Raw genomic sequence first — 45,195 nt, 5'->3', positions numbered from 1 at the left:
TCTTACCGTAAGCAACTGCTTGCCTTCAAAGTATACGATACGAAAGCGACCCTCGATGGCAAGAGTGTTGTGATGCCTGCAGCGTCACTTTCCTATCAAGGAAGGACCTACGTGCCTCTCCGCTTCCTAGCGCAAGCGTTCGGCGCTAAGGTGCAATGGAATAACAACATTGACGGCGTTGATGTGCAGTTCCCTGCGGCGGGCTAGCTTATCAATCCAAAAGGCGCGGCTGCGCATGTTTCGCATGAAGCGGAATTTGTGCAGCCGCGCCTCTTTCATTAGCCTTCCAGCTTCAGAATGACAATAACCTTGAACAAGTCTCCGTCTGTCTCGATAACGAGACGGCCCTCATGGAGATCGACGATCGACTTGGCGATCGCCAGACCAAGGCCCGAGCCATCCGTATGCCGGGACGTGTCGCCGCGTTTGAACCGTTCAAGCAGCTCCTCTCCATCCTCGCTATACTCATATTTGGATATATTTTTGAACGTGACATGTACGTGTTGGTCTTCTGTACGCATCGCTATATAGGCTCGCGAATGATCCAATGAGTACTTCACCATATTGCCGATCAAGTTGTCGAACACGCGCCACAGCTTTTGGCCGTCTACCCTCGCATACACCGGCGTTTCAGGCATAGAGATGCGGAATTGAACGCTAGAGCCTTCAATAACATCGTTATATTCACCGAGCGCCTGCTGCAATAACTGGACAAGATCGGCCTGTGCAAGCGTTAATTCCACGTTGCCGCTTGCCATCTTCGACACTTCGAACAGATCGTCGATCAGCACCTTCAGCCGCTTCGACTTCTGATCGATGATATCGATATAAGCCAATCTTTCCTCGCTCGATACGTCTTCCGCTTTCAATAGTCCCGTATACGTAATGATCGATGTAAGCGGCGTCCGCAGATCATGGCTTACATTCGTTATTAGCTCTGTCTTAAGCCGCTCGCTCCGCGCCTGTTCATTCTGCAGCGTCCGAACGCCTCGTTTCAATACGTTCATATTGGCAGCCATCGCAGCGAGCATCGATTTCCCGCTTACCGGTAGCTCCTGACCCATGCTGCCGGCTGCCAATTCGTCTGCCGCTCTCGCTACTCGGTTCAGGTAGCCTACTTTCTTCACGAGGACAATAACAACAGGAATTCCTATGAATACAAGCAGAGCCAAATAAACAATTGCCGTCGCGGAATCTAATTTAAAATAGCTGCCATAGAACAGCAAGTTGCTGGCGGCGCCCAAACCAAATACAATCAGCAACAAAACCATGAGCAGCACACCTGTGCTTTTGATGAGAAATGCATCTTTCATACCATTGTATAGGTGTACGAAGTAAGACCTCACATGCTTGCCCGTCCGGTACGACAAGCCTTGCTTCCATTGATGCTTGGCACTCTCTCTATCCAGTCGCTCTGCCGCCAGCAGTTGCGCTTGCATGATTACAGCAGCCCAGCATACGGAGGCAATTATGATTATGACGGTAAGCTTCCTGCCGTAGATCCATGGCTGCTCGAATATCATTTGGAATTGATCCGACACGGTAAGTGGCAGCCCCATTGCGAGTAACCCCGTTGCCAAGAGCAGCAGACCTTTGGCATCGATAGGCAGCTTGCTGTAATAGAGCGCCCAGTTCCCTTGCTCTGCCGGCATTGCCTTCACCTTCTTGAAGTGATAGACACATCCGATAAACGCCGCTAAGCCGAACACGGCATAGAGAAGCAATAGGATTTGCTCCTGTCGATAACGATCTGCTTCGTCAACGATGCGACTCTTATCCGACACCCCTACAATCCCTTCATACGAGTCGAATGGGGGGTGGATCAGATCATGGTTCGAAATCCATTCATGAAAGGGTAGATTAGAAGATACCGTATAGCTGGTCGTGAACTTGTCGTCAGCAATCATCTTGCGGTTAGCTAATTGTTCCTGCAGAATGCCAAGATTCGTAACAACTTTTCCATTCATGCTATTTTTGAAGTAATAATCGAACTGCATCTTGAGGTCGTTATATTCGCCGCGGAAGTTTTCCCGCTCCTCATAATAAATTTCAATCCTTTGTTCCTTTTCTTTCATGAGTACGGTTCTGACATACTCGTCATCCTGGAATACCCTTGTGGCTTCTTTTATTCTCTGATCCCGCTCCGCCGTGTAGAAATCTACCGCTTCTTGATTGCCCGCCGCCAGCGCTTCCTCAATCCGAGGTTCGTATTCGTTCTTGACATTAGCCATCGTATCGGTGAACGAACCAAGCCCATTGCGATACTCGTAAATCTCATCCTCGCTAACCGCAATAGACGCCTTCGCATCCTCGGGCGATACCGCATTCAGCTCGAACAAGTTCAAAAATTGAGCGAAACCGTCCAGTTGGTTTTGAAATTCCGGCGTATGGTAATAATTGCGATGCATATAGTTGTCGCTCAAGGAGATCAATGTCAACGGTCCGCTTAGTCCGACAATGAATAACAGCGCATAGACAAACACGGATAATCTATTTCTCCATTTTGTATCCAATTCCCCACACCACCTTCAAGTATCTCGGATTTTTGGGATCGATTTCGATTTTTTCGCGGATTTTGCGGATATGTACGGCAACCGTGTTCTCAGCATTGTAGCCCTGCTCATTCCATACGCGCTCGTAGATCTCGTTAATGGAGAAGACCCGCCCGGCATTCGTCATAAGCAGCTCCACAATTTTATATTCGATCGGCGTCAGCTTGACCGGCTCACCGTGAACGGTCACTGCCTTAGCCTCCTTATCGAGGCCAAGTCCGTTCAGATCAATCGCCTTGCGTATACCTTCATAAGCTCCTAAGTTCACATATCTGCGCAATAGCGACTTTACGCGGGCTACAAGCTCCATTGGATTAAACGGCTTCGTCACGTAATCATCCGCCCCTACGTGAAGCCCTAATATTTTGTCGACATCCTCGCTCTTAGCGCTCAAGATAAGAATCGGTATATTCTTTTTCTCGCGAATCTTATAGGTAGCAGCTATTCCGTCCAATCTAGGCATCATAATGTCCAAAATAATAAGGTGAACAGGATGCTCATTAATCATATCCAGAGCTTCCATACCGTCCTTCGCCTTGCGTACGAAGACGCCCTCGTTCTTCAAATAAATCTCGATCGCATCGCGGATTTCCTGATCATCGTCTACGACAAGCACAACGTACTGCTCCATGCCCTTCCCCGCTTTCCCGGCAGCTATTCTCTTTCCATATTTTAATAGTAATCGAGATTTCTTAATATCCTTTCACGATAATTATGAAGAACTTCTTAATAAAAAAAAAACGAGCCTGGGATTTCTTCCACAGCTCGTTTCTTGTTGATTCAACCTAAATACCCGCTACTCCGCCTGCACGGCATCGCTCTTCTGCCTGAACTCCGATGGCGTTTCGCCGTATTTCTTGCGGAATAGCTGGGAGAAGTGTCGAATATCCTGGTATCCAATTCGTTCCGCGACGTCGGCAAGCTTAAGTTTCCGATTAAGCAGCAGCTGCTTCGCCTGCTCCATTCGCAGACCGATGACATATTCCTTAAAGCCCAGGCCCGTCTTCTGCTTGAACAGCTGACTGAAGTAGACCGGATTCAAGTAGACGATAGAAGCCACCTTCTCAAGCGACAGATCGGCATGATAATGGGTGCGTATATATTGTTGGGCGACTTCAATGGCTTGATCGCCGCCGCTCGCATAATGCTCATATACCTGTGTCGAGGAAGCCTGCCTCATCCGGTGCACCTCGGTCGGTATCGCATTCACATCCTCGATCTGCTCCGTATGCATGATCTGGAAAGGGACGCGCAAGTATTTGATGAGGTGTGAGCGCAATTCCTCGAGCAGCGAGGCCAGCGTACGCCCCTCCTCAAGCGTAATGAGACCGAGCAAGCTCTTGTTATCATGAATAGTCACGAAACCCTTACCGTAACGACCGATCAGCTCACTAAGCACATTCTCGATAATGAAATGTTCCAAGTGGACTACCTTCTCGCTATCCATCTTCACCATAATGAGATGAAAGTGAGGATGGCTTTCCATGAACGGGGTTACATCGATACGCCCAATGTCGAGTCCCGACGCCCAGCGCTGGAACACCGCCTCGCGCAAGTAGTTGCGGTTCACTTTCAGAAGCTCGACGTCCAACGTCAATTCCTTCTCGCGCATAATTTCCTCGCCCAGCTTCTCGATCATCTCAATCAATATTTCTTTACCGATTGGCTTGAGCAAATAATTTTTTGCGCCAAGCCGAACCGCTTCCTGGGCATATGCGAATTCAGAATGAGCCGAGATGACGACCCACTTCATATGCGAATAGCTGTCTGCCGTCAGCTTCATCAGCTCCAGCCCCGACATGCCCGGCATCAATATATCGGTTAGCACGACATCGATCCGATCACTGCGCAGCCGCATTACCGCTTCTTCCGGATTGCTCGCCAGAAAAACCGCGTGATCTTTAAAGTGGTTCTCAAGCGTCCGCTTGATCCCCTCCCTGATTACCTTCTCGTCATCTACAATCAAAATATTCATCTTACCATCCTCCTTCCTATAAGACGGGAAGTGGCATAACGATTACAACCGTCGTCCCTTCCTCCTGTACGCTATCAATGCGAAGCCCGTAAGACTCGCCGAACATAATGACCAGCCTATGATGAACGTTGGGAAGACCAATCCCGCGCCTTACAGGCTCGATTCCCGGCTCGCTCTGAGTACTTCTGCCGAATACCGGCTCTTTAATCAATCGTCTAATATGTTCAAGCGTTTCCTCGCTCATGCCTATTCCGTTGTCAGATATAACGATACGCAGCTCTCTAGCTTCCTCATCCGCCTTCGCGTATACCCGCAATATACCCGGCCGACCCTGATCAAGCGGTTCAAGACCGCTCTTCACCGCATTCTCGATAATCGGCTGCAGAGTCATCTTCGGCATCGGAGCGTCGAGCCAGCGATCCTCGACCTCAATCTCCGTCGCTACCCGGCCTTCAAGCCGATTCTCAATAATGGTCATATAATGTCGCATCTGATCAAGCTCCTGCCGCAGCGTCGTCTTGGATGCTTCCTCCCAGTGGCTGCTGTAGCGGAACATTTGCGACAAAGAAAGAATCACGCGTCCAAGACGGTCATTCTCCCGCTCGTCCAGCATCCAGTAAATCATATCAAGCGTGTTATATAGAAAATGCGGGTTCACCTGGGACTGCAGCGCCTGCAGCTCTGCGTTCTTCTCACTAATGGAGGAGAGTGTTATTCGTTCGATCAATTCGTCCATCCGCAGTACCATCCGATTGAAGGACGATACGAGGCTGTTGATCTCCTCGTACGAATTGACGTTCACCGCACCGCGGAAGTTACCCATCTCAACTTGTCTCATCTCACGAATGAGCAGCTTGAGGGGCTTCGCGATATTGCGCGAGATTAAGCTTGCCAGCACTGTAGACAGAACGATGACGGCCGCTATAACGATCAATAAATATAGTCTAGTCTGTGCAAGCTCCGCGCTTATATCCGCTTTCGGAGTTAATCCGAATACGGTCCAATTAGCCATCGCCGCGTTAGCCGATACAATAAGCTGATCCGTTCCGTTGTCGATGACGATTTCGTTTCCGACTGGCCTAGGCAACCCGTTGAAGGACGGATACTGCTTCTGCTTATCATCGTCGGTGGAGATACCTGGATCGGTCGTCGCAATGACACGATTGTCGGGATCTACGATATAAACTCTACTATTGGGGCTGATCGTAACGTTAGACAAGGCCGACATAATCGGCTTCGGATCGGTCTCGATTAGAAGAATGCCGATTGGCTTGTAATTGTTGAAATCATACAGCTGACGACCAAAAACGAATACGGTATCCTGCTGCAAAATGCTATTAATCAACGATCCCTGCGACAACCCGAGCCAAACCATTTTCCCGTTCGATTCGACGAGCTTCCGGTACCAGTCGGTCGAGCTGTAGTTGCGATCGACGATGCCGGCGAATCGGCGTTCATAGCTGTACACCTTGCCGCCCGTCGATATAATATGAATGCCGATAATATCATCCCGCGAGTAATACGCCGCCCCGAGCAAATTCGTAATCGATCGTTCGCTAATGAAGCCGACCGCTTCATCCACTTCCTCGCGATCCTTCTCCATTACGAGCCGCGTCAGCTCGGAGTTGCTGCTCAGCGACTTCGTGACACTGTCATAGCCCTCCAGTAGCAGATCGAACAGTCCAACCGTCTGCGAAATATTTTTCTCGGCAAGATCGCTGATCTTTGAATGAATGATTTGGGTCGTCTTCTGGTAATAGAGCACGCATACGAGAATGAGGAGGGTCATCGTCGATATGAGAAATAACAGAAACAGCCGGCTTCGAATGGAATGCCGGTTCCACCTTCGCAACATGCCCGCTCCCCCCTCTCTATTGCTGAAATGACAAAAACGGCGAAGGGATTAACCCTTCACCGCACCTGCTACCATGCCCTTCGTAATCTTATCGGCAAGTAGGAAGTAAATAATGATTACCGGCAACGCGCCGAGTACGAGGAACGCCCCGATGGCACCGTAGTTGACGGAATATTGGCTAACGAAGCTGTTCACCCCGAACGGCAGCGTCTTAAGCGCTTCGGACGAAATGAATGTGGATGCGAGTATATATTCGTTCCAGATGTTGATGAACGTTAAGATACATACGGTCATCATCGGCGGTATCGATACCGGCAGGATGATGTTCCAGAATATCCGGAACACGCCCGCTCCGTCCACAACGGCCGATTCCTCGATCTCATGAGGAATGGTTCTCATGAAGCCGCTGAGAATGAACACGGCAATCGGTGTTTGGAATGCGATATACGGCAAAATGATCGATGCGTGCGTATTGAGAATGTGGATGTTCTTGAAAATCAACATCAGCGGGAGCAACGTTGCCTGCATCGGAATCATCATCCCGATCAGGAAGATCAGCATGACCGCCTGCCCGTATTTCCAACGGAAGCGGCTAATTGCGAACGATACGAGCGAGGCTAACAGCAATACCCCGACCATTGTAATCGTCGTAACGAACAAGCTGTTGTACAAATATTTGAAGTAATTGCCCGACTCGACAGCATTGGTGAAGTTGACCCACTGCGGCGATGCCGGAAGGGCGAAGAAGCTGCCCGACAATATTTCTTCATTACTCTTAAGCGAATATATGGCTAGCCAGAGGAGCGGATACAACTGGGTAACGAGCAGAATGCCGAACAAAATATACGATACGATTTTGCCGATACTAAAGCTCCGTTTCCCTCTCACTCTCGCCTGTGGCTTAATTGCGCCGGCCCCGATTGATTGACTCATGGTTGTTCCCTCCTTACGTTACGTGTATTTCCGTTCTACTTTGTTGAAGACGAAGTTGATAATGAACGTTGCGACCAAGCAGACAAGCACGAGGAATGCCGCAATGGCACTTCCGTAACCGTACTTCATCGACAGGAACGACATATTGTACATATGTGTTGAGATGAGGTCGGTCGCATGCGCTGGACCGCCGCCCGTCATAACCATCGTCAAGTCGAACGCTTGTAGGGAACCTATAAATGCAAGAACGATCGATATCTTAAAGATCGGAATATTCATTGGGAAGGTGATGTACCAGTCGGCCTTGAGCCCGTCGGCACCATCGATCTTAGCCGCCTCGTACACATCGGCCGGAATGTTCTGAATACCAGTAAACTGAATGAGCAAGTGGTAGCCGAAGTATTGCCACAGGGCTACGAAATACAAGCTGTACATCGCAATGCTCGGATCTGTAAGCCAAGCTTGCGTCCAAGAGCCTAATCCAACTGCTTCTAGAACCTGATTGAGCATACCGCCCATCGAAGCCGGGTTATAGATGGTTTTCCATAGTTGCCCGATAATAACGACCGACAAAATAATCGGCAGAAAATAACTCGATACGAGGAAATTCGGTTTTTTCACATAACGGTTCAACAAAATAGCAATAAACAGCACGACTGGAATCTCCGCCATAGAGAACACGGCAAACATCAAGGTGCGGCGTACAGACGGCCAGAACACGGCATCGTCAAAAAACATCGTTTTAAAGTTGTCCAAGCCAACGAACGTCGACTCCCCAATACCGTTCCAATCCAGCAACCCGCTGTACATCGATACGATGATGGGTACGAATACAAGCAGTACGTATAGCAGCAAACATGGTAGTACGAACAGCGCAATAGTAAATTTTGAAACCTTCAGTACGTTCATCTCGCGCTCCTCCTTATACAAAATTGCAAAAACAATCAACAGTTTTGGTTCGCTCACTGGCGAAATGTGAACACGATAACGGAGGGGTCTTAAGCAAGAACCCCTCCGCTCCGCGTTATCTCTACTTTTTTATTTAAAGCTTAGTCTTATTTCTTGTTGCTTTCGTAAGCCGATTGATGCTCTTTGGATACTTTTGCGGACTCGACTTTTTGAACGAACAGGTTTTGGATGCTAGTCAAGTGACCTTGAGCTGTACCAGGGTTCATCGTGTTATCGAACGCAAGGTCTCCGCCTTTAACGTCTTTGAACATGCCCAGAACTTCCATTGCCATATCGGAGTAGCCGGCAGCTTTGAAGTCGCCTTCTACTTTTTGTGCAAGACCTACTGCGCCTTTAACTTCGAAAGCTTCTTTAGGGAAGTTCAGCATGAAGTAGTTCAAGAAATCTTTTGTTTCTTCCAGGTGCTTGCTGTCTGCGGAGATCGCGAACGCGCTGCCTGGTGCAAGCATGAATTCGTTAGGATCGCCTTTGCCGTTTACAGTAGGGAATTTGAAGACGCCCACTTTACCGTTAACGGACGAAGTTTCGATGCCTCCAGTTGCCCAGCTGCCCATGTAGTACATAGCTGCTTTGCCTGTTTTGAACAGGTTCTCGCCGGCATTGTAGTCGAACGATGTTGCGCCTTCTTGGAATGCGCCAGCTTGGATCAAGCTTTGGAATGCTTCAACAGCTTCCGTGAATGCTGGATCTTCGAATGTTTTCTTGCCGTCAATAACTTCTTGCAGGAAGCCAGGGCCGTTCGTGCGAAGCAATACGTTCATGAACAAGAACGAACCTGTCCAAGTGTCTTTCTCGCCGATTGCCATTGGCTGAATGCCTTTAGCTTTCAAATCTTTAACGACTTGTACCATTTCTTCGAACGTTGTTGGCACTTTCACGCCAGCTTGGTCGAACAGCTCTTTATTGTAGTACACAAGGCCGATGTTGTTACCGTCCGGCAAAGCGTACAGATTGTCGTCGAACGAGTAGAAATCAAGAATACCTTCTTGGAACGTGTCCTTCAGACCATTCTCCGCTACCATGTCGTTCAGCGGAGCGAACAGCTTCGCATCTACGAAAGGTTGCATTTGTGCAGCAGGGTTAACAACCGTAATGTCTGGAACTTCACGCGATGCTGCTTGTGTTTTGAGCTTTACTTTTTGTTGGTCCGTATTTAGCGAGTCGAGTTCGATCTTCACGCCCGGATGATCTTTTTCGTATTGAGCTACGATTTTTTTCATCATACCGTTTTTCGGATCGGTAGGGTCCGGATAAATGTTTTGGAACGTGATTGTGATGTTGTCTTTCTTACCGCCGTTGTCGGTACCACCGTTCGTGCCAGTGTTCGTGCCTTCGTTGTTGCCGTTGTTAGCTCCGCATGCCGCAAGGCTAAGCGCCAGCGTACCTGCCATAGCTACTTTCAATATGCCATTCATTTTGTTCATTTGTGTATCCCCCTTATTTGTGGATGTGTTCATTATGCTCTGATCTGCAACCCCTTACAATGCGCGAACTTAGGATAAGAGGTGTGTTTTCTTTAGGTCGTTTCGTTTTTCCCACATTACATAAATAGTATTGTTGTGAGGCCTATGCAGTATGCGGTAATAATGTAATGCTTCTCCGCTCCAATATTTGAAAATAAAAAAGACAGGTGACCGATTAGGTTTCGGTCACCTGTCTTCTCTTTCAATTTCAAGCTTGATGCTCATCATCTGAATCGCTCGGAGGCATAGGAGGACGTGCTGCCTTCAACCGGCCTGCCTTACCTAACGCCTCGCGCAGCAGAAACTCAATATGGCCGTTCACGCTGCGGAATTCGTCCGCAGCCCATAACTCAAGCGCGCGATGGAGTTCGGGATCTAATCGGAGCGCGAACGCTTTCTTTTCTTTTCCCATTCGATTAGCCCGTTAAGTGTAGAGCGATCCGGTATTAATAACCGGGGTAGCCGAACGATCCGATACGATCGCTACCATCAGATTGTTGACCATTGCCGCGCGCCGCTCCGTATCAAGCTCGATTCCGTTCTCCTCCAACTGCTTAAGCGCCATATCCACCATACCGACCGCCCCTTCGACGATCTTCTGTCTTGCTGCTACGATAGCCATTGCCTGCTGCCGCTGCAGCATGGCGCTTGCAATCTCAGGCGCATAAGCAAGATGCGTAAGTCTCGTCTCCAGCACTTGTACACCTGCAACAACAAGCCTTGTTTGCAGCTCCTTAAGCAACTCGGCCGCTACTTCATCCGCATTGCCGCGCAGCGTCAATACATCATCCGCTCCGTAAGTGTCATACGGATATTGAGCCGCAATATGCCGCACCGCCGTCTCGCTTTGAATCTCGACGAAACGCTCGTAATTATCGACATCGAACGTCGCGCTTGCCGTATCATGTACTTTGAAGACAACGACTGCGCCAATCTCGACCGGATTGCCTTCGGCATCATTGACCTTCAGCGTCTGGCTATTGAAGTTGCGCACCTTAAGCGACACTTTTCTCTTGTTTGTCAGCGGTGCCACCATCCATAGTCCGCTTTCTACGATTGTTCCCAAGTATGTCCCGAAGAACGTTACGACCTTAGCCTCATTAGGCTGAACAATGCTTAAAGACGTCAAACAGATTATCGCAAAAAAGAAAAGAAATATGCCGATTCCGATCAGCAATGGAGACGGATCGATCTCCGATGCTCCGTTAGCGATCAGAAGAATACCGCCTACCGTCGCAATAATCGCCACCAACAATGCCATATAACCGCTTACGTACCACGCCTTTTTCTCTTTCATAAGCGTCACTCCTTATATTGTTTTGATATTTTTATGATATCACTTTTTACAAATAGTTGCAAATGGTTTAGTTGACCAAATTTAGTGATGGCGATAGCCGGTAAAAAATCTATTGACCCTGACATTAATGTCAGCGTTTATACTTACATTAAACCATTCCAAGAGCGAGGCGCATTATATGCCAACTCTGCTTGGAACGTCATACCCCGGGGGCTTTTTATGATGAAAATTGGTCAATTATCGCGCGAGACGGGAGTCAGCATCCGTTCCTTGCGCTACTACGAGCAAAAAGGGCTTATTACGCCTATCCGCCAAACAAACGGCTATCGCGAATACTCGCCGCTTACCGTCCAAACCGTTGAGACGATCAAGCTTTATTTGAATTTGGGCTTGTCGACGGAACAGATCGCCAGCTTCCTTACGTGCGTCCTTCAGAATAAGGAGGCGTTCTGCACACAGGTGATGCCGATCTATCAGCGAAAGCTGGAAGAAATCGAGCGTCAGATTGTTGAGCTTAATCAAATTAAAGCGAATTTGATCGATCGTATCGCTTCGCTTCAGCAGGATACAACACCTTAACCATCTTTTAATGAAAGGAACGTGATTACAATGGGTCTTCTGAATGCCGAGAACGAAGCCGTTCTACGCGCAACCATTAACGAAGGAGTTACTCTTGTTGACTATAACGCACCTTGGTGCCCGCCTTGCAAACCATTGATCCCTATATTGGAGGAGCTAAACGAGGCCTACGCTGATTCCATCCGCATCATTAAAGTAAACTGCGACGATCTACCCGGCGCTGCGTCGGAAGCAGGGGTGATGAGCATGCCGACCGTTATTCTCTACAAAAACGGAGTGCCCATGGAGAAACTGATTGGGCTGCGGCCGAAAGCTGCCTATCAAGCCATTATCGACAAGCATTTATGATCGGCTTCCCTAAAATACACAAAGAGCGCCGCTCCTATCCAAGGAGCGGCGCTCTTCCTATTCCCACAACGATCATACCGTCAAATATTTGCGAACAACCTCGTCATTCAGCGCATCCAGTCCGCCTTCCCAAGCGATAGCGCCCTTCTCCAAAATGTAGAAGTAATCACCGATGCTCTTGACGAACTCCAAGCTCTGCTCCACGAGCAGCACGGCTGTCTTGCCGTCAGACTTGATCGAGCGGATAACGTCGCGAATATCATCGACGATTGACGGCTGAATACCTTCGCAGGGCTCATCAAGCAGAAGCACTTCCGGCTTAGAGGCCAGCGCCCTTGCGAACGCAAGCTGCTGCTGCTGCCCGCCGCTTAGATCACCACCGCGCMGCGTGTACATCGTTGGCAATACCGGAAATTTCGCAATCGCTTCTTCGGGAATCGCCGTCACCTTCGTCTTCGATGCTTCCAGCCCAAGCAGCAGATTCTCATATACCGAGAGCTGCGCGAATATTTCACGGCCTTGCGGAACGTAGCCAATGCCGCTTTTTGCCCGCTGCCCAGGCGCACGCTTCGTCAGATCCGCTCCATTATAGGCAACAGAGCCGCCGCGCGCTTTCAACAGCCCCATAATGCTCTTCATTAGTGTCGTCTTACCGACGCCGTTGCGGCCGAGCAAACAAACAACTTGCCCCGGCTTCACCTTAAGCGTCACATTGCGCAAAATAATGCTTTCGCCATAACCCGCCTCAAGCTGTTGAACGGCTAACATCGGCATCCCGCCTTTTCCCTAAATACACTTCCGCTACGCGATCATCGCGCTGTACCTCATCCATCGAACCTTCCTTGAGCAGCCTGCCCTCGTGCATAACCGTCACCTTGCTGGCGAAGTTGCGGACAAACTCCATGTCATGCTCTACAACTACGATTGAACGCATGCGGGCAATCTCATGCAGCAGCTCGCCCGTCTTATCCGTTTCCTTATCGGTCATTCCGGCTACAGGCTCGTCAAGCAGCAAAATCTCCGGCTCTTGGAGCAGCATCATGCCGATCTCCAGCCACTGCTTCTCTCCATGCGACAAGCCGCCTGCACGCCAGGATGCCTTGCTCTGCAGACCGATCATCTCTAATTGATGTTCGATCCGCGAACGCTCGTCATCGCCCATCTTCGCGAACATTGTCGCGAACACAGAGCGCCTCTGGCGCATCGCGATTTCCAAATTCTCGTGCACTGTCATTGAAGGGAAGATCGACGGCGCTTGGAACTTGCGCCCGATGCCGAGCTCGGCAATCTGATGTTCTTTCTTCCTCGTAATATCGATCTTGCCGTCAAACGTTACCTTGCCGCTGGACGGGCGAACTTTGCCGCAGATCACATCCAGCATCGTCGTCTTGCCCGCTCCATTAGGCCCGATCAAGAAACGAAGCTCTCCCTTCTCCAGCTTGAGGTCCATTCCTTGAATCGCCTTGAAGCCGTCAAACTCCACCGTCACATCATCACACTGCAGGATTGCGGACTCCCTCATGCTCCTTCTCCTTCCTTTTGTTGCGGAATTTAATTTGGCTGATTAAGCCCGAAATGCCTTTTGGCATAAATACAACGACGACAACGAATAATCCGCCCATGAAGAATAACCAGCCTTCCGGATAAGCGGTGCTGAATTCGCTTTTCGCCCAGTTCATGACGATAGCTCCCAGCGCGGCGCCGATCAATGTGCCTCGTCCGCCAATCGCTACCCATAGCACCATCTCAATCGACGGCACAATGCCAAGCATGGATGGAGAAATAATGCCGACATGGAGGATAAACAGCATACCTGCGATACCCGCGATGGCTGCCGAAATTGTAAATATAACCATTTGATAGATCGCCGGATTGTAACCGATGAACCGTACGCGATTCTCACCGTCACGAATCGCGCGCAGCACCTTGCCGAAGCGGCTGCCGACAATATAACGGCATAGGATAAACACGCCGATCAGCACGGCGGCCGTAATCCAATACAGGATACGCTTCGTATCCGCAGATCCAAGCGATGCGCCAAGAACGGTGGAATAACCGGTAATCCCATTCGTCCCCCCTGTGAAGGCTTGTTGCCCGACGAGCAGCGTCGTCGTAATAATAACGAGCGCTTGGGTCAGAATCGTGAAGTACACACCTTTAATCCGATTACGAAATGTAACGTAGCCGAGCACAAGGGCGAGTATCGATGGGATGAGTATGCCCATGGCAACCGCAAAGCCGAAGTTCTCGAACGGTTTCCAGAATAACGGCAGCTCCCGAAGTCCGCTCCAGCCCATGAAGTCAGGCGGCTTGCCTCCGCTTGCCTCTAGCTTCAAGTACATGCCCATCGCATAAGCGCCAAGTCCGAAGAAAATGCCGTGTCCGAGACTTAAGATGCCGGTATAGCCCCATATGAGATCAAGGCCGAGCGCCACAATCGCAAAGGCCAGAAATTTCGCCAATAAGTTGAGTCGAAAATCGCTTGCGAACATCGGAGCAGAGAATAATGCCGCTGCCGCTGCTGCGTATCCGACTAATAACCAAATGCGCTGAGGTGTCCATTTTTGCTGCAGCATATGGTTTCCGCCTTTCTATCCGTATTTAATCGAGTGAGCGCGAGCGCATAGCGACGAATCCCATCGGTCTCCATTGCAGGAAAGCTACGATGCAGACGAACACGAGCACTTTGCCAAGCGATGCGTTGGTCCAATATTCGAACAGTGTATTGAACATCCCTATTCCCATTGCGCCGAGCACCGTGCCGACCAGCTTGCCGACGCCGCCAAGGACGACGACCATAAAAGCATCGACGATATAATACGTTCCGAGAGAAGGGCCAATCGAACCCATCAGCGTGAGCGCACAGCCTGCAATACCCGCAATACCCGAACCGATTGCGAATGTCATCGCATCTACGCGGCGGGTCGATACGCCGAGACAAGCAGCCATATCGCGGTTCTGCATAACCGCTCGCATTCTTCTGCCTTCATGACTGCGATAAATATAGAAGTACATGGCGACGAGGCAGGCAATAACGAGCCCAATAATGAACAGCCTCTTATACGGCAACAACGTGCCGTCCATAATCTGCAATCCTCCATCGAGCCAGGAAGGGCTCGTTACAGCGACATTCGGCGCGCCGAAGATCGAGCGAGCGAGCTGCTGCAGCACGAGGCCGACACCCCATGTAGCAAGCAAGCTGTCGAGCGGCCTGCCATATAGGAAGCGAATAAGCGACATTTCGAGAATAAGACCGAATACGAATGCGATTGCGAAGCTTACCGGAATGGCAAGTACGAAGTACCAATCGAACATCGACGAAGGGAGATATTCCTTGAATAGATTTTGGGTTAAATACGTGGAATAAGCGCCGATCATAATAAGCTCGCCATGCGCCATATTGATGACCTTCATAAGGCCGAACGTAATGGCGAGCCCAAGAGCGACCAGCAGTAGAATCGAGCTGATGCTCAGTCCATTGAATAACTGCAGAAGATACACATCCATAATACCGCCCCTTGGTTGTCATCTTGGTTATTAAAAACAGAGGGGAAGCATTCGAAGCTTCCGAATACTCCCCCGTGTACTGCTGCGTCTAAGCGTAGAAGACGTCACTTATACCCTATTCGGTAGGTTGTATGCTTGCGGCCCAAGCGTAGCCTTTCAGGTATGGATCCGGTTTGACCGCTTCGCCTGAGTTCCACAGCTCCTTGAACTGTCCATCCGACTGAACTTCGCCAATCCGCACCGTTTTGTAAATGTGTTGTGTCTCGCCATCGATCTTCACTTTACCTTCCGGAGCATCCCACTCCAGATCCTTCGCCGCTTCCTTGACCTTGGCTACTTCAGTCGATCCTGCTTTCTCAACCGCTGCTGCCCACAGGTAAACCGCCGTGTATCCCGCTTCGATCGGATCCGCTGTTACGCGCTCGTCGCCGTATTTCTTTTTGTAGTTCTCAACGAACGTTTTGTTCGTTGGCGTATCTGTCGTTTGGTAGTAGTTCCAAGCAGCCAGATGGCCTTCCAGCACATCGACGCCGATACCGCGAATTTCTTCCTCTGCGACCGATACGGACAACGTTGTAATATCCTTCGATGTAATGCCTGCATCCTTAAGCTGCTTGAAGAAAGCTACGTTGCTGTCACCGTTAAGCGTGTTGTACACGACATCCGGTTTCGCTTCCTTAATCTTGCTGATGATTGTTGCGTAATCCGTATGGCCGAGCGGCGTATACTCTTCGCCTACAAGCTCTCCGCCTTCAGCTTTCAATTGCTCTTTAATAATGAGGTTTGCCGTGCGAGGGAATACGTAATCCGAACCGAGCAAGTAGAACTTCTTGCCGCGATTCTCAAGCAGCCACGATACGGAAGGCACGATCTGCTGGTTCGTCGTCGCCCCTGTATAGAAGATGTTCGGAGAAGCTTCAAGACCTTCATATTGCACCGGATACCAGAGCAGTCCGTTAAGCTCCTCGAATACCGGCTTCATCGCTTTCCGGCTTGCCGATGTCCACCCGCCGAATACAGTTGCTACTTTATCTTCTGAGATGAGCTTGCGGGCTTTCTCTGCAAAGGTCGGCCAATCGGATGCGCCGTCTTCAAGAACGGGAATGATTTTTTTGCCTAGTACCCCGCCTGCTGCATTGATTTCATCGATTGCCATCATTTCTGCGTCGATTACCGAAACTTCGCTTATTGCCATCGTGCCGCTCTGGGAGTGAAGAATACCAACCTTAATGCCGTCCTCTGCCGCCGCTGGAGCATTCGTCCCCTCCGACGATCCTTCATTCGTCGAAGCCGGCTCATTGTTATTGCCGCATCCTGCCAGCACCAACGTCAATGCCACTAATAATAAGCCGAATTGATAAAACAACCTCTTTTTCATCTCTCCACTCCCCAGTTCTCTTTAATTTTTCTCTATTTTCCGAACGTTTCCATGGATTTCATTTCCATCGTTCGCATCCTTATCATAATATGGCCTCAGCTTTCATGTCAATATAGTTTACATTAAAAGTTTTAAATGAGTCCAAGTTACCAAAAATGATGCTTTTTACTAACAAATCGTCGATATTGCGTAACTTTAACTAACATAAATATGACCTTGGTCGTGGTTTTATGATCAAATTCCGAACGATCGTGTATTTGTGAGCGCTCATTCCTATACGGCGACACAAAAAAAGCTGCCCCATGATATGAAATCATGGAACAGCTTTATGTGGCTTATCCTATTGCATTATTATTTCGCTGCTGGAGCTTCGGTTGCTTTCGGAGCATCCGTTGCTGCCGGTGCGTCACTTGCCGCTGGAGCGTCGCTCGTTGCAGGAGCATCGCTTGCTGCAGGCGGTTCAGGAAGAGTTACCTTCACTTCGTAGCCAGGCAATTCATCCGTCATGAACTTGTCCATATGCGCATATGCGACAGCGTTCTTCACGGAGTCCTTCGTTGTTTCGTCCAGTTGGTCGAATGTTTTCACATCGCGTTTCTCAACTTGGATCAGGTGGTAGCCGTATTCAACCTCAACCGGTTCGCCCAGCACGCCAATCTCTTGCTTGAACGCCGCTTCCTTGAACTGCTCTACCCATTTGCCTGCAACCTCGTTCTCATACAGGCCGCCTGTTTGGTTAGAACCTGGATCGTCGGAATATTCCTTCGCAAGCGCAGTCCAATCTCCGCCAGCTTTTAGCTTTTCTTTTACTTCGTTAACGCGTTTAAGAGCTTCTTCCTTCGTGCGAAGCTCTTTCTCCTCGCCAGTCGTCTGATCCTGCGTCGTTGTAGCGACTAGAATGTGGCGAGCACTAATCGTCGTGTAATCAGCCGTATTTGCCTCATACTCGGCTTTCGTCTCTTCGTCCGTTACTTTGGAATTCATATGAGAGACAACGGTAGCCGTCAACATTACGTATGTCGACATATCGTCATCGGAAACTTTTTGCTCTTCGATAGCGGTTTTTAGATCCGGATTATCTTTCAAAGCCGTCTCATAATCCTTCATTTGCGTAGCGACATCTTCGCGAGCCTTCTTAAGCGTGTCTTCGGAAGCTTGCGAAGCAATGATCTTGTACGATACGAATTGCTCAAGCAGCTGCTCCTTGAACGGCTGATATGCATCGATGATCTGAGCGTAGGTAGGCTGCATAATTTTGAACACCGACAAGTAATTGTCGAACTCTTCCGCTGTAACCTTGCCGCCATCCTTATAGGTTGCGACTACGTCACCTTTGCCCGCTCCCTTGAATTCCAAGGTATAATCGTCTTTTTTCTTGCCGCATGCCGCCATGACCGTCGTAGCAAGCACCACTGAAATAACGAGCAGTGCGCTTCTGCGCCATGCCGATTTGCGTGAACTTTGCAACATGTTGAATCCCCTTTCAAATTATGAACTTGTTTGTATTGTATCAGAAAAAGAACTCAAAAAGCGAATTCTCGCCTATGGTGTCACATTCTGCAACTGTGCTTGCGCGCGAAGCACATCCTTGTATGCCTGCAAAAATAGCTCCATCATATGAAGCTTCTGCTCCATCGCGAGGCCTTTGCCCCTCAGCATGACGGTCGGATATTCGTCCTGCTCGCCGCCCTGCTTGAACCGGTTCTCGAACTTGTGACATAACTTGTCGACCTTCGTCCGATCGATGCGCCGCTTCTCGCTCGCAGCGAACCGAAGCGTCAGATCGTCGCCCTTCTGGCTAATTTGCTCAATGCCGTACAAGCCGCCGTATACTTTCAGCCTTGCGACTGCCATTAAGTTCTGAACAGCCTGCGGCAAATCGCCAAAGCGGTCAATAAGCTCGGCATCGAGATCATCCGATTCCTCGAAGGAGCGGATCGTCGCTACCTTCTTGTAAATCTCGATCTTCTGTATGCTGTCGTATATATAATCTGAAGGCAAGTACGCATCGATGCTCACATCGATCAGCGTGCTGACTTGCTTCTCCTCTACGATCTCTACGCCGTCCATCTCCGCCTTGCGCTTGGCAATCTCATCCGCCAGCATTTGCGAATACATATCGAAGCCGACCGATGCAATGAAGCCATGCTGCTCGGCACCGAGCAGATTACCCGCTCCGCGAATCGACAAATCGCGCATTGCGATCTTGAAGCCCGAGCCAAGCTCGGTGAACTCCTTGATGGACTGCAGGCGCTTCTCTGCTACTTCCGTCAGCACCTTATCGCGCTGATACGTAAAGTAGGCGTAAGCGATTCGGTTGGACCGACCTACACGTCCGCGCAGCTGGTACAGCTGTGACAGACCCATTTTGTCCGCATCATGAACGATAAGCGTGTTGACATTCGGAATGTCGACGCCTGTCTCAATGATACTTGTGCTTACCAGCACGTCGGACTCCCCGTCAAGGAAGTCGAGAATCGTCTTCTCCAGCTCCTGCTCAGACATCTGTCCATGGCCGACGGCCACTCTAGCATCCGGCACAAGCGCGTTAATCTGCTCAGCCATCTGATAGATGCCTTGTACACGATTATAGAGATAATAGACTTGCCCGCCGCGCGCAAGCTCGCGCTCGATGGACTCCCGCACAAGGGCAGGGCTGTATTCGACCACATACGTCTGCACCGGAAAACGGTTCTCAGGCGGCGTCTCGATGACCGACAGATCGCGCACCCCAAGCATGGACATATGCAGCGTTCTCGGAATCGGCGTCGCAGTCAGCGTCAGCACGTCCACATTCGTCTTAAGCTTCTTCAGCTTCTCCTTATGGGACACCCCAAAGCGCTGCTCCTCATCGACGATAAGCAAGCCTAGCGATTTGAAGATTACATCTTGCGACAGCAAGCGATGCGTCCCAATTACGACATCGACTCGGCCGTCCTTGAGCCCTTTCATCGTGTCGTTCTGCTCCTTGCGGGAACGGAAGCGGCTCATAACCTGTACGTTGATCGGATAGCCGGAGAAGCGCTCCTTGAACGTCTCATAATGCTGCTGAGCGAGGATCGTTGTCGGAACTAGCACAGCGACTTGCTTGCTGTCCATCGCCGCTTTGAACGCCGCGCGGATCGCAACCTCTGTCTTGCCATATCCGACATCCCCGCACAGAAGACGGTCCATCGGCTGGTTCTTCTCCATATCCTTCTTAATCTCTTCGATTGCTCGGAGCTGATCGCGTGTCTCATCATAAGGGAACATCGCTTCGAATTCCTGCTGATATGACGTATCTTGTCCGAAGGAATAACCAGGCGCTGCCTGACGCTGCGCATATAGCTTGATCAAATCATCGGCAATATCCTGCACCGATGCTCTGGCCTTATTCTTCGCGCGCGTCCATTCGCTGCCGCCAAGCTTATTAACCTTCGGCTCCCGCTCCTCCGAACCGACATACTTCTGAATCATATCTACTTGCTCAATCGGAACAGACAGCTTATCGCCGCCAGCGTATAGGATATGGAGGTAATCCTTATGGATGCCGGCAATCTCAAGCGTGCCGATGCCAACGTATTTGCCTATCCCGTGATTCTGATGTACGACATAGTCGCCGACCTTAAGCTCCGTATAGCTCTTAATTCGCTCGGCGTTGTCTACCTTCTTGTCAATCCGGCGAGCCTTGCGCTGCTTCTGCGAGAACATCTCGCCCTCTGTAATGACGACCAAATGCGAAGAAGGCAGCTCAAAGCCCGATTGCAGGTTGCCCTCAATGAGCATCGGCGGTTCAATGCTGTAATCCTGAAGCACGCGGCGCATGCGATCCATCCGCTCGGCGCCTCCGGCAAGCATAATAACGTTCGCACCGGTCTTCTTCCAGCGATCCATCTCCGCCTTCAGCACATTCATCTGACCGTGGAAATTCTGCATCGAACGACTCGTCATGTTCAAAATGTTCTGCGGCTGCGTATGCGGAATTTGGCGCAGGAACAGCGATAAGAACAAGGTAGGGAACGGACGGGTATGAAGAATCTCTTCCGTAGCGCGCGCAAGCGAAAGGCCAGGCAACGACTTGCCGTTCTGCAGTAGATGCAGCGACCATTCCGCCTCATCCCGCTCGAGCTGCTTAGCCGTCTCTATTAACCGTGTCGGCTCGTCTAGCAATAGCAGCGTATCGCTTGGCATATAGTCAAGAATCGTCTGACGTTCCGGGTACAATAACGAAATATATTTATAAATTTCAGGGAAATACACATGCTCGCGCAGACGCTCCAGTTCGCCGCCAATCTCTGCACGCAGACGTTCCTTCGCCATACGGTCAGTCATCTTAGCAAGCTGCTGCTCAAGCAGTCCTTGCGCATGGCGCTCCGCCGCTTCCATCCGCTTATCGTCCGCCAATATTTCTTGGCAAGGCGGCACGATAAACGCTTGCAGCCGATCCTGTGAGCGCTGGTCTGCGGGATCGAACGTACGGATCGAATCAATATCGTCTCCGAACCATTCAATTCGGTACGCTTGGGTAGTCGTCAGCGGATAGAAGTCCACAATACCGCCGCGCACACTCATCTCGCCGCGCGACTCTACGCGGTCGGCGCGCACATAACCGAGCGACATCATTTGACGCAGGAACGCCTCAAGAGGAATTGAATCTCCTACTTTAACCTCTATTTGCGCTTCAGCCATCACACTGCTGATCGGCAAGTAGCGGCGAACGCCGGAGAATGGCACGACAACAATCCCGCGATAGCCTTTGGACAGCTTGATCAGCACATCCATGCGCTGCGCCAGCGTCTCGGGACTCGAGATCGCTGCTTCGGCAGCCATAAGCTCATTCGCGGGATATAACAATACTTGTTCTTGCGAAAGACATTCTTGCAGATCCTCCGCAATCTTCTGAGCGGAGAACATATTATGTGTCACGACCAGCATCGGGCGGCCCACATCTTCCTGCAGCGCTGCGATGAGCACCTGACGGGAAGATCCGGCTAGCCCCGAAATCATCTGCTCGCGCATGCCTTTGCGAATACCGGAAATAATTGACTGTACATCCGAATCCGCGGCAAAAGCTTTAATCAGCGCTTTCAACGTTTGCGGCACCCCGTTTCTATACACGATCGGCTGGCCATGAAGCGCTGAGAGGAACGTGATCCGCTCAACCTGCTTCAAACCTCCGATTGCATTAACACAAGCAGACTTGCAAGGTATGAGAGCGATCTATAGTAGAAGACAGCTGCAGCCGTCTCTACAAGCGCTCAACATGAATTCAACCCTAAATGACTTCGCCGTCATATAGGCGGCGAAGTGATTGTCTTGAATATGGAGCATCAACGACGATCGCCATTGACGCCATGACATAAAATATAAGTCTGGTTATAAGACGAAATATATTTCAAAAAAAGCCTTAACCATGGTCAAGGCTCTTGTCCGTCTCATCTACAACCAATCAACCAACCCATTATTGCAGCGGGCTCGTTACGAGAGAAAGCTCCGGGTTAGCATCAAGCGCCTCCCGGCAGTAATCGCATACGACCTTAACGGTTACATCCCCGCTTGGGTCATACGCTATTATATCGCTGCGCTCCTCGGGGGTCAAGAAATGGAAACCGAGCTGCTGCTCCGTTATTTCCGCCGTCGATATGGTGCCGATCGATGTTTTGCAATGCCGGCAAATATAGTTTACAGCCATATGTATGCCTCCTGAAGAGTCGTTATTACCCTTCAGTATGCCCAGCAGGGGCAGATTCTAACAGGCTAGCGGTTAAACTTTGCCATCGTCTCCTCGAAGGGAGCCTTAAGTCCGAACTCAACAGCGTCGCAGGTCTGTTCAATCATCGCTGCCAGCTTATCTTGCTCGCTCTTCGGGAAATTGGACAACACATAATCGGCAATGTTCATGCCTGGCTGCGGACGCGATACACCCATACGGATTCGATTGAATGATTGTGTGCCCAAGTGCTGAATGAGCGACTTAATGCCGTTGTGGCCGCCTGCGCTTCCTTGATAGCGAAGCCTAATCTTGCCTATCTCCGTATCCAGGTCATCATACAGAATCAAACCTTCTGCCGGATCGGCCTTGAAATAGTCGAGGAACCCGCGTACCGACTCCCCTGACAGGTTCATATACGTCATTGGCTTAATAAGTACAACCTTGGTGCCTTGCACGTTACCTTCTCCGATTAACGCCCTGCATTTATTCGTCGTGACTGAGATTCCCCAGCGTCTAGCCAGTTCGTCGATAGCCATGAAACCGACATTATGGCGTGTCCCTTGATATTGCGTTCCGGGATTGCCTAGTCCTACGATCCACTTCATCGTTAGCTGTACTCCTTTTAACGTTATCTATAAGTACTCCCCTATAAACGGCTCTTGCTCTTTTAAACGAATCATAAGTTTATTTTCGACTTTACGCAAGCTATCTTCGACGTATCGGTACCCATTAGCCTTCTAGGGTGCAAAAAACTGCCCTGAGTTTAACTCAGGACAGCCTCTCACATCTCTATATGCCTTGCGCTTCATAGCGAACTTGAAAAAGAATCAGATCGTTTTCAAGTCCTCCAGCTGCGCTTCCTTCGATCTCGATTCCGCCTCGGCCAGCTMGACCGCCGCATCCTCTCTCTCTTCCTCGCTCAGCTCTTTCTGAGGCGCAAGGACGGTCACGACAACCATCTCCGGCTCAGACTTCGCCTCTACGCCTTGCGGAAGCTGCAGATCGCGTACGAGCAAGCTTTCGCCTACGCCAAGCGACGAAATATCAACCGCAATCGCCTCCGGAATATCTCCCGGCAAGCATTGCACCTCTAGCTCATGGAGAATGACTTGCAGGATGCCGCCTTCGCGAACGCCCGTCGAATCGCCCTCCGCTTCAATACGGACATGAGCTCTTACGTTCTCATTCATATTGACCTGATGGAAATCGACGTGAAGCAATTGACGGTTCAGAGAGTCTCTCTGCACTTCGGAGATCATCACGGAATGTTTGCCTTGTGCCCCAATCTCAATTTCCACAACCGCATTCGGATGCGTGCGAAGCAATCCTTGCAGCTCCTTCTCATCGACTGCCACAAGGGCAGATGCGCTCAATTGCTTGCCGTAGACAACGCCCGGGATTTTACCCTGCTGCCGCAGCTCGCGCAACTCGCCTTTCGTGGAAATATTCCTTTGGTCTGCCTTCATTGCTATCGCCATATGGGTATCCTCCTAAAATGGATATTCCATATAGCTTTACCCAATCATGCCGTATATTAATCACTAAGAAGAAACGCTTGACGGCGTCTTTTCTATAGACGTCATCGTTTCGTCGAAACGTATAGAGAAAGTATGAGCAAACTCATATACTTTCCTATACGTCAAGGTGAAACGGCTGTCGCCATCCTTTGACGGCGCAGCGCGTTTCATTCCGGAAGTGAACGAAGCTCTTACTTCTGCGAGCGTTCCTTCTTCGCTTTCGCGCGGGAACGAATCTTCTCCGCATAACCTGCCTTATTCTCCTGGCGCGCTCTTGCGATAGACAGGTCGCCAGCAGGCACGTCATGGGTAATCGTCGAGCCAGCGACGACGTAAGCACCCTCTCCAATCTTCACAGGAGCGATCAGATTCACGTTGCTGCCGACGAACGCATTGTCGGCGATCTCCGTAACCGCCTTGTTGAAGCCGTCATAATTGACCGTAATCGCGCCGCAGCCGATATTAACGTCCTTTCCGACCTTCGCATCGCCAACATAGCTAAGATGCGATACTTTGCTTCCGTCGTCCAGTGTCGCGTTCTTAAGCTCGACGAAGTCGCCGATCTTACAGCCGCGTCCAAGCTTCGAGCCGGGACGCAGGTTCGCATAAGGGCCAACTGTGCTCTCATCGCCTACAACCGAATCGGCAACTACCGAATATTTTACCGTTGCGCCGTTTCCTAGCACACTATTCGTAATGTCTGCCTGCGGTCCAATGACGCAGTCTTCGCCGATAACCGTATTGCCGCGCAGCATCGTACCCGGATACAGAATCGTATCCGCCCCAATCTGAACGCCAGCCTCAATATACGTCGAAGCCGGGTCGATAATCGTTACTCCGCCAATAAGGTGCTCACGATTAATTCGCGAACGCATATAACCTTCAGCCTCGGCAAGTGCCACACGATCGTTCACGCCGATTGCTTCCGCCAAGTCAGCCGTGCAGTAGCCTTGCACCGACTGTCCCGCTTCGCGGAAGATACCGATCACATCAGTCAAATAATATTCGCCTTGCGCGTTGTTGCTCGTTACCTTAGACAGCGCATCGAACAGCTTGCGATTGTCGAAGCAATACGTCCCCGTGTTGATTTCTTTCACTGCCGCTTCAGCCGGCGAACAGTCCTTCTGCTCCACAATGCGCTGTACGGCGCCATCTTCGCCGCGAATAACCCGACCATAGCCTGTCGGGTCTTCGAAGGAAGCCGTAAGCACCGTTGCCGCTGCGCCGGACGACGCATGCAGCTCCAGCATCGCTTCTATCGTAGACGCCTTCACGAGCGGCGTATCGCCGCAGATGACGATCGTCGTGCCTTCTTCGCCGCCAAGCAACGCTTCAGCCTGACGAACCGCATGTCCAGTGCCAAGCTGCTGCTCCTGCAGCACGTATTCAGCCGCATCGCCTAGATACGACTTTACGGTTTCTGCGCCGTGACCAACAATAACAACCGTCCGCTCACAGGAAGCCGCCTTTACTACATCAACGACATGTCCTACCATCGGTTTGCCGCATACCGGATGGAGCACCTTATATAATTTCGATTTCATACGTTTGCCCTGACCAGCAGCAAGCACAATCGCCATAACCTTCAACGTAAATTACCTCCCAAGCCTCATTAACAAACTTCTTTTATGACTATATCCCATTATACGAATGCCGACAACTATCACTCACAATCCGATCCGACAATTAGAACGGCTAGTATACAAAAGAGAAGAGAGCCGTATGGCCCTCTTCTCCAAAAAAAATATTAATTGTGAAGCCCCTTGATTAAGCGCCTTCTTCGATTTCAATAACAACTTCCTCTGCTGCACGCTCGTATTCAGCCAATACGGCAGCTTGGATTTTCTCCCGGGTGGTTGAAGAGATCGGATGAGCGATATCCCGAAACTCTCCGTCCGGAGTACGTTTGCTTGGCATTGCGACGAACATACCATTGTTACCATCAATCACGCGGATATCGTGAACGACGAATTCATTGTCAATGGTAATGGAAGCGATTGCCTTCATACGCCCTTCGGAATTTACACGGCGGAGTCTGACATCAGTAATTTGCACTTGTGTTCACCACCTTTGCCTATCAGAGACTTGGTGTATACTTCCACGTTTTTGTGCAAAATCCTTCTATTTTTTTGGTAAAATCATGCTAATTTAAAAATATTTTTTTGTACATGAATGTTTTTCGTTGTCATTCGACATTTGTCGATGAAATGACTTCGATTTCGACAAGAACATCCTTCGGAAGCCGCGCCACTTCTACGGCCGAACGCGCTGGCTTATGGTCGCCAAAATACGAAGCATAGATGCCGTTGACCGTTGCAAAATCATTCATGTCTTTCATAAATACGGTCGCTTTCACCACATCTTTGAACGTTGCTCCAGCTGCTGCGAGCACCGCCTCAAGATTGCGAAACACTTGATGAGCTTGCTCCTCAATACCGCCTTCGACCAATTGGCCGGATGCGTCGAGAGGAATCTGTCCGGAAGTAAATAATAGTCCCCCTAGCTTGATCGCTTGCGAATAAGGGCCAATCGCCGCAGGAGCTTTATCTGTAGCTACTACTTGCGGTACTTGTTTTGCAGTCACGCTTGTCACAGCCTCTCCGTTATTTGAAATAGTTGCCCGGAAGAACCGTCGTCTGCTTCGTCTTCATGTCCACAGCTGTCAGCTTCGCCAAGGAAACGTAGTCTTCCAATAGCCGTTCCTCCAGCTCAACCTCGCCAGATTCAACGAATACGCCGACACCGGCTACTGTTGCCTTGAACTCGTAGAGCAGATCCATCATTCCTTGGATCGTGCCTCCCGCCTTCATGAAGTCGTCAATAATTAGCACGCGCGATTGCTCCTTGAGCGCTCTGCGGGCAAGCGACATCGTCTGAATACGCTTCGTCGAGCCCGATACGTAGTTAATACTAACGGCAGATCCTTCCGTAACCTTGTTGTCGCGTCTAACGATTACAACCGGAATATTGAGACAGGACGCCGTCGCGTAGGCGAGCGGTATCCCCTTCGTCTCGACCGTCATAATGACATCGATTCTGCGGTCGGCGAACGCTGTTGCGAACATTCTGCCAACGTCAGCCAGCATCTCCGGTTGTCCGAGCATATCCGTCATATACAAATAGCCGCCGGGCAATACCCTCTCGGGCTGTTCCAACTGACGGCAAATACCATTCATAATCGATAAAGCGGTCTCTTCMTTCATCTTGGGCGTATACTTCACGCCGCCCGCAGCCCCGGCATGCGTATGCAGCTCACCGAAACCTTCCTCTTCGAACACTTCTTTAATAATGGCTAAGTCTTCACTTATCGATGACTTCGCCGACTGATAACGATCAGCGAAAGCTGTCAACGAAATTAACGTGTGGGGACGACTTAGCAGGTATTGGGTCATTTCTACCAATCTTGCGCTACGTTTCAATTTCTTCAAACACATCTCCCCCCACTAAATCCGAATAATATAATGTCAATATAACATTTTTATACGGATTTAATCAAGAAGAACGTCAACCCTATGTAAGCATTCTTACCACATAGACTTCTTTGCAAAATCCGCGCAAGCCGTTATAGATACGAGGAAGCTTGGCTTCCTTCGATACGAGTCCGAATACGGTCGGTCCGCTTCCCGACATCAGCACGCCGTCTGCACCAAGACGAATCATGCTTTCTTTAATCTGCTGTACTTCCGGATGAACCTCCAGCGTCACGTCCTCCAGAACGTTGCCAAGCCCTTCGCAGATGTCATTGAATGAGCCTCTCGCAAGCGCATCTCTCATATTCGGAATCGAGGGATGGACCTTCAGCTCATTCGCTCTCAGCCTGCCGTATACATCAGCCGTCGATACGTTAATCGGAGGCTTCGCCAGTACGACCCAGCATTGCGGCGGGTTGTCGATATGCTCGAGCAGTTCGCCTCGTCCGCGGGCTATGGCCGTTCCGCCCGTTACGCAGTAAGGCACGTCCGAGCCGAGCTCTGCACCCAGCTCGCGCAGCTCCTGCTCGGAGATCCCGAGCTTCCATAGCCTGTTCAGGCCGCGCAGCGCAGCGGCTGCGTCACTGCTGCCGCCGGCGAGCCCTGCAGCAACCGGTATTTTCTTATCTAAATGAATATAGACGCCCTTACGCACGTCATAACGGTCTTTAATCAGTCTTGCCGCTTGGAAGGCAAGGTTCTTCTCATCTAGCGGTATATAGCCAACCTGGCTTGATATGATGATCGTATCGCGCGGGAGCTCTTCCATCTCCAGTCGGTCCGCAAGGTCAACCATCGTCATAATCATCTCGACCTCGTGGAAGCCGTCCTCGCGCTTGCGAAGCACGTCGAGCACTAAGTTAATTTTGGCAGAAGCCTTCTCATATATTTTCATAAAGGTGCGTTCTCCGTTCGTTCGTAAGCTTATCCCTCATTATAGCAAACGAACGCAATAAAAGCTAAGCTCTCTAAGCTAGCCATAGACTGGCCGCAGGAGGCTTAGCTTTAACCCAAGCGTAAAGCGAATTATGGCCGATTGGACTTGGCAGCAGCCTGCTCTGCAAGCTGAATGGCCCGCTTGACCATATTGCCCGCATCTTTGGCCTTGATACCTCCCCAGCCTTCCTGCTGCACGGTATCGTAAAAGCCCAAATCCTTCGCCAGCTCATATTTCAGTTCCTCCGACATGACACTTCGTCTTCTGCGGCTCATTCGCTATCCCTCCAAGTTGTGAATATGATGAACTCCAATAACGTCCCGCTTTACGACAGTAGTATGCTTCAAACGATTAAAGCTCATTCGCTACAGGGTGCCTACGCATCGTCCGTAAAAAGCAGCGGGCAAAAAAAAAGACGCAGATGTGATCTGCGTCAGCTAGCCGATTACGGCGTAGGTATATCAATCTATTGTTGAAGATAAGCGATTCGGACTTGACCTAGGCCTTCATCATTGCACACGGTCACTTCAACCGATTCGGTCAGAATATCCGCATAACTGTATGAGACACGCTTGAACGCGTGCTGTTCTTCATCCAGCTTGACAATGAAAACAGAAGGGTAGATTTCTTCTAACGTTCCGGTTCGTTCGATGGTCTTTCGTCGGCCACCGTTAGCTCGAAGACGGATTTTGGAACCAACATGAGCTTCCAAACTGCGTTTTATATCCAATAGCGCATTTTTTGCCATTGTCCACTACCACCTCTTTCCTTGTCCATTATAACCAAAAAAAGAGGGTTTGTCAAACAAAGCAAAATATTATATCAGCCTCATTATTTACTTGTCAACGGTGTTTTCACCCATTTTTTAAAAATCCATGCATAATTTATTTCGTTTTATCCATATTAAGAAGTTGTCGTAAACGCCGCGCATCAGAAATAAGCCTCAAAAATCGCCATGAAGAAAAAAATTATGGGTTCAATGTCGCTCCGACAGAAGTAATCTTGGGCTTCGGCAAGCCAACGCGGAATCGCCCTAATGTCTCAATGCCGCCTACGCCGTCTATGCCGCTAATCGTGCCGTGTATGACATCGGACAGATTAACCGTATCGCGTATCGATGTATAGCTCGCCTTAATCGCGATATAGACCGGGTCGAGCGCATGAATCAATATGCGGCCGGGGGAGCTTGCGAAGTTCGAGCCTGCCTGCAGCAGCGCCTCGAAATGAGATTGGCATGCGCCGGCAATAACGACGAGGCCGTCGCGGTTCTTCTCATATTCCCTCGCCACGCGAACAGCATTAACAAAGTTTTGCGAGTTTTTGTAGCTGCCTAGACTATATAGGTCCTCTTGCATCCGATTTTTAAGCACGCCGTCATGGCCGGTTATAACGACGATGTCCGGCTTCACTTGGGGAAGCAGTCGGTACAGCACGTCAGCCATCTGAGATTCATGGACGTGCAGACCATGTGAGGGCACATGCATCGTGTTATAAAGCTGCATGCTCTTCTTCAAGTAGTTGTTGTCCCCATCCAGGTGCAGCACCTTTCCGGGCACTTCGAAGAAGGGCTGGCTCTCCTGCGTTGCAAGCCGGATATTATCGACGGTCCGGGCCGCCTGGCGTTCTCTCTGATTGTGCATGCGCTGCAGCGAATCATTAACTTTGATACGAACTTGCTGAACCGCTCTTGTCGACTCCGGGTCGCGAACGACCGACAGATCGGGAATAGGCGCATCCGCAAGCAATCGGTAGTCCGTGCCTTTCAGGACGGCATGATGTGTTCGAACAGCTTCAACTCGGAACAGCACGTCACCGCCATACGATTTGCGGACGACCAGGTCCCCTTGCTTCATGGGTAAATCACCTCTTCGTCTATCCTATGGGCAGACAGGGCGAATGGTGAGTATTATTATGTGCTGCGGCAGGGCAGATTGGGAGGAGAGCCTTAGATTGCTTAGCCTCTCCAGCCGGCTTCCAGCATCGCGCGGCTAACGCTTGCGAATTCCTCCAAGGACAGCGTCTCTCCGCGACGCGTAGGGTTTATTCCAATACCTGTGAGCAGCGCTGTCAGCGCCTCACGGTTGTCCTTGCCAACGAAAGCGGTCAAGTTGTTGAACAGCGTCTTGCGGCGCTGGGCGAAGCTGGCTTGAACGACGCGGAAGAAATGGTCCTCATTCGGCACGTCAACAGCCGGCTTGTCGCGCAACGACAGCTTGATGACCGCCGAATCGACGTTCGGCTGCGGAATGAATACCGTATGCGGCACAATGCATACGACCTTCGGCACGCAGTAATATTGCACGGCTACGCTGAGGCTGCCATATTCCTTGCCGCCCGGCTTGGCCGCCATCCGATCGGCGACCTCCTTCTGAATCATAACGACGATATGCTCCAGCGGCAGGCGCTCCTCGAGCAGCTTCATTAAGATCGGCGTTGTCACGTAATAAGGCAGGTTAGCAACGACGCTAACGCCGCTTACATCGCTGAAGCGCTCCTGAAATACTTGCTTTAGGTCCAGCTTCAGCACATCGCCGTGAATAACCTCCGTATTCGTCTCTTCGGACAACACGTCACGCAGAATCGGAATAAGACGGTTGTCGATCTCGACCGCCGTTACAGTGCCCGCAGAAGCGGCTAGCCTTTGCGTGAGCGCTCCGATACCCGGGCCAATCTCTAACGCGCCTTTCGTCTTGTCGAGTTCTGCTGCCTCGACAATCTTATTTAATATATTTTGATCGATCAGGAAGTTCTGGCCTAAGCTCTTCTTGAACGAGAAGCCGTACTTCGCAATAATTTCTTTCGTCCGCTTCGGCGTTGCCACTTCGATAGCCGCTCTGCCTGACGCTGCGGTATTTTCTTGTCCGTTCATATCGCTATCCCTCCAGTTGCTGTTCCATCTCGCGCATAGCTTCGTCGAACTCTGCCTTCGAGATGCGGAAGCTTGTACAACGCTTATAAAATTGCTTGCCGTTCGCATAGCCAATACCAAGCAGCTTGCCTACCAGCAATCTGCGATTAGCCGCATCGGGATGCACGATCAATCCCGCTTCCATTAAGTGTTCCCAGGTCACCTCGCCAGCCGTATCCGTTGTCTCCGTTCGAAGCTCAGATAGCGCCTGGCGAATAGCTTCGGGGCTTGCGTTCTCAATGCCGATATCGCCCTTGTACAGCGCCTTCTCCTGCGGCAGGAACGCATGTTTGCAGCCGGGCGCATGCCTTGCCACAATCTTACGGATGCGTTCCCCTGCATGATCGGGATCCGTGAATATAATTACGCCGCGGCGTTCATTCGCCAGCGCTATGCGGCGCAGCACCTCATCGCCTATCGCCGAACCGTTCGTCTCGATCGTATCGGCTTCTACTGCGCGCTTCACCGCGACGGTATCATCCTTGCCCTCTACGACAATGATCTCCTTAATCACTAAGATCATTCCCTTCCTCATTTACTTAAATAACTCTGCAACAATTGCTGCCTTATTTGCGTCAATAAAACTACAAAAAGAAGAGGCTTAGCCTCTTCTTATGATGGCATATTTAATTGTACATTACGATAAGATGATGATAAACAGTTAGCTGCCGATAAAGCACTAAGTGGATGACGGTTTGTTCGGTCCAATAACGTACACGGTGTAACCCTTCTTGCGTCCGAACTTCTCCGCAGTCTTCTGACTGCCGAAATACACGTCGATCTTATTGCCCTTTATTGCGCTTCCCGTATCCTCTGCCCGGCGGAATCCGATGCCTTCAATGAATACCCACCAGCCGATCGGGATTACCTTCGGATCAACCGCGATCGTTCTTCCTTCCGTCACTTTCGTTCCGGACGCCGTAATGCCGTATTGAGGGTGGCTTTCGTCCTTGCCCGTCGATTCCACGCCAGCGGAATACGCAGTTAACGTGACGTTCTTCAAGATGCTCTTCGCCTTAAGCGTTACACCGTTCTTCGTCAACGTCTCCACAGTAGGACTACTGTTAGAGAGCACGGTTACCTTCGGCTCAGGCTTCTTCGTACCGACTGCCACGACTTGATCGACAGCAGCGGTCTCGATTACTTTGCTGACCATTTGCTTAGAAACAAGCACGCCATCCTCGTACTGCTTCTGAATATGCTCAACGATAAGGCCTTGCTTACCGGTCTGGATCAGCTTCTCCTTGCCGACCTCCAGCGTCGGATCTTCTTTCTTCACGATAGAGAATGGCATCGCCCGCTCGCTCTCCGATACTTTCGTATCGACGCGTACAACGGTTACCGACATATCCTCTTCGACAGATGAGTTAAGCGACGGTACTACTTTATCATGATTACGAACAGAAATATTTAATTGCTCGATCGCCGCTTGCACAGTTCCTTCTGTCGTGTACACCGTTGATGTCTTGCCATCCGCCGTTACATTGACCGCCACCGCATGATTAATTTCAACGCGATCGCCGTCTTTAATGGCTGCATTCAGAGGCACCGAAACCTTGTCATGCTCGCCAATCGTAATAGCTTGTTCATCCAGTAGGCGTTGCAGGACCCATTGCTTTGTTTCTACAACGGTTTCTTGTCCATTCACTACTACGGAGACGCTTTTGACAGCCGTTCCGTACAACAACACCAGTAACATGAAAGTCATAGCGATTGAGATAATAGCACTGAGTAGTATCAAACGCAAATTTTCATGCTTCCATCGCATTGCGAAAGACATGCTGGATGATCGTTTCCCATGGGTGTCCTTTACCTGGATTGTGCCCATTTCATCGGTCCTCCTTCATAGCCCCGCCGCCAAGTGTTACGCATGATTACAACTGACGCGACTATAGTATATTGGCGTGCGAGCACGCAATCCAGTAATTCTACTTCTTTTCTCGATCCTCTCACCTCCATGACTAACCCTATGACGACGATTTCCCGATTATTCGAAAATAAAAAGAAGCCGTCGACAGAGGATCTGTATCGTGGCTTCTCGGATGTCTACACGAGATATCATAAAAATGGGTGCACGAGGTTGATCGCTCTCTATGAACGCTTACGAGGTTAGCTGACGGATTCGGGCAAGAGAGCTGCCCTATTCGAAATCGCAATGCTCATGGCAATGGCTTCGAAATTCACCCCTGAAAAGATCAAAGCGCGGTCCTTCAAATACCCGCACTTGGGTCCCCCGTTCTCCTTCCGGAGATTAAGCGCAAACTGGAAATCCAATACAAAAAGTAATAACTCTGAAATGAATCATACCTTCACGGGCGGTCTGTTGTAAAGAAGCGATAAAAGACGATTTAAGCGAAAAAGCTGGTTAAAGTCGGAAAAGATTAAAGATTTCCTGAACAAAATCCAGTTTTATCGCCTAAAAGGTCATTGAATCTCTCGTTTCCTACCGTTTTTAAACAATACCAAAACATTTTTTACCGTTTTCGGTCGTAATTTTGGCTATTTCTTCCACGGATTTACCCAATAGCTCGGCAGCAGACTGGGCGACAAGAGAGACGTAAGCGGACTCATTTCGCTTCCCTCGGAACGGGTGAGGGGTCAAATAAGGGGCGTCCGTTTCGATCAATAATCGGTCCAATGGAACTTGCTTCAGCACCTCTTTTGGCACGCGTGCATTTTGGAATGTAACCGGTCCCCCGAACGAGATATAGAAGTTCATATCGAGGCAGGCTTTGGCCGTCTCCCAACTGCCGGAATAGCAGTGCATGACGCCTCCAACCTCTGCCGCATTCTCCTCGCGCAAGATCTTAACGATATCCTCATGCGCATCCCTATTGTGGATGACGATCGGCTTCTTCACCTTTCGCGCCAGCCTAATCTGCTCCCGAAATACACGATGCTGCACATCCTTAGGTGAAGTGTCCCAATGGTAATCAAGTCCTATCTCGCCTATTGCGACAACTTTCGGATGCTCGCATAGACGTTCAATCCATTCCAAGTCGTCTGGCGTCATATCGATGCTGTCGACAGGGTGCCAGCCAACCGCTGCGTAGATAAAGTCATAAGCTTCCGCAAGCGCAATCGTTGTCGGGATCGTCTCCCGATTGAAGCCGATATTGAGCAGCAGATCAACGCCCGCTTCTCTCGCTCGCTCAATTACCTCTTTACGGTCCTCGTCGAACTTATGTGAGTCTAGATGGGTATGCGTATCAAATAAATATGTCATGTTGATGTTATACTCCTTCATTAAGCTGAAATAGTTGTTTCAAATGAGGACTAATCTGCGAAATATTCATCCTGAGCGGCTCCTCTGGAAAATACAAATGATACTGTCCCTGATGTAAACCGGTGATCGATCTAACAATGTCGGATTTAGCCGATATTTCACTTATTTCATCCTGATGATCCAACAACAAAATCGGCGCTTTTTCTTTCTTTTCTCCCTCTTGTCTGTCGGGACGATACACGTCATACGGCAGATCGAACGGGAAATCCAGCTCCATATGGTACTCCGGAATCATGCCGATTGAGAGGAACAGCAAACGTATTTCTTCTAATAAAGTAGGCTCAGGATCATCGATCGTTATGTACTTGTATAATCGTCGATTCAGGAAGCGGTCGCATAGGTCGGCCAGCAGTGAATCGTCCTCTTCGGCCCATTGCATGAAAGCCGTCTGCGCAAGCGCTTCATCCAGCTTCAAATAATCGCTGACGGCCATCGTATTATCGAGCAGCCGCTTGACCGACTCTGGCATCCATAAGAAGGAATAACCCTTCTCGTACAGCTCTTTCGCCCGGCGGAAAATTTGCCTCAAAATAATTTCCGAGCTCCTCGTAACCGGATGGAAGTAAATCTGCCAATACATCTGGTAACGCGACATCAAATAATGCTCCACCGCATGCATGCCGCTTTCCTTAACCACAATTTGCCCTTTGTAAGGCCGCATCACCCGCAAAATGCGCTCCAAATCAAAATTACCGTAATTTACTCCCGTAAAATAAGCATCTCGGAGCAAATAATCCATCCGGTCCGCATCCATTTGGCTTGATATCAAGCTGACAACGATCGGTTTTGGATATTTTTTCTGAATGACGGCAGCAACGTGGCTCGGAAAATCTTCGGATACGGCCCGCAATACTCGATTGATTTCCGTATCCTCCAAAATAATTTTGCACGTCCATTCCTCATGATCGGTATCGAATACCTCTTCAAGCGAATGGGAGAACGGACCGTGACCGACATCATGAAGCAGCGCCGCGCATAATGATACGAGCCGCTCTTCCTTCGGCCAGTCATGGAAGCTATTGCGCTCGAACTGCGAAATAATTTTTCTCGTAATTTCATATACGCCCAGCGAATGGGAGAAACGGCTGTGCTCTGCGCCATGGAATGTTAAGTAGGACGTCCCTAATTGCCGAATTCGGCGCAAACGTTGAAATTCTTTGGTGTTAATAAGGTCCCAAATCGTTTGGTCTTGTACGTATATATAATGGTGTACGGGATCCTTGAATACCTTCTCTTCCTGAAGCGGCTCTCTCATTTTATGATCATCTCCTTCGTTCATAGTTTCGACACATTATGTCGAATTAATGTCGAATAGTGTCGTTTAATAGTTTCCAAATTGTCGAAGCTGTTGTATTCTATTACAGAGTAGTATGCCCCCATTTCGTAGTCAAATGCCCGTAAATACAGATATTTATAGTAAATTTTTAGGTTGACTATTTTGGGAATCGTTGGTATTATTATAGACATAAACCTAAGAAACATGTCGAACGATGGCGAAACAATTTATCTAAGAGAGGGATTGATAGATCATGATGAAATCAACAGGGATTGTCCGTAAAGTGGACGAATTGGGACGAGTTGTTATTCCGATTGAATTGCGCCGTACGCTAGGAATCGGAGAGAAGGATGCGCTAGAGATTTACGTGGACGGAGAGCGCATCATGTTGAAGAAATACGAGCCTGCATGTATCTTCTGTGGTAATGCAGAGAACGTTTCTTACTTCAAAGGAAAAATAGTTTGCCATATTTGTTTATCAGAAATGCCTTCTCCTGTGACAAAATAAAAAAAATAGGTTATAATCATTTATATCCACATGTTAATTCTAACCTTTTTATACTCCTTGATGCCTTCCTGCGCTAGAACCCGGCCAGGAAGGTCTTTTTTTGTCCACTTATCCACAATCCCGATTCTAGCGATTAACCTCGTTATAGACATCCCGCTTCGGCAAGCCGCGATCGACAGCCGCCCTCTTAATTGCTTCTTTGCGATCCATGTCTCTCTCATAATGCGCAACATGCGCAGCAATATCAAGCTCGGACCACCAAGCACCTTCTGCTTCTTGTTCACTCGCCTCAGATTCGCTTAAACCTGCAATAACGATTACGAATTCACCGAGCGGCGGATGTTCTGCGAACCAAGCTATACATTCGCTCACCGTTCCACGCACTGCTTCTTCATGACGCTTCGTCAATTCGCGAACTAATGCAATCTGGCGATCGCCAAGACTGTCCAATATGACGTCCAGCGTCTTCGTAACGCGATGCGGCGATTCGTAGAGCAGCAGTGTGTCACGCTTTCCGCCCCGCTCCTGCAGCCACTTCGTAAGCGATTTGCGGTCACGCGGGGGAAATCCGGCGAATGTGAAGCTGTCGGTCGGTAGCCCGGACATAATAAGCGCCGAGAGCGCAGCATTAGCGCCAGGAATCGGAATTACCGTTATACCATTATCGATCGCATCGCGTACGAGATCGGCGCCTGGATCGGATATGGCCGGCAGCCCTGCATCGCTGACCAGCGCAATGGACTGTCCATCCTGCAGCAGCCGGATCAATTCCGGTCCGCTCGCGTTTTTGTTATGCTCATGGTAACTTACCGTTCGTGTGCTGATTTCGAAATGCGTTAGAAGCTTTCGCGTCTGCCTCGTATCCTCGGCTGCAATAAGCTGTACTTCCTTCAACGTCCGAATGGCACGATAAGTCATATCCTCCAAGTTGCCGATTGGCGTACCTACGAGATATAAGCTGCCATAAGGCTGTTTGGCGTTGTCCGTGCCAAAGCTCTTCTGTACGTTCATACGATTTGCACCCCGTTCTCATACACCATTATCGGCGGCAGAAGCTTAATATCAGGTTTCCCGTCACGCATTGCTTCTATTAATATCATGTTCGCCTCCGCATTCGCGTGAGGATAGACGAATTGTACCCGTTTCGGCTCCAGCTTCCACTTGCGCATCGTCTCTACGATATCAAGCAGCCTTGAAGGGCGATGTACCATCGCTACCTTGCCCCCAGGGCGCACTAGCCTGGCGCTCGCCTGCATCACATCGTTCAACGTGCAATGAATTTCATGCCTAGCAATCGCATAATGCTCATTCTCGTTCTGATCGCCTGCTGTTACAGGCATGTACGGCGGATTGACCGTAACCGCATCATAGACGCCGTTACCCGCTTCCTTCGCATAAACCCGCAAATCCTGCTCGATGACCTGTATCTGCTCCTGCAGTCCGTTCATCTCGATACTCCGCCTTGCCATATCAGCCAATCGCGGCTGAATTTCGACTGCGTCGATCTGTGCTTTCGTCCGTGTGCTTAGCAGCATCGGAATAACGCCATTGCCTGTACATAGGTCAACAATCTTGCCCCGTTTCGGAATATTGGCGAAGCGTGACAGCAGCACCGCGTCAAGCGAGAAGCTGAACACTTCCCTGCTCTGTATAATTTTTAACCCATTCTCCGTCATTAAATCATCTAGACGCTCATTAGACGCCAAGATTACAGATTCAGACACGTCAATGCCTCTCCTTTATTAACCCTTAAAATTTAAAGTACACATTCTGATGTGGTAATAAAAATGCCGCCCTTTGCGGTAAGGACGGCTTGTCAATACGGATTGCATTATTTATTTAGAAAGGATAGACAAAACAAGCAATCTCCCTCGGTCCGCAAATGCCCGTAATACACATTGCAAATATGGAAGCCCTCATGATACAGCCGCGCTAAATTATCATGGCCTTCTCCTACAGCGTTGCCTGCCGCAATTAGAACATCCTCATGGGCAGTCCGCGACTCGAAGAGTACAGGCTCACGTTCAGCGCCGACAGGCTTCAGCAGCGCTTCTCGCGCTGGCGCAGTTTCGCGCTTGAATACTTTACGGAGCTGGTGGTTCTCCATGCTTAAGCGTTTATTCTCCTCCAGCAGCTCTTTCATCTTCTGCTTCAGATCATTCAGCTCTTCATGGAACTTAGCGAACCTTGTATCCAACTCATCGATCTGTACAATTATATCTTTCTTCTCCAAGTTCCCACCCCAGAGCTTCCAGCATAAGCATCTCTGGCAGCCTATGCCTTCTATTTAATAACGACATCGTCAAACGGCAGTTCCTTCGGCTTGCCCGGTGTATCAAACAAACTTACGAATACACTCTTCGCTTGCGCATTAATGCCTGTTACTTTTCCTTCACCAAGTGAGGTAATGACGATTTTCCCTACCGCCGGCAGTTCCTCACGAACACTCTCGTAATTGTCATGCTCATATTTCAAGCAGCACATGAGGCGACCGCATAACCCGGATATTTTCGTAGGATTGAGCGATAGGTTCTGGTCTTTGGCCATCTTGATGGATACAGGCTCAAAGTCGCCCAGCCAAGAGGAGCAGCATAGAACTCGTCCACACGGACCGATGCCGCCAAGCATCTTCGCTTCGTCGCGGACACCGATTTGTCTAAGCTCGATTCGCGTGCGAAACACGCTTGCGAGATCCTTGACGAGTTCACGGAAGTCCACTCTGCCTTCTGCCGTAAAGTAAAAAATAATTTTGTTGCGATCGAAAGTAAACTCTACGTCAACCAGCTTCATTCTAAGCTGATGGCCTTTGATCTTGTCCAGGCACGTAGTGAATGCATTCTTAGCCGCTGCACGGTTCTCGTCGACGACTTTGGCATCGACATCGTTAGCAACGCGTATCACTTTCTTAAGAGGAAGGACGACATCCGATTCACCAACTTGCTTCTGTCCCACCACCACTTTACCGTATTCGATCCCCCGCGCTGTTTCAACAATAACATGCTGGTCCTTGTTCACGGGATGCTCGACCGGATCAAAGTAATAGATCTTGCCCGCTTTCTTGAAGCGGACACCGACGACATTATACAAGGATTAGCCCTCCTGTAGGTTTACCAATAGTTGCTCAAACGCGAGCTGAGGCGTGACATTCGCTCGTATACGCTTGCTCGCTTCAAGCGTATGCTCAATGCAGGACACCCAGCCTGCAAATGATCGATGAAAAGCATTTTTGCCTATCCAATCCAACTGATCTATAAAAACGATATTTCCTTGCCTTCCGGCTTGGAACTGTATCAAATCTTTAAACCATAATACAAACATCGACAGTAGCAATTGTGTATGCTCTGACAGTTCTGTCTTAAATAACTGTTGCCCAGCAGTGATCATCGCCGTGGTGAATCGGGTTGAACTCTCCTTGCCTAATTGTATCACTAGATTTCTTATTTCTGCAAACTGATTCTGCTGGAGAAATTGTCTAGCGCCGCCCAGTCCAGAGCTCATCTGAACAGCCGTCCGCGCAAGCAGAGCAGGCGCCCCTTCCGCAACTAGCGCTTCCAGCATAGCTTCTGGCGACATAGGGAGAAATGGTACCCACTGCGTCCGTGAGCGAATCGTAGGCAATACCGCTTGTCCATTATCGGTTATTAATATGGCCACAACAGGCGATACCGGCTCTTCAAGAAACTTAAGCAAGCTGTTAGCAGCCGCCTGCGTCATCTTGTCTGCCTGCTCGATCATATAGATCTTCCACTTCGTACCGCTATTCCGATAAGACATATCACGCTGCAGCTCGCGAATCTGATCGATCTTAATGGATTGACCGTCAGGCGCGATCGTAATGAGATCCGTCTGATTGCCATGTTCGAACTTACGGCATTCGAGGCATAGACCACATGCATCATCACCGCCTGCCGTACAGAACAGCGCCTTGGCGAAGGCGCGAGCCATAGCCATTCGTCCCGTACCGGACGGCCCGTGGAACAAATACGCATGCGATATTTTGCCGCTGCCTAGGGCATGCTTTAGAATACGCAGCGCTTTCCATTGGTCGCTCATTTGATCAAGACTCATACTTATTCCTTACCTTTCTATCAGAACAACAGGTTAATCAGCATTCCGCGAATCTCGCCGATCTTACTTAGAAGATCGATTCGTCCTTCCTCGCTTTCGAGCAGCTCCTCTGCCATTGCGATAAGAGACTCATCGATCTCATCGAGAAGCTTATATCGCTTCACGCGTCCTCTGCGATCGAACCCTTTAATTTCTTTCAATACGACTCCGCGTCTGACCGTATCCTCTAGAAACGACTTCACCATCTGGCGGTACAGCTTGAGCTCCCGCACCGTCATTAGCTTTGCAAGACGCTCGCCTTGACGATGAATGTCCTGCAGCTTCTGCTGCATCTGCTCTTGCGTGCGCTGGTCATTCTGCTGCACCATCACATCACCGAAACTCTTCGCCTGCACTGGCTTAGAAGTTTGGTCCGCATTCGTTCTATTCTGTCCGACGGGTCGGAATCCATGATCTATCTTCATCTTTTAATCACGCCCAATCAGAAATGTTCGAACCGCTCGACCGGAATGACGAATACTGCTGCACCGCCAACCTGTACTTCAACAGGGAATGGGATGTAAGAATCTGTTGAGCCGCCCATAGGCGATACCGGCGTAACCAACTGATCGCGCACCTTACAGTTCGATCCGATGACCTGCAGCACCTCATGAACGCGCTCGTCCTCTATACCGATCATGAATGTTGTATTGCCCGCTCTCAAGAATCCACCTGTACTTGCCAGCTTCGTCGCTCTAAAGCCTTCACGAACAAGAGCATTCGACAGTCGATTGCTGTCCTTATCCTGAATAACCGCAATAACTAATTTCATCTTCATTCCCCCTTGATTACTATTAGATTACGTTATTTCATTCTTCTTGATCTTCTTAAAGTTTGACATCGGTTGCAAAAAATCCTTCAAAACGACGATCAACGACTTCCAAAACGTCCATAAACACATTTTCGGGCGTTTGCTCGGCATTCACTCGCACCATACGATCCGGGTACTTCTGCAACAGCTGTATATATCCCTCGCGTACACGTTCATGGAAAGACTGCTTCTCCAGGTCGAGCCGATTCACTTCTCTCTCCGCCGACTGCGCGATCCGTGCTAGACCTACTTCCGGCGAGATATCCATATAAACCGTCAATTGCGGCATCAGCTCTTGAATAGCAAAGAGGTTAATATTCCATACCTCTTCAACTCCCAGTCCCCGTGCGTAGCCTTGATAAGCAAGACTGCTGTCAACAAACCGATCACAGATGACCGCTTTGCCTGCTTCAAGCGCCGGCAGCACCTTTTCCACCAAATGCTGACGCCTTGCAGCCGCGTAAAGCAGTGCCTCCGTTCTTGCATCCATCGCTATGTTGCCCCGGTCCAAAATAACGGTGCGGATCTGCTCGGCTATCGGGATGCCGCCAGGCTCGCGCGTAATGACGACTTCCTTCCCTCTCTGCAGCATCGTATGCGCCAGCCGTTCAATCAGTGTCGTCTTGCCGGCGCCTTCGCCGCCTTCTATTGTAATGAATACACCTTGTTTCAATCTAAGGCTTCTCCTAACCATAAAATAATATTGTCTATCCTAACAGCGGCATATTGTCCGCTTCCTTCCATTCTAACAAAGCGTTCCAGCCAGTACAATGAACAATTACTCATATACGCCTATTGTATTCATAACCGGATCAACCGCACCTTGAAACTTAGCTCCTGCAGTCGCCAACCGCGCTATCTGATCGATCAACGCTCTTGTAAGCTTCTCCCCTGGATATACAACGGGGATGCCTGGAGGATAGGGAATGACCATCTCCGCTGCCCTATAGTTCTCCGCCTCGTTTAACGATATACGTTTCTGTATCGCATGCTTAGGTATTGATCTTGCAAATGAAACCGGTTGTGAGATACGTTCGGCCCAATCTGATGTATGCACCATGCTGTTAGACGGTGTGTCGGGCTTCTTACGAGCTCTATCGTCATCGGGTAAGGTTAACTTGCTCAACATGGCAATCGCTGATATAGCCTCCTTGAGCCTGCTCGTATGCTCAGAAGAGATATGAATACCAAAGATAAGGACTACATGTCTCGGATCAGCCATCTCAGCCCAGCAGCCATGCTGCTCCAATTGCTTCTGCAGCTCGAATCCGGTCAAAGTGCCGCTGCGATCATACATAACGATTCTAAGAGGGTCGCAATAGCTTATTGTAGCGGTGTGAGGATCACTGTCGGTCGATACATCCATTACTTCTAACGGAGAGCCATATTCACTGGCCCAGCTACGGAACGATGCGGCTTGCTCCAGTGCCCCTGCGAATAGAGAGGGACCGAAACGATCAATCATTGCTCGGGAAATATCGAGCGAAGAGAGGATTGGAAACGATGGGCTAGAGCTTTGAATCATCGCCAGCGACTGCCTTAATGCTTGCCTAGGCAACCGTTCCCCCTGTACATGAAGCATCGCCCCCATTGTAAGAGCTGGCAATGTCTTGTGTGTGGATTGTACGACCGCGTCAGCCCCAGCAGCGATCGCAGAAATTGGAAGCTCAGGATGCAATCCATAATGCGCTCCATGAGCTTCATCGACGACTAACAGCTTATCGCAGCGATGTATGGCTTCAGCATAAGCGCTTAGATCTACACCCATCCCGTAATAGTTCGGATTAGTAAGAAACACACCTTTAGCGTCAGGATATTGCTGAAGCGCCCGTTCAACATCCTGGAGAGAAGGGATTACCGCTAGAGCAGAACGCTGCTCATATTGCGGCGTCAGGAAGATCGCTTTTGCTCCAGCAAGCTTCAGCCCATTTATAACAGACTTATGTACATTTCGTTGAACAATGATTTCATCGCCCGGCTCACAAATAGCAAGCAACAGCGCTATATTGCCAGACGTACTGCCGCCTACAAGAAAGAATGTCTCCTCCGAGCCGAAGCAACTCGCAGCAAGCAGCTGCGCTTCTTGAATAGAACCCTCAGGATGATGCAAATCATCGGTAGAGGATAGCTCCGTCACATCGAGCTTCATTATTTCTTGATAATAAGCTATATATGACTCATCATTCTCTTCACTATCATTCACCGCAGATATCGCTTGACCGCCGCGATGTCCGGGAACGTGCAGGCTGACGGGATCTGTATCGGCATGTTTCCTTACATTTTCAAATAAAGGCGCAATAAATGGCTTCATTATAATAAGACTATCCTTTCCTTCAAAGCTGCTCGATTAAATGCTCTATACGCTCTATTGTAGCTTATCGGCACGCAAAAAAAAGAGCAACTCTCTGTAGCAAGAGGCTGCTCATGCATTTTTTTCAATAAAAATTTGCTTCATCTGGTGAATGAAGAAAGGATACTTCGCATCCTTCACATCCGTTCTCACCATCTCGTTCTCGCAGTCGGTACAAATAAATTCGGATACAATTCGAATCCCTTCGCCCTCGGCCTTATGTTGACCGCAAATAATGCAATGAAGATCGCGATTATCATTCATTATAATCCCCGCTTTCTGATGCCTGCCTATATAGCTACTATTATGTCGCATAATCTATCTTTTTATACTTGTTTCATAGCCCATTTCAAATATTTATATATCGTATGCGCCCACTCCGCAGATGGTTCCGCCATTTCAGTCAAAAATGTTTACTGCTCGCTCTCCATATACGTGCACAATAGTCCGATATAATAACGAGAATGTATGATTCGCACCGAAAGGACGTTCGTGAATGCGCCAATCGCTAACCGACCAACGAAACGCTACAATTTATCAGTATATGCTCGTTAAACGCCAGGTTATTCGGCCTGAGCTGATCATGAGCCACCTTCTTATATCGGGCTTATTGCTCGCTTTCCAAATGCTCATGTATCAAATGGACGGGCTTTTCTCATGGCTATTCGGCTTTGCCGTCGTACAAGTCTTGCATATCGTTATTATGCTGCTCACGTTTATTAAAGTAGAGGAAGCTGCCGATCGCAAATGGATCTGGAGAATCAATCCGCCATGGATCGGTTTCAAACCAGCTAGCGATATTACACTGCTCGTCTACCGGCGTGTTCATCGTCAAATGTTCTGGCTTGGCCTCTGCATCATCGGCCTCCTGTATCCGTGGATTAACGAATCGCTAATGATTAGCATCGTATGCTGGCATCTATGGCTTCTCATACCAAGGCTGATGTTATCCTTCGCCCTTCGCAAGCAACGCAAGGACGGCGTTGTAAGGCTCGACTCCAAGGAAGCCTCGTATTATCATCGTTAACTCATTTCATGCCCTGGGGACATCTCGTCCCCTTTCCTGGCTAACGAATCAAGATATCTCTATTCATCGCTTACCTACACAGTTGAGCACTTAACGAATCTAGAGGTATCTATTCTGTAACATTAAAGCACATTAAGGAACTCAGAAGACCAATAAGGTTATCAGAGTTCTTTACCATGCTCGTATAACCTTATTTAGAACAATTAAGGTTCATAGGATTCGTTAGCATTTGTTTGAATATCAAAAAACCAACCTGCTTCCTCGCCTTTTCATCGATCGAAGGTTCAGTTACTCTCCCAGCCTGGGAGAGGTAAGTCGCCGCTTCTGCGCACAACAAAAAACCAACCGCATCTACATGCGGTTGGTTCCTCGTGCTTGGCGACGTCCTACTCTCCCAGGACCCTGCGGTCCAAGTACCATTGGCGCTGGAGGGCTTAACGGTCGTGTTCG

47 protein-coding genes, 1 rRNA gene and 1 riboswitch are annotated in these 45,195 nt (G+C 49.6%); of the genes, 5 read left to right on the top strand and 43 right to left on the bottom strand.

Translation table 11 applies throughout. The annotated features are described in order from the left end of the window. Window positions 1–207, top strand: a 207-nt coding sequence (locus AC1DF0_RS30800; RefSeq protein WP_477577306.1) for a copper amine oxidase N-terminal domain-containing protein, incomplete at its 5' end; no start/stop codon positions are given. 71 nt (window positions 208–278) lie between these two features. On the opposite strand, the gene AC1DF0_RS30795 is transcribed toward AC1DF0_RS30800, so the two are convergent. From AC1DF0_RS30795 to AC1DF0_RS30755, 9 genes are all read right to left on the bottom strand, one after another. Continuing rightward, a complete protein-coding gene (locus AC1DF0_RS30795) occupies window positions 279–2,513 on the bottom strand; it encodes a sensor histidine kinase (RefSeq protein WP_477577304.1) in 2,235 nt (744 codons plus the stop codon). Further along, on the bottom strand, window positions 2,491–3,183 hold the full coding sequence (locus tag AC1DF0_RS30790; RefSeq protein WP_442050047.1) for a response regulator transcription factor: 693 nt from the start codon (window positions 3,181–3,183) through the stop codon (window positions 2,491–2,493). Before AC1DF0_RS30790 ends, AC1DF0_RS30795 begins: the two co-directional genes overlap by 23 nt. A 165-nt stretch (window positions 3,184–3,348) precedes the next feature. After that, complete coding sequence (locus tag AC1DF0_RS30785) at window positions 3,349–4,527, bottom strand: response regulator transcription factor (protein WP_442050048.1); 1,179 nt, start codon at window positions 4,525–4,527, stop codon at window positions 3,349–3,351. A 16-nt stretch (window positions 4,528–4,543) separates the two neighbouring features. After that, the gene (locus AC1DF0_RS30780; protein WP_477577302.1) at window positions 4,544–6,382 is read right to left on the bottom strand and encodes a sensor histidine kinase; all 1,839 of its coding nucleotides are present in this window, start codon (window positions 6,380–6,382) and stop codon (window positions 4,544–4,546) included. A 48-nt stretch (window positions 6,383–6,430) separates the two neighbouring features. Further along, window positions 6,431–7,315: a carbohydrate ABC transporter permease gene (locus tag AC1DF0_RS30775; protein WP_442050050.1), complete on the bottom strand. Its 885-nt coding sequence runs from the start codon at window positions 7,313–7,315 to the stop codon at window positions 6,431–6,433. 18 nt (window positions 7,316–7,333) lie between these two features. Next, window positions 7,334–8,224, bottom strand: coding sequence for a carbohydrate ABC transporter permease (locus AC1DF0_RS30770; RefSeq protein ID WP_442050051.1), 891 nt, complete (start codon window positions 8,222–8,224; stop codon window positions 7,334–7,336). Between the two features lie 146 nt (window positions 8,225–8,370). Continuing rightward, window positions 8,371–9,708 (bottom strand): extracellular solute-binding protein, encoded by a 1,338-nt coding sequence (locus tag AC1DF0_RS30765; protein WP_442050052.1) that lies wholly within the window; start codon window positions 9,706–9,708, stop codon window positions 8,371–8,373. A 247-nt stretch (window positions 9,709–9,955) separates the two neighbouring features. After that, the gene (locus AC1DF0_RS30760) at window positions 9,956–10,159 is read right to left on the bottom strand and encodes a type II toxin-antitoxin system antitoxin (RefSeq protein ID WP_442050053.1); all 204 of its coding nucleotides are present in this window, start codon (window positions 10,157–10,159) and stop codon (window positions 9,956–9,958) included. 12 nt (window positions 10,160–10,171) lie between these two features. After that, the gene (locus AC1DF0_RS30755; RefSeq protein ID WP_477577299.1) at window positions 10,172–11,044 is read right to left on the bottom strand and encodes an SPFH domain-containing protein; all 873 of its coding nucleotides are present in this window, start codon (window positions 11,042–11,044) and stop codon (window positions 10,172–10,174) included. Between the two features lie 222 nt (window positions 11,045–11,266). Here AC1DF0_RS30755 and AC1DF0_RS30750 point away from each other — a divergent pair, with 222 nt between their 5' ends. Together AC1DF0_RS30750 and AC1DF0_RS30745 are read left to right on the top strand one after the other, a co-directional pair. Next, entirely contained in the window at window positions 11,267–11,623 is a 357-nt protein-coding gene (locus AC1DF0_RS30750) for a MerR family transcriptional regulator (RefSeq protein ID WP_477577311.1), read from the top strand. A 30-nt stretch (window positions 11,624–11,653) separates the two neighbouring features. Beyond that, the gene (locus AC1DF0_RS30745; protein WP_442050082.1) at window positions 11,654–11,971 is read left to right on the top strand and encodes a thioredoxin family protein; all 318 of its coding nucleotides are present in this window, start codon (window positions 11,654–11,656) and stop codon (window positions 11,969–11,971) included. A 72-nt stretch (window positions 11,972–12,043) separates the two neighbouring features. Here AC1DF0_RS30745 and urtE read toward each other — a convergent pair whose 3' ends face one another. From urtE to AC1DF0_RS30630, 23 genes are all read right to left on the bottom strand, one after another. After that, entirely contained in the window at window positions 12,044–12,739 is a 696-nt protein-coding gene (urtE, locus tag AC1DF0_RS30740; protein ID WP_477577297.1) for an urea ABC transporter ATP-binding subunit UrtE, read from the bottom strand. Then, window positions 12,717–13,493: an urea ABC transporter ATP-binding protein UrtD gene (urtD, locus tag AC1DF0_RS30735; protein ID WP_442050056.1), complete on the bottom strand. Its 777-nt coding sequence runs from the start codon at window positions 13,491–13,493 to the stop codon at window positions 12,717–12,719. The genes urtE and urtD overlap by 23 nt, the downstream gene beginning before the upstream one ends. Beyond that, the gene (gene urtC / locus AC1DF0_RS30730; RefSeq protein WP_477577295.1) at window positions 13,465–14,547 is read right to left on the bottom strand and encodes an urea ABC transporter permease subunit UrtC; all 1,083 of its coding nucleotides are present in this window, start codon (window positions 14,545–14,547) and stop codon (window positions 13,465–13,467) included. The genes urtD and urtC overlap by 29 nt, the downstream gene beginning before the upstream one ends. 25 nt (window positions 14,548–14,572) lie before the next feature. After that, window positions 14,573–15,478 carry an urea ABC transporter permease subunit UrtB gene (urtB, locus tag AC1DF0_RS30725; RefSeq protein ID WP_442050058.1) on the bottom strand — a complete coding sequence of 302 codons (906 nt, stop codon included), beginning with the start codon at window positions 15,476–15,478 and terminating at the stop codon, window positions 14,573–14,575. A gap of 115 nt (window positions 15,479–15,593) precedes the next feature. Further along, window positions 15,594–16,856 carry an urea ABC transporter substrate-binding protein gene (gene urtA, locus AC1DF0_RS30720; protein ID WP_442050059.1) on the bottom strand — a complete coding sequence of 421 codons (1,263 nt, stop codon included), beginning with the start codon at window positions 16,854–16,856 and terminating at the stop codon, window positions 15,594–15,596. A 351-nt stretch (window positions 16,857–17,207) separates the two neighbouring features. After that, window positions 17,208–18,326 (bottom strand): peptidylprolyl isomerase, encoded by a 1,119-nt coding sequence (locus AC1DF0_RS30715; protein WP_442050060.1) that lies wholly within the window; start codon window positions 18,324–18,326, stop codon window positions 17,208–17,210. Window positions 18,327–18,398: 72 nt separating this feature from the next. Then, window positions 18,399–21,926, bottom strand: a complete 3,528-nt coding sequence (mfd, locus tag AC1DF0_RS30710; protein WP_477577309.1) for a transcription-repair coupling factor — start codon at window positions 21,924–21,926, stop codon at window positions 18,399–18,401. Between the two features lie 370 nt (window positions 21,927–22,296). Beyond that, window positions 22,297–22,527: an anti-sigma-F factor Fin family protein gene (locus AC1DF0_RS30705; protein WP_337103133.1), complete on the bottom strand. Its 231-nt coding sequence runs from the start codon at window positions 22,525–22,527 to the stop codon at window positions 22,297–22,299. 65 nt (window positions 22,528–22,592) lie between these two features. Beyond that, entirely contained in the window at window positions 22,593–23,153 is a 561-nt protein-coding gene (pth, locus tag AC1DF0_RS30700; RefSeq protein WP_337103132.1) for an aminoacyl-tRNA hydrolase, read from the bottom strand. 222 nt (window positions 23,154–23,375) lie between these two features. Beyond that, window positions 23,376–24,026 (bottom strand): 50S ribosomal protein L25/general stress protein Ctc, encoded by a 651-nt coding sequence (locus AC1DF0_RS30695; protein WP_477577291.1) that lies wholly within the window; start codon window positions 24,024–24,026, stop codon window positions 23,376–23,378. Window positions 24,027–24,256: 230 nt separating this feature from the next. Then, the gene (gene glmU, locus AC1DF0_RS30690) at window positions 24,257–25,654 is read right to left on the bottom strand and encodes a bifunctional UDP-N-acetylglucosamine diphosphorylase/glucosamine-1-phosphate N-acetyltransferase GlmU (protein ID WP_442050062.1); all 1,398 of its coding nucleotides are present in this window, start codon (window positions 25,652–25,654) and stop codon (window positions 24,257–24,259) included. Window positions 25,655–25,832: 178 nt separating this feature from the next. Further along, window positions 25,833–26,120 (bottom strand): septation regulator SpoVG, encoded by a 288-nt coding sequence (spoVG, locus tag AC1DF0_RS30685; protein WP_307208009.1) that lies wholly within the window; start codon window positions 26,118–26,120, stop codon window positions 25,833–25,835. 130 nt (window positions 26,121–26,250) lie between these two features. Next, entirely contained in the window at window positions 26,251–26,649 is a 399-nt protein-coding gene (locus tag AC1DF0_RS30680) for a RidA family protein (protein WP_442050063.1), read from the bottom strand. 19 nt (window positions 26,650–26,668) lie between these two features. Continuing rightward, window positions 26,669–27,493: a pur operon repressor gene (gene purR / locus AC1DF0_RS30675; protein WP_477577288.1), complete on the bottom strand. Its 825-nt coding sequence runs from the start codon at window positions 27,491–27,493 to the stop codon at window positions 26,669–26,671. A gap of 82 nt (window positions 27,494–27,575) precedes the next feature. Beyond that, the gene (gene ispE, locus AC1DF0_RS30670) at window positions 27,576–28,430 is read right to left on the bottom strand and encodes a 4-(cytidine 5'-diphospho)-2-C-methyl-D-erythritol kinase (protein ID WP_337103126.1); all 855 of its coding nucleotides are present in this window, start codon (window positions 28,428–28,430) and stop codon (window positions 27,576–27,578) included. A gap of 131 nt (window positions 28,431–28,561) precedes the next feature. After that, window positions 28,562–28,747, bottom strand: coding sequence for a small, acid-soluble spore protein, alpha/beta type (locus AC1DF0_RS30665; RefSeq protein ID WP_337103125.1), 186 nt, complete (start codon window positions 28,745–28,747; stop codon window positions 28,562–28,564). A gap of 191 nt (window positions 28,748–28,938) precedes the next feature. Next, window positions 28,939–29,220 carry a biofilm formation stimulator Veg gene (veg, locus tag AC1DF0_RS30660; protein WP_307208015.1) on the bottom strand — a complete coding sequence of 94 codons (282 nt, stop codon included), beginning with the start codon at window positions 29,218–29,220 and terminating at the stop codon, window positions 28,939–28,941. A gap of 220 nt (window positions 29,221–29,440) precedes the next feature. Beyond that, a complete protein-coding gene (yabG, locus tag AC1DF0_RS30655) occupies window positions 29,441–30,325 on the bottom strand; it encodes a sporulation peptidase YabG (protein WP_442050065.1) in 885 nt (294 codons plus the stop codon). A gap of 101 nt (window positions 30,326–30,426) precedes the next feature. Further along, on the bottom strand, window positions 30,427–31,341 hold the full coding sequence (gene rsmA / locus AC1DF0_RS30650) for a 16S rRNA (adenine(1518)-N(6)/adenine(1519)-N(6))-dimethyltransferase RsmA (RefSeq protein WP_477577284.1): 915 nt from the start codon (window positions 31,339–31,341) through the stop codon (window positions 30,427–30,429). 4 nt (window positions 31,342–31,345) lie between these two features. Continuing rightward, window positions 31,346–31,894, bottom strand: a complete 549-nt coding sequence (gene rnmV / locus AC1DF0_RS30645; RefSeq protein WP_442050084.1) for a ribonuclease M5 — start codon at window positions 31,892–31,894, stop codon at window positions 31,346–31,348. A gap of 165 nt (window positions 31,895–32,059) precedes the next feature. Next, complete coding sequence (locus tag AC1DF0_RS30640; protein WP_442050067.1) at window positions 32,060–33,208, bottom strand: ubiquitin-like domain-containing protein; 1,149 nt, start codon at window positions 33,206–33,208, stop codon at window positions 32,060–32,062. A 254-nt stretch (window positions 33,209–33,462) separates the two neighbouring features. Beyond that, a riboswitch (cyclic di-AMP (ydaO/yuaA leader) is annotated at window positions 33,463–33,648 on the bottom strand. Window positions 33,649–33,832: 184 nt separating this feature from the next. Further along, a complete protein-coding gene (locus AC1DF0_RS30635; RefSeq protein ID WP_442050068.1) occupies window positions 33,833–34,606 on the bottom strand; it encodes a TatD family hydrolase in 774 nt (257 codons plus the stop codon). Window positions 34,607–34,613: 7 nt separating this feature from the next. Then, window positions 34,614–35,921, bottom strand: a complete 1,308-nt coding sequence (locus AC1DF0_RS30630; protein WP_442050069.1) for an HD domain-containing protein — start codon at window positions 35,919–35,921, stop codon at window positions 34,614–34,616. Window positions 35,922–36,195: 274 nt separating this feature from the next. Here AC1DF0_RS30630 and AC1DF0_RS30625 point away from each other — a divergent pair, with 274 nt between their 5' ends. Further along, window positions 36,196–36,450, top strand: coding sequence for an AbrB/MazE/SpoVT family DNA-binding domain-containing protein (locus AC1DF0_RS30625; RefSeq protein ID WP_012772023.1), 255 nt, complete (start codon window positions 36,196–36,198; stop codon window positions 36,448–36,450). Between the two features lie 126 nt (window positions 36,451–36,576). On the opposite strand, the gene rsmI is transcribed toward AC1DF0_RS30625, so the two are convergent. From rsmI to AC1DF0_RS30575, 10 genes are all read right to left on the bottom strand, one after another. Then, window positions 36,577–37,461: a 16S rRNA (cytidine(1402)-2'-O)-methyltransferase gene (rsmI, locus tag AC1DF0_RS30620; RefSeq protein ID WP_442050070.1), complete on the bottom strand. Its 885-nt coding sequence runs from the start codon at window positions 37,459–37,461 to the stop codon at window positions 36,577–36,579. Further along, a complete protein-coding gene (locus AC1DF0_RS30615) occupies window positions 37,458–38,126 on the bottom strand; it encodes a tRNA1(Val) (adenine(37)-N6)-methyltransferase (RefSeq protein WP_442050085.1) in 669 nt (222 codons plus the stop codon). The genes rsmI and AC1DF0_RS30615 overlap by 4 nt, the downstream gene beginning before the upstream one ends. Before the next feature lie 155 nt (window positions 38,127–38,281). After that, complete coding sequence (locus AC1DF0_RS30610; RefSeq protein WP_442050071.1) at window positions 38,282–38,683, bottom strand: initiation-control protein YabA; 402 nt, start codon at window positions 38,681–38,683, stop codon at window positions 38,282–38,284. 50 nt (window positions 38,684–38,733) lie between these two features. After that, on the bottom strand, window positions 38,734–39,537 hold the full coding sequence (locus AC1DF0_RS30605) for a regulatory iron-sulfur-containing complex subunit RicT (protein WP_475824532.1): 804 nt from the start codon (window positions 39,535–39,537) through the stop codon (window positions 38,734–38,736). Between the two features lie 3 nt (window positions 39,538–39,540). Then, entirely contained in the window at window positions 39,541–40,518 is a 978-nt protein-coding gene (holB, locus tag AC1DF0_RS30600) for a DNA polymerase III subunit delta' (RefSeq protein ID WP_442050073.1), read from the bottom strand. A gap of 20 nt (window positions 40,519–40,538) precedes the next feature. After that, entirely contained in the window at window positions 40,539–40,982 is a 444-nt protein-coding gene (locus tag AC1DF0_RS30595; protein WP_442050074.1) for a YaaR family protein, read from the bottom strand. 17 nt (window positions 40,983–40,999) lie between these two features. Then, on the bottom strand, window positions 41,000–41,329 hold the full coding sequence (locus AC1DF0_RS30590; RefSeq protein WP_337103113.1) for a cyclic-di-AMP receptor: 330 nt from the start codon (window positions 41,327–41,329) through the stop codon (window positions 41,000–41,002). 55 nt (window positions 41,330–41,384) lie between these two features. Next, window positions 41,385–42,041: a dTMP kinase gene (tmk, locus tag AC1DF0_RS30585; RefSeq protein WP_442050075.1), complete on the bottom strand. Its 657-nt coding sequence runs from the start codon at window positions 42,039–42,041 to the stop codon at window positions 41,385–41,387. Between the two features lie 105 nt (window positions 42,042–42,146). Further along, entirely contained in the window at window positions 42,147–43,679 is a 1,533-nt protein-coding gene (locus AC1DF0_RS30580; RefSeq protein WP_442050076.1) for an aminotransferase class I/II-fold pyridoxal phosphate-dependent enzyme, read from the bottom strand. Between the two features lie 111 nt (window positions 43,680–43,790). Next, window positions 43,791–43,982: a sigma factor G inhibitor Gin gene (locus AC1DF0_RS30575; RefSeq protein ID WP_337103110.1), complete on the bottom strand. Its 192-nt coding sequence runs from the start codon at window positions 43,980–43,982 to the stop codon at window positions 43,791–43,793. Between the two features lie 232 nt (window positions 43,983–44,214). On the opposite strand from AC1DF0_RS30575, the gene AC1DF0_RS30570 reads away from it, so the two are divergent. Next, entirely contained in the window at window positions 44,215–44,745 is a 531-nt protein-coding gene (locus AC1DF0_RS30570; protein WP_442050077.1) for a transposase, read from the top strand. Window positions 44,746–45,118: 373 nt separating this feature from the next. On the opposite strand, the gene rrf is transcribed toward AC1DF0_RS30570, so the two are convergent. Further along, a 5S ribosomal RNA gene (gene rrf, locus AC1DF0_RS30565) occupies window positions 45,119–45,195 on the bottom strand; the annotation flags it as partial.

The organism is Paenibacillus sp. 05T425, from assembly GCF_056396205.1.
The sequence above is the reverse complement of the archived record's forward strand: the minus strand, read 5'-3'. Positions and strand labels throughout refer to the sequence as shown.

What these genes read in the sequence shown, in the direction of transcription:
- AC1DF0_RS30630 (WP_442050069.1), bottom strand. Translation starts at nt 35,921, where the DNA reads ATGAGAGAGCCGCTTCAGGAAGAGAAGGTATTCAAGGATCCCGTACAC.
- AC1DF0_RS30780 (WP_477577302.1), bottom strand. Translation starts at nt 6,382, where the DNA reads ATGTTGCGAAGGTGGAACCGGCATTCCATTCGAAGCCGGCTGTTTCTG.
- urtB (WP_442050058.1), bottom strand. Translation starts at nt 15,478, where the DNA reads ATGGATGTGTATCTTCTGCAGTTATTCAATGGACTGAGCATCAGCTCG.
- rsmA (WP_477577284.1), bottom strand. Translation starts at nt 31,341, where the DNA reads ATGAACGGACAAGAAAATACCGCAGCGTCAGGCAGAGCGGCTATCGAA.
- AC1DF0_RS30715 (WP_442050060.1), bottom strand. Translation starts at nt 18,326, where the DNA reads ATGTTGCAAAGTTCACGCAAATCGGCATGGCGCAGAAGCGCACTGCTC.
- AC1DF0_RS30765 (WP_442050052.1), bottom strand. Translation starts at nt 9,708, where the DNA reads ATGAACAAAATGAATGGCATATTGAAAGTAGCTATGGCAGGTACGCTG.
- AC1DF0_RS30625 (WP_012772023.1), top strand. Translation starts at nt 36,196, where the DNA reads ATGATGAAATCAACAGGGATTGTCCGTAAAGTGGACGAATTGGGACGA.
- AC1DF0_RS30745 (WP_442050082.1), top strand. Translation starts at nt 11,654, where the DNA reads ATGGGTCTTCTGAATGCCGAGAACGAAGCCGTTCTACGCGCAACCATT.
- AC1DF0_RS30760 (WP_442050053.1), bottom strand. Translation starts at nt 10,159, where the DNA reads ATGGGAAAAGAAAAGAAAGCGTTCGCGCTCCGATTAGATCCCGAACTC.
- AC1DF0_RS30790 (WP_442050047.1), bottom strand. Translation starts at nt 3,183, where the DNA reads ATGGAGCAGTACGTTGTGCTTGTCGTAGACGATGATCAGGAAATCCGC.
- AC1DF0_RS30590 (WP_337103113.1), bottom strand. Translation starts at nt 41,329, where the DNA reads ATGAAATTAGTTATTGCGGTTATTCAGGATAAGGACAGCAATCGACTG.
- AC1DF0_RS30595 (WP_442050074.1), bottom strand. Translation starts at nt 40,982, where the DNA reads ATGAAGATAGATCATGGATTCCGACCCGTCGGACAGAATAGAACGAAT.
- AC1DF0_RS30770 (WP_442050051.1), bottom strand. Translation starts at nt 8,224, where the DNA reads ATGAACGTACTGAAGGTTTCAAAATTTACTATTGCGCTGTTCGTACTA.
- yabG (WP_442050065.1), bottom strand. Translation starts at nt 30,325, where the DNA reads ATGAAGCAAGGGGACCTGGTCGTCCGCAAATCGTATGGCGGTGACGTG.
- pth (WP_337103132.1), bottom strand. Translation starts at nt 23,153, where the DNA reads ATGAAGTGGATCGTAGGACTAGGCAATCCCGGAACGCAATATCAAGGG.
- veg (WP_307208015.1), bottom strand. Translation starts at nt 29,220, where the DNA reads ATGGCAAAAAATGCGCTATTGGATATAAAACGCAGTTTGGAAGCTCAT.
- AC1DF0_RS30580 (WP_442050076.1), bottom strand. Translation starts at nt 43,679, where the DNA reads ATGAAGCCATTTATTGCGCCTTTATTTGAAAATGTAAGGAAACATGCC.
- AC1DF0_RS30665 (WP_337103125.1), bottom strand. Translation starts at nt 28,747, where the DNA reads ATGAGCCGCAGAAGACGAAGTGTCATGTCGGAGGAACTGAAATATGAG.
- urtA (WP_442050059.1), bottom strand. Translation starts at nt 16,856, where the DNA reads ATGAAAAAGAGGTTGTTTTATCAATTCGGCTTATTATTAGTGGCATTG.
- AC1DF0_RS30775 (WP_442050050.1), bottom strand. Translation starts at nt 7,315, where the DNA reads ATGAGTCAATCAATCGGGGCCGGCGCAATTAAGCCACAGGCGAGAGTG.
- AC1DF0_RS30635 (WP_442050068.1), bottom strand. Translation starts at nt 34,606, where the DNA reads ATGACATATTTATTTGATACGCATACCCATCTAGACTCACATAAGTTC.
- rsmI (WP_442050070.1), bottom strand. Translation starts at nt 37,461, where the DNA reads ATGAACGTACAGAAGAGCTTTGGCACGGACAACGCCAAACAGCCTTAT.
- urtD (WP_442050056.1), bottom strand. Translation starts at nt 13,493, where the DNA reads ATGAGGGAGTCCGCAATCCTGCAGTGTGATGATGTGACGGTGGAGTTT.
- AC1DF0_RS30750 (WP_477577311.1), top strand. Translation starts at nt 11,267, where the DNA reads ATGAAAATTGGTCAATTATCGCGCGAGACGGGAGTCAGCATCCGTTCC.
- AC1DF0_RS30570 (WP_442050077.1), top strand. Translation starts at nt 44,215, where the DNA reads ATGCGCCAATCGCTAACCGACCAACGAAACGCTACAATTTATCAGTAT.
- AC1DF0_RS30785 (WP_442050048.1), bottom strand. Translation starts at nt 4,527, where the DNA reads ATGAATATTTTGATTGTAGATGACGAGAAGGTAATCAGGGAGGGGATC.
- AC1DF0_RS30755 (WP_477577299.1), bottom strand. Translation starts at nt 11,044, where the DNA reads ATGAAAGAGAAAAAGGCGTGGTACGTAAGCGGTTATATGGCATTGTTG.
- AC1DF0_RS30615 (WP_442050085.1), bottom strand. Translation starts at nt 38,126, where the DNA reads ATGACGGAGAATGGGTTAAAAATTATACAGAGCAGGGAAGTGTTCAGC.
- AC1DF0_RS30575 (WP_337103110.1), bottom strand. Translation starts at nt 43,982, where the DNA reads ATGAATGATAATCGCGATCTTCATTGCATTATTTGCGGTCAACATAAG.
- ispE (WP_337103126.1), bottom strand. Translation starts at nt 28,430, where the DNA reads ATGAAAATATATGAGAAGGCTTCTGCCAAAATTAACTTAGTGCTCGAC.
- AC1DF0_RS30640 (WP_442050067.1), bottom strand. Translation starts at nt 33,208, where the DNA reads ATGGGCACAATCCAGGTAAAGGACACCCATGGGAAACGATCATCCAGC.
- holB (WP_442050073.1), bottom strand. Translation starts at nt 40,518, where the DNA reads ATGAGTCTTGATCAAATGAGCGACCAATGGAAAGCGCTGCGTATTCTA.
- urtC (WP_477577295.1), bottom strand. Translation starts at nt 14,547, where the DNA reads ATGCTGCAGCAAAAATGGACACCTCAGCGCATTTGGTTATTAGTCGGA.
- AC1DF0_RS30705 (WP_337103133.1), bottom strand. Translation starts at nt 22,527, where the DNA reads ATGGCTGTAAACTATATTTGCCGGCATTGCAAAACATCGATCGGCACC.